This window comes from Streptomyces abyssalis, from assembly GCF_001751365.1.
GTDB lineage: Bacteria > Actinomycetota > Actinomycetes > Streptomycetales > Streptomycetaceae > Streptomyces > Streptomyces abyssalis.
In genome coordinates this window covers 1-50371 of sequence record NZ_LJGT01000038.1, presented here as the reverse complement: position 1 = coordinate 50371, position 50371 = coordinate 1, and the positions used below count along the sequence as shown (strand labels likewise).

Below are 50371 nucleotides of genomic sequence, written 5' to 3'. Positions count from 1 at the left end.
GCGTCGAGCACGGCTTCGCAGGTCTCCTCGGGTGAGTGCTCCGGGTGCGCCAGCGTCTCGCTGAGCAGCCGGAGCCCGGTGTCGATGTCCTGGTCGCGGCGCTCGACGAGTCCGTCGGTGAACAGGACGAGCCTGCTGCCCTCGGGCAGTTGCAATTCGGTGGACTCGAAGGGCAGTCCGCCGATGCCGAGAGGCTGCCCGGCCGGTACGTCCAGGAACTCGACGGTGCCGTCGGGCCGCGCCAGTGCGGGCGCCGGGTGTCCGGCCTTGGCGATGGCGCAGTTGCGGGTCACCGAGTCGTAGATCGCGTACAGGCAGGTGGCGCCGGCGATGGCGGTCCTGTCACCGGGCGCGTCCTGTTCGAGACGGATGATCAACTCGTCGAGGTGGCCGAGGAGTTCGTCGGGGGGAAGGTCGAGGGAGGAGAAGTTGTGCACGGCGGTGCGCAGCCGTCCCATGGTGGCGGCGGCGTGCAGTCCGTGTCCCACGACGTCGCCCATGACCAGGGCGACGCGGGCGCCGGGCAGGGGGATGACGTCGAACCAGTCGCCGCCGACGCCTTCCTGTGCGGGCAGGTAGCGGGAGGCGACCTCGACGGCGTTCTGCTCGGGCAGCGCCCGGGGCAGCAGCCTGCGCTGCAGCGCCACGGCCATGCCGTGTTCGCGGGTGTAGCGGCGTGCGTTGTCGAGGGACACCGCGGCGCGGGCGGCGAGTTCGGCCGCGAGGGAGAGATCGTCCTGCTCGTATGGCTCGGGTTTCTCCGAGCGCCAGAAGTTGACGACGCCCAGCAGTACGCCACGGGCGCGCAGCGGGGCGGTGATGAGCGAATGGATGCCGAAGTCGATGACGCGCGACGCCCGTTCGTGATCCACGGCCTGCCAGCCCGGGGACTCGCCGAGCCGGGGCACCAGGACCGCCTGCCCGCTCTCGACACTGCGTGCCTGCGGCGAGGACGGCACGAAAGTGATCAGGTCGCCGACGGGGAAGAGGGGAGCGTTGCCTCGGATGCCGTCGAAGGCCGTGCGCCGCATCCGGGCGCCCCCGTCGCTCGTGGAGATGCTCGTGCCGTTCACCCCGGGCTCGTCACCGCCCAGCACGGGCTCGGCCAGGTCGACGGTGACGTAGTCGGCGAAGCGCGGGACCGACACCTGTGCCAGCTCCTCGGCCGTACGGGTCACATCCAGGGTGGTGCCGACGCCGCCGGTCGCGTCGTACAGCAGCTTCAGCCGCCGCCGGACCAGCTCGACCCGCTTCGACGCCTCGCCGATCATCTCCATCACTTCGTCGCTGCGGACCTGCTCCTCTCCGGCCACGGCGTCGACCGCGAGCCGGGCGGACGCGGCGCCGATGGAGCCCGCGAGCTGGGCTTCCGCGTGATGGACCAGCTCCGGGGCCGCCTTGGACGCCAGCGAGTCGGGTCTCCTTCCGGAGTAGGAGCTCAGCGCCCGCTTCGCTCCGTCCTTCCCGAGGAAGCGCTCCAGCAGCGTCTTCAGTTCGCCGACCGTGGCACGGACCTGCCAGCGCCGCTCCGCCGCGGGCACGGCGAGGATGTCGGCGAACTGGTCGGCCTGGGCCCGCTCGACCGCGTTCGGCCGGCCTGCGAGTGAGACTCCGACGAATCCGCCGATGTTCAGCAGCATGCTCCAGAACATCGCGTTGCTGATCGGGTCCATCCCCGTCAGGCCGAAAAGCTGCTGCGGCCGCAGCAGCTCGATGCCGAACGGGCCGTCCCGCAGGAACGAGGACGGCAGCAGGCCGGATTCGGCGAAGCTGGGCAGCAGCAGCGTGTACGCCCACACGGCGAACCCCGCGACCAGGCCCACCAGTACGCCCAGACGGGTCCCGCCCTTCCAGAACAGGGCGCCCAGGATCGCGGGCCCGAACTGTGCCACCGCCGCGAACGACACTGTGCCGATCATTCCCAGAGCCGGGCCCTCGCCCGCGAGCCTGAAGTACGCGTAGCCCAGCAGCAGGATCAGCACGATGGTCGCCCGTCGGATGCCCAGCACCAGCCCGGCGAGCTCGTCGCGGCGCACCAGGCGGGACTTGCCGCGCAGCAGCAGCGGAAGGACGAGTGAGTTGGAGACCATGGTGCTGAGCGCGACCGTCTCGACGATGATCATGCTGGTGCCCGCGCTGAGGCCGCCGATGAAGACGAGCAGCGCGAGCACCTGCGGGCCTTCGGCCATCGGCAGGGCCAGTACGAAGGTGTCGGCGTCGACGGACTCCCCGAAGCGCAGCAGCCCGCCGGCCGCGATCGGAAGTACGAAGAAGGTGATCGCGAGCATGTACAGGGGGAACAGCCACATCGCCCGTTTGAGGTGCTTCTCGTCGACGTTCTCGACGAAGATCATCTGCCACTGCCGGGGCAGCAGCACGATCGCCAGCATGGACAGCAGGTTCAGCCAGATCCACTCGCCGTAGCCCGTCTCCTCGCGCAGGGTGAAGAGCTTGGTCAGGTCGGCGTCGGCGGCCTGGGCGAACAGGTCGTCGAACCCGTCGAACAGCCAGAAGGTCACGAAGATCCCGGCCGAGAGGAACACAACGAGCTTGACCACGGACTCGAAGGCGATGGCGGTGACGATGCCTTCGTGGCGTTCGGTGGTGTCCAGGTGGCGGGTGCCGAAGAGGATGGTGAACGCGGCGAGCAGCAGCGCCACGTAGAACCCGGTGTCCTCGAAGAGCGGTACGTGGCCCAGGTCCGAGGTGGATGTGATCTTGGGGTGCCGCCGCAGGATCTCGAAGGTGTTGGAGACCGCTTTGAGCTGCAGTGAGATGTAGGGGATCAGGGCGACCACGGCGATGACCGTCACCAGGCCGCCGAGCGCGGCGCTCTTGCCGTAGCGGGCGGAGACGAAGTCCGCCAGCGAGGTGATCCGGTGACGGCGGCTGATCCGGATGATTCTGCGCAGCACCAGCCAGCCCAGCGCGAACATGAGCATCGGCCCGAGATAGACCGACAGGAAGCCGATTCCGGACGTGGCGGCCGTGCCCACGTTGCCGTAGAAGCCCCAGGCGGTCTCGTACACGGCGAGGGACAGCGCGTAGACCGTGGCGTTGTTGATCAGGCTCCGGCGTCTGTCCGCCCGCCGGTCTCCGTAGAAGGCGACGGCGAAGAGCAGGCCCAGGTACGCCACCGAGACGACGACGATGACCCAGGTGTCGAGCACGGCGCTACCTCGATCTGCCGCCGATGACGGCGACCAGGACGATCACCATCGCCCAGACGAGGTAGAGGTAGGCCCAGAGCACCGGTACGCCCAAGACCCGGTCCGTGCGGTCGAACTGCGTGAGGAACGGCGGGACGATCAGCACGATCGCCAGCGCCGTCACGGCAGCGAGGCGCCCGGCGAGCTGCTCGTCGTCCTGCGACTCCGCCACGGGCTGCCTCCGCATCCTCAATCTCAGGCCTTGCGACCGCCCAGGTGTCCGGTGCCGCACCGGGCGCCGGTCGGCACCGCACAGCCGGCACTCTGCTCAGTTCAACACAGCGTGGTCGTCGCTGCACTCTGCGCGATCCCGTACTGTCTGCTCCGCCCAGATGACCTTGCCGTCCTCGGTGTAGCGCGTGCCCCAGCGTTCGGCCACCTGTGCGACGAGGAAGAGGCCGCGTCCGCCTTCGTCCATGGTGGCGGCGTAGCGCAGGTGCGGTGAGGTGCTGCTGTGGTCGAAGACTTCGCAGATGAGCGTGCGGTCGCGGATGAGCCGTACGTTGATGGGCCCGGCGCCGTGACGCATCGCGTTGGTGGTCAGTTCGCTGAGGATCAGCTCCGTGGTCTCGACGAGGTCCTCCAGGTCCCATTCCGTGAGCCGTTCGGAAACGGCGGCCCGTACGCGGCGGACTGCGGCGGGGTCGGATTCCACTTCCCACTCCGCGATCTGCCCGGCGCCGAGCACCTTGGTGCGGGCGACGAGCAGTGCGATGTCGTCGCTCTGCAGTTCCGGGAGGAGGGCGTCGAGCACGGCTTCGCAGGTCTCCTCGGGTGAGTGCTCCGGGTGCGCCAGCGTCTCGCTGAGCAGCCGGAGCCCGGTGTCGATGTCCTGGTCGCGGCGCTCGACGAGTCCGTCGGTGAACAGGACGAGCCTGCTGCCCTCGGGCAGTTGCAATTCGGTGGACTCGAAGGGCAGTCCGCCGATGCCGAGAGGCTGCCCGGCCGGTACGTCCAGGAACTCGACGGTGCCGTCGGGCCGCGCCAGTGCGGGCGCCGGGTGTCCGGCCTTGGCGATGGCGCAGTTGCGGGTCACCGAGTCGTAGATCGCGTACAGGCAGGTGGCGCCGGCGATGGCGGTCCTGTCACCGGGCGCGTCCTGTTCGAGACGGATGATCAACTCGTCGAGGTGGCCGAGGAGTTCGTCGGGGGGAAGGTCGAGGGAGGAGAAGTTGTGCACGGCGGTGCGCAGCCGTCCCATGGTGGCGGCGGCGTGCAGTCCGTGTCCGACGACGTCGCCCATGACGAGTGCGACGCGGGCGCCGGGCAGGGGGATGACGTCGAACCAGTCGCCGCCGACGCCTTCCTGTGCGGGCAGGTAGCGGGAGGCGACCTCGACGGCGTTCTGCTCGGGCAGCGCCCGGGGCAGCAGTCGGCGCTGGAGTGCGACGGCCATGCCGTGTTCGCGGGTGTAGCGGCGTGCGTTGTCGAGTGAGACGGCGGCGCGGGCGGCGAGTTCGGCCGCGAGGGAGAGATCGTCCTGCTCGTATGGCTCGGGTTTCTCCGAGCGCCAGAAGTTGACGACGCCCAGCAGTACACCGCGGGCCCGCAGTGGCGCCGCGATGAGCGAATGGATGCCGTACTGGAGGACCCGCGAGGCCCGCCGCTTGTCCACGGTCTGCCAGCCCGGGGATTCACTGAGCCGGGGCACCAGGACCGCCTGCCCGCTCTCGGCACTCCGGGCCTCGGGGGAGTGGGGGCCTCGGGTGATCAGCTCGCCGACCGGAAAGAGAGGTGGATCGTCGCGGATGCCGCTGAAGGCGACGCGCCGCAGCCGCGTACTGCCGCCGCTCGTGCTGATGCTGGTGCCGTTGAACCCTGGTTCGTCACCGCCCAGCACGGACTCGGCCAGGTCGACGGTGACGTAGTCGGCGAAGCGCGGGACCGCGACCTGCGCGAGTTCCTCGGCCGTACGGGTCACATCCAGGGTGGTGCCGACGCCGCCGGTCGCGTCGTACAGCAACTCCAGCCGCCGCCGGACCAGCTCGACCCGCTCCGACGCCTCGCCGATCATCTCCATCACTTCATCGCTGCGGACCTGCTCCCCTCCGGCCACGGCGTCGACCGCGAGCCGCGCCGAGGCCGCACCGACCGACCCGGCGAGCTGGGCCTCCGCGTGATGGACCAGCTCCGGGGCCGCCTTGGACGCCAGCGAGTCGGGTCTCCTCCCGGGGTAGGCGCCCAGCGCACGCTGCGCGCCGTCCTTCCCCAGGAAGCGTTCCAGCAGCGTGTGCAGTTCGCCGACCGTGGCACGGACCTGCCAGCGCCGCTGCCGGCCAGGCCCCTCCGGGGTCTCGACGAACTGCTCCGCCTGCGCCCGCACGGCGGCGTCCGGCCGGCCGGCGAGTGAGACGCCGACGTATCCGCCGATGTTCAGCAGCATGCTCCAGAACATGGCGTTGCTCATCGGGTCCAGCCGCGGAAGGCCGAACAGTCGCTGCGGCCGGAGCAGCTCGATGCCCCAGGGACCCTCATGCAGGAGTGACTGAGGCAGCAGGCCGGATTCGGCGAAGTTCGGCAGCAGCAACGTGTAGACCCACACGGTAAATCCGGCGAGCAGGCCCACCATGACGCCCTGACGGGTCCCGCCCTTCCAGAACAGGCCGCCGAGGATCGCGGGCCCGAACTGTGCCACGGCGGCGAACGACACCAGGCCGATCGACACCAGCGCCGGCCCTTCGCCGGCGAGCCGGAAGTACGCGTAGCCGAGCAGCAGGATCAGCACGATCGTCACCCGGCGGATGCCCAGCACCAGCCCCGCCAGATCGTCCCGGTGCGTCAGCCGGGACTTGCCACGCAGCAGCAGCGGCATGACGAGTGAGTTCGACACCATGGTGCTGAGCGCGACCGTCTCGACGATGATCATGCCGGTGGCAGCGCTGAGGCCGCCGATGAAGACGAGCAGTGCGAGGGCCTGCTGGCCTTCGGCCATCGGCAGGGCCAGCACGATGGTGTCGGCTTCGACGGAGTTCCCGAAGCGCAGCAGCCCGCCGGCCGCGATCGGAAGTACGAAGAAGGTGATCGCGAGCATGTACAGGGGGAACAGCCACATCGCCCGTTTGAGGTGCTTCTCGTCGACGTTCTCGACGAAGATCATCTGCCACTGCCGGGGCAGCAGCACGATCGCCAGCATGGACAGCAGGTTCAGCCAGATCCACTCGCCGTACGAGGTCTGGTCCCGCAGCGTGAACAACCTGGTCAGGTTGATTTCGGCTGCCTGGGAGAACAGGTCACCGAGCCCGCCGAACATCCAGAAGGCCACGAAGACCCCGACCGCGAGGAACGCCACGAGCTTGACCACGGCCTCGAACGCGATGGCGACGACCATGCCTTCGTGGCGTTCGGTGGTGTCCAGGTGCCGGGTGCCGAAGAGGATGGTGAACGCGGCGAGCAGCAACGCCGCATACAACCCGGTGTCCGCCATCAGCGGGACGTGGCCCAGATCCGGGGTGGAAGGGCTCTTGGGATACCGCCGGATGATCTCGAAGGTGTCGGACACCGCTTTCAGTTGAAGCGAGATGTAGGGGACGATCCCGATCACGGCGATGACCGTCACCAGACCGCCCAGTGCGGCGCTCTTGCCGTAGCGGGCGGAGACGAAGTCCGCCAGCGAGGTGATCCGGTGACGGCGGCTGATCCGGATGATTCTGCGCAGCACCAGCCAGCCCAGCGCGAACATGAGGGTCGGCCCCAGATAGACCGGAAGGAAGGCGACACCTTCTGTGGCGGCCTGGCCCACGCTGCCGTAGAACGTCCACGACGTGGCATACACGGCAAGGGACAGCGCGTAGACAGTGCCGTTGTTGATGATGCTCCGGCCGGTGTCCGCCCGCCGGTCTCCGTAGAAGGCCACGGCGAAGAGCAGGCCCAGGTACGCCACCGAGACGACGACGATGACCGAGGTCCGGAGCACGGCCTTACCGCCCGGCGAGCTGCTCGTCGTCTCGCGACCCGGCCACGCGCTGCCTCCGAATCCTCACTGTCACGCCTTGCGACCACGCAGGTGCGCCCTGTACAGCACCTCGCTCAGTCCAGCACGGCGCCGGGAGGCCCGCTACCTCGTCCAGGGCCGCCAGGAGCGCTGCGGCTACCTCGTTCGCAGCACTCCCGTCGCCCGTGCGGGCGAGCCGGACGGTCCCGCAGCCGGTACGCGGCCCCTGCGTACGAGCACCACCCGGTGGACACATCCGTTAACTCTCTGTGAGCATCTCCAAGTGGGAACAGGCCAGGGCGAAGGCCAGTACAGCGGTACCGGAGGGGGCCGGAAATGGCGCACAGCGCGGGCAGGTCTTGGGTCAGCGAGCCGGACACGTCGGACAGCCTCAAGTCCTTCGGCGCGGTCGTGAAGGTCTTCCGGGAGCGGGCCGGGTTCACCCAGCACGCGCTGGCCGAGGAGGTGCAGTACTCGCACCCGATGATCTCCTCGATCGAGCAGGGCCGCCGACTGCCGCCGCCGGACTTCGTCGAGAAGGCCGAAGAGGCCCTCAACGCCTTCGGGGTGCTGCGCGCTGCGGCTCAACACGTCGGGCGGCAGCCGGGGTTGGCGACGTGGTTCCGTGAATGGGCACGGCTGGAGAAGGAGGCGGTCAACCTCTGCACGTACGAGTGCCGTCTGGTGCCGGGGCTGCTGCAGACGGAGACGTATGCGCGTGCCGTCTTCGACAACAGCCTGCCGCCGCTGGAGGACAGCCAGCTCGAATCACAGGTCACGGCGAGGGCGGAGCGGCAGCGGCTGCTGGACGAGCTTCCCAACTCGGCGTTCAGCTTCATCATCGAGGAGGCCGTTCTGATGCGGCGGCTCGGCGGTGTCGCGGTCACCCGGGAACAGCTCGAACACCTGCTGGAGCGCGGCAGGTTGCGCAACGTGGAGATCCAGATCGTGCCCGCTACCGCGCAGGAGCACGCCTGCCTCCACGGCCCCGTACGGCTCCTGGAGACTCCGTATCACCGCTGGCTGGGCTACAGCGAGGGGCAGGAGAACGGACGGTTGATCTCCGACCAGAAAGAGGTCAGCGTGCTGCAGATGCGGTATGCCAAGATGCGCTCACAGGCTCTCTCCCACTCCGAATCCATGAGCCTGCTGCAGCGGATGCGAGGAGCGCTATGACCACCGGACTGGCATGGTTCAAGTCGAGCTACAGCAGCCCTTCGGGCGACGACTGCGTCGAAGTCGCCCTCTCCTGGAGCAAGTCCAGCTACAGCGGCACCGAAGGCGACAGCTGCGTCGAGGTCGCCGCCTGCCCCGGCACCGTCCACGTCAGGGACTCCAAGGACAAGGAAGGCCCACAGCTCGCCGTCGCCCCCGGCGCCTGGTCCGCCTTCGTCTCCCACGCCGCTCAGGCGTAACTCCCGTACTCCATGGGTCGGTTCGAGGGTTACGCGGCGCTGGTCACCGGCGCCGGGCAGGGGATCGGCGCGGCCGTCTCCCGCCGACTGGCGTCCGAGGGCGCGGGGGTGACGGTGACCGACCTGGACCGTGAGCGGGCCGAGCGTACGGCGGAGGCGATCCGTGCGGGCGGCGGCGAAGCCCTCGCCGCCGCCTGCGACGTGCGCGACAGGCAGGCCGTCGAGGCGGCCGTGTCACAGGCCGTGGGCCACTTCGGCCGCCTCGACGTACTGGTCAACAACGCCTACCGCTGCTCCCCGGACGCCGAACTCCTGGAGGACGAGCCGGACTCGGTCTGGGACGGCGATCTGGACACCACCCTCTCCGGCGCCTTCCGCTGCGCACGCGCCGCGATGCCGCACCTGGCGGCGGCGGGCGGACGCGGCGCGATCGTCAACGTCGGCTCGGTCAACGGCATTCAGGACTTCGGCAACCACGCCTACAGCGCCGCCAAGGCCGCTCTCGCCTCCCTGACCCGTACCCTCGCGGGCGACGGCGGACCGCGCGGCGTACGCGTCAACCTCGTCGCCCCCGGCACGGTGCGCACCGAGGCGTGGGCCGGGCGGGACGCGGCCCTCGAACGTGCCGCCGCCCTCTACCCGTTGGGCAGGGTCGGACGCCCCGGTGACATCGCCGCGGCCGTCGCCTTCCTGGCGTCCGCCGACGCGGAGTGGATCACGGGCGTCACGCTTCCTGTCGACGGCGGCATCACCGCGGTCAACTCCGGCTTCCAGCAGGCCATGAGCGTTCCCGAAGACCCGGGCCAGGGCCCGCCGTCCCCTCCCGTGACTCACTGACACTCTGTCAACTCCCCTTTGTTCGGCCGCATTTGCTCTCGATGAACAAATGCGTGTTCCGCTAACGTTGCGTGGCACACCGGTCACAGTTGACCGATCCCGGGCAGCCTGCGCCGGGCTGGGGAGCACTCCATGGGGGAGTCCGTGCGCGAAGACCTCGGGTACGAGAAGCTGCTGGAGCAGGACGGCTTCTTCGCGCACCTGCTGGGCCGGTCGCCTTCCGGCGCCGAACGGGACCTGACGTACGGCCCCGACCTCCCCGTGGTGCTGCTCACCGGCGGCCCCGGAATGCACAAGGGGCGCCTGCTGCGCGAGGTGCGGGACGGTTTCGCCGCCAAGGTGCCGGTGATCCATCTGGACTGCGCCTCACCGGTGTTCGAGGTCCGTGCCGCTGCGGAGCCCGGCGCACGCTCGGCCGCCACCGAGGCCCTCGCCGAGGTCGCCCGGCGGCTGAGCAGCTGGCAGGGGACGGGCGGCTCGTTCGCCTTCCCCAGGCTCTTCGCGGGCCTCGCGGTGATCGCGTCCGGCGTCGCGGACGGCACCTCCGCGGCGGTCGCGGCGGAGGTCGAACGGTACGGGGAGCTGCCCCAGCGGCAGCGCCTGCGCGGCCTGGCGGCGGGCGACTTCTGGACGGGCGTGCTCCACGGCACCGTACGGAACCTGCTGACCGCCCTGGTCGCGGACGGGCTCGGCCAGTATCCGGCGGCAGCGAGCACCGCCCTGCTGGACGCCCTCTTCGATCGCCTGGCGCCCCGGGGCAGGGTGGAACTGCAGCGGATCTACGGCGCCTATCCCGGCGCCGCGGGCCAGCCCAGGCACGGGTTGAGCAATCTCGCCGACGACTTCCAGGCCGGCGACGAGGCGCGGGAGGTCGCGGAGGGCTTCCTCTTCCGGGCGCTGCGCGAGGACTTGGAGGCGGCGTACGCGTCGGCGTCCGGCTGGCTGCGCCGGGTCGGCCGTCCGGGCCTGCTGCTCGACCACGCCGAGTCGCCGCTGGGGGAGGGGCTGCTGCGCGCCGTGCTCACCGACCGGCGGGGCGGGCAGCGCGACCGCGTGGTGATCGTCGGCACGGCGCGCAGGCCCGACGGCGGCGCCTTCCTGCACGCCGGTCTGCCGCCCGGGGACGCGTCGCCCCCGGCCGTGTTCCGGCCCGCCGACGGCAAGGCGCCGGCGTGGTCCCGTCGTACCGGCGAGGGGTCGGACCAGGTGCCGCTCGCCGACGGCGTGCTGCTGCTGCGGATGCCTCTGCTCACCGGGGACCAGATCCGCCGGGAGACCGAGCGCAGGCAGACGCGGGCGGAGCCCGAGGGCGGCGCCAACCGCCGCCGCGTCGACGGCGCCGTCGCGCGGCTGAGCGGCGGGCGGCCGCACACGGTGATGCGGCTGGCCGCGGCGGCGGCCTCCTTCCGGATGCCCGCCGGCGCCAACGACCGGGACGTACTGGACGCTCCGCTGCGGCTTCCCGGCGACGGCGCCCCCGAGCGGCCGGTGGCTCAGGTGCTGCTCCAGGAGCTGGTCCTGGACCAGTTGCCGGTGGGGCTGCCGGACGAACACCGTGCCCAGTGGCTGGACTTGCTCACCCACCTGTCGGTGGCGCACGACGAGGAGTGCGCCGACGTACTGCTCCGCCATCACCAGTCGGGCCAGGTGCACCGCCTGACGGCGCACAACGTCTCGACGCTGCTCACCGACACCGGATGGCCCAGCTGCGAGCGGCACTTCATCGCGGACTTTGGGCTGCGTCAGATGCTGGTGCACCGGCTGTACGGGCTGCGCCCCGGCGGCGCCGCCTGGCACGCCGACCACCACCTGCTGCGGGACCACTACGCGGAACGCGCGGCGGCGGACGAGGGGGCCGGGAGCAGGACGGATGACGGGGCGGGCGGAGGGGCGCCGGACCAACAGGCCCCGGACGACCGCGCGTTCCGCTCGGTCACGACGCACCGGATGAACCATCACCTGGTCTCCGGCGGCGCGGACGACGTCGTCAGTCATCTCGCGGGCACGCTGCCGGGACGTCCCGGGGAGTGGTGCGCGGAGCTGCTGGACATCGCGCAGGCGCCGTACCCGGGCGACGTGGACGGCCGCCGTGAGCGCGCACAGGGCCTGGTCGCGGTGGAGGACGGACCGGCGCTGCAGCGCACCGTCGACCAGCTGCTGCACGCGGTGTGGCTGTGCGAGGAACGGACCAGACCGACCGGACGGGAGACGGCCCGCACGCTCGCCAGGCTGCTGGAGCTGTTGTCGATCATGGACTTTCCCGGGGCCGGGAAGCTCAGCAAGACGGCGACCGAATGGCGTGAACTGGCCGCGAACGACCAGCCGTTACGGCGCTGCACCTGCACCGAACAGCTCGGGCGAAGGAGGTAGCGGGGATGCCCAGGTGGAAGAAGATCCTCTACGCGCTGCTGGCCGTGGGGACGGTCACGGCGTGCGGCCTGCTCCTGCTGTACTTCCTCCAGAAGCCCGACACCTGCGTCGACGGGATCGAGCGGGTCGACGGCGAATGCGTCGGCGTCAACGGCGACGGCTACGACTTCGGGACGCCCGAGATACGGGACGTCGCCAGGGCCATCGCACGCCAGAACAAGAAGATCGACGACGAGCCGCACGTCACGGTGGCGGTGATGCTGCCGCTCCAGTCGGACAAGCCGTCCCTGCGCCGGCAGATGCGCAGCGACCTCCAGGGCGCGTATCTGGGGCAGTTGCAGGCCAACGAGGGCGAGGGGGAGCCGCCGAAGATCCGGCTGGTGCTCGCCAACCCCGGGCGTGCCTACGGCCACCAGGACAAGGTCGTGGACACCCTGCTGCGGATGGCCGACTCGTCCGAGGACCGGCTGCGCGCCGTCACCGGCTTCAACCTGAGCCTCGACGACACCGAGGCGGCGGTCAAGCGGCTCACCGAGCACAAGGTCCCCGTGCTCGCCTCCCGGATCAGCGGGGACCGGATCGCGAACGTGGACAGTACGGACGGGACGGCGAAGCCGAGGTTCCCCGGCCTGGCCCGCGTCATCGCCACCAATCACGACGCGGCACAGGCACTGGCCAACTTCAACGGCGAACGCGGCCGGGAGGACCGCAAGACGGTGCTGGTCTACGACCGGCGCGGCGACGGCTACAACGAGTCGCTGGCGAAGGCGTTCAGCGGGATCGAGGAGCAGGGCCCGTCCGGTCCCGCCGCGATGCCCTTCGAGTCCCCGGCGATCGACGAACCCGGCTCGACCGGCAACCAGTTCACCCAGACGGCCAACAACATCTGCGACTCCGGCGCCGAGACCGTCTACTTCGCGGGCCGCACGCTGCACTTGAGGATCTTCGCCCTCAAGCTCGCCCAAGTGGACTGCGCGAAGCGGCACTACACCATCGTCGCCGGCTCCGACGCCGCGTCGCTGCGGCAGAGCATGACGGAGAAGGACTGGGAGCAGCTGCGAGGCGAGGACGGCGAGCCGAAGGTGACGGTGCAGTACGCCGCCCCCGCTCATCCGGACGCCTGGCGCGAGGAGCTGGCCGACTGGAGGGAGAAGTGGGAGGCGGACCACGACCGCGAGCCCACCGAGGAGGAGCTGCCCCAGTACCTCACCGAGCCCGAAGCGGCCCTGGAGACCCTGAAGAAGCTGATCGGGACGACGCGCAGCGAGGGCGTGAACCTCGGCTCCGTCCCCAACCTGGAGGACTCCAGGACGATGCTCGTCCACGACGGCCTCGTCACCATCGGCAAGGCGCTGCACCACGCGCAGGAGGGCGGCGCGGAGGCGGTGCCCGGCCGCGAGGACGTAGGCAGCCAGTGGTCGCTGTTCCACTCCCGGCACCGGGTGCGGGGCACGAGCGGGCTGATCTGCCTGACCAGCGGCGGCAACGCGTACGACAAGCCGGCCGCGGTGGTCGAGCTGGACCCGGGCCGGGAGGGCCGCGGCAAGCTGAAGTTCGTCGGCCTGGGCTGGCCGGAGGGCCGGGAACAGCCGGAGAACTGTGTGATCCCCAGCGGGACCGACTGAGGTGTGAAGTGGAGCCCGCGGGCCGGGCGGGCCCCCGGCCCCCGGGCTCACTACTCGACCAGCGTCGCTCCGGAAGCCGGTGCGGTGGTGACGCGTGCGGCACGGCAGTGCCCCGAATCCTCCAGCGCGGCGGCGATCACGGACGCCGAGCCGGAGTCCCGGGCCAGGAACGCGCACGTCGGGCCGGAGCCGGAGACCAGCGCGGCGAGGGCGCCGGCCGCGGTGCCGGTCTTGAGGGTGTCCGTGAGCGACGGGCGCAGCGAAACGGCCGCCGCCTGAAGGTCGTTGGCCATCGCCGCCGCCAGCGCCGCCGCGTCGCCCGTGCGCAGCGCGTCGAGCAGGTCCTGCGAAGGCCGGGGCTCCGGTACGGAGTCGGCGTCCGCGCCCGTGCCGGCGGCCTCACGCAGCCTGTCGCACTCGCGGTATACGGCTGGTGTGGACAGGCCGCCGTCCGCGACCGCGAACACCCAGTGGAATGTGCCGCCCGTCTCCAGCGGCGTCAGCAGCTCGCCACGTCCCTGCCCCAACGCGGCCCCGCCCACCAGGGCGAACGGCACGTCGGACCCCAACTCCGCGCCGAGAGCGCGCAGTTCGTCCGGAGACGTGCGGGTCTCCCACAGCGCGTCGCACGCCAGCAGCGCACCCGCCGCGTCGGCGCTGCCGCCCGCCATGCCGCCCGCGACGGGGATGTCCTTGGCGATGTGCAGCCGCACGTGCGGCTCGCGCCCGTGCCGTTCGGCGAGCAGCCGCGCGGCGCGCGCCGCCAGGTTGCTCCCGTCCAGCGGTACGTGCCGGGCGTCCGGGCCCGAGACCGTGAGCTGGGGGCCCTGGCCGCCGTCGGCCGGGCTCGCCGGGCTCGCGGTGACCTCGTCATGGAGGCCGACGGCGAGGAAGACGTTGGCCAGGCCGTGGAAGCCGTCCGGACGCCGACCGCCCACCGCCAGCTGGACGTTGACCTTCGCGGGCACCCGCGCGGTCACGCCGCCCGTACCTGTGGTCACCTGCTCACCTCTCACGCTGCCCCGCGTTCCTGAGTACGTCCATGTGCTTCGCCCCGTACTCGGCGATCGCGGCGAACTCCCCGACCGTCAGCTGCTCTCCGCGCGCACGCGGCGAGACGCCCGCACCCGTCAGGGCATCCTCGGCCGCCGACGCGGAACCCGCCCACCGGGCGAGCGCCGAACGGAGGGTCTTGCGGCGCTGCGCGAACGCCGCGTCCACGACGGCGAAGACCTCGTCACGTGTGGCAGCGGTGCGCGGGGGATCACGGCGTACGAACGAGACCAGACCGGAGTCCACGTTCGGCGCGGGCCAGAAGACGCTGCGCCCGATCGCGCCCGCCCGCTTCACCTCGCAGTACCAGGACGCCTTGACCGACGGCACGCCGTACACCCTCGAACCGGGCGGCGCCGCGAGGCGGTCGGCGACCTCCGACTGCACCATGACCAGGCCGTGCCGCAGCGTCGGGAAGGCCGCCAGCATCTGCAGCAGCACCGGAACGGCCACGTTGTAGGGGAGGTTGGCCACGAGCGCGGTCGGCGGCGGCCCCGGCAGCCGCGTCACGTGCATCGCGTCCGCGTGCACGAGCTCGAAGCGCCCGGCGCGGTGCGGCAGCCGGGCCTCGACCGTGGCCGGGAGGCCGGCCGCCAGCACGTCGTCCAGCTCGACGGCGACGACGCGTTCCGCGGTCTGGAGGAGCGCGAGCGTGAGCGATCCGAGGCCGGGCCCGATCTCCAGCACGACGTCGTCGGAGTGGATGTCCGCCGTGCGCACGATCCTGCGGACCGTGTTGGCGTCGATGACGAAGTTCTGCCCGCGCTGCTTCGTGGGCCGCACGCCCAGGGCACCGGCGAGCTCGCGGATGTCGGCCGCGCCCATGAGTGCGTCCTGGCGGTCGTCAGGCGCGTGATCAGGCTCGTGATCGGGGTCGTGATCAGGGTCGTGGGCTGCGGTCACCTGGTCAGTTTACGGCCGCAGTACGGCCACGGACTCGCCCCCTCCGAGACGTACAGCTTCTTCGCGCGGTACGTCTGCTCCTGCGCGGGAGCGTCCTGCGGGCGGCCTCTGCCGCCCATCGCCTGCCACGTAGGGGCGTCGAACTGGTAGAGCCCGCCGTGGTGTCCGGAGCCGTCGACGGCGGCGGGACGGCCGCCGGACTCGCAGTGCGCCAGCGCCGCCCAGTCGAGGTGATCGGCGCCCGGAACGGACTGCGGCAGCGGCCGCGTGCCCACGCGGATGATCTGCTTGCGGGGATGCCGCAGCACTTCGACGGCGATGCGGCGCGGCTTCTCCCGTACGCCGTTGACCGTACGCAGCCGGTAGGTGACGCGGCGGATGCCCGTGCTGCCCGCCCGCTCCACGATCTCGGTGCCCTGCGCCAGCCCGGGGTCCGCCTGCCGCACGGTCTTGAAGGCGATCCGCTCCTCCTTCACCTTCTCCCTGCCGGTGATCCTCATCACCGTGATGGTCTGCCCCTCACGCGGGAAGCTGTCCATCGGCGCGGACGTGGTGTCCAGGCCGTGCAGTTCGATGCCGGTCTCCCCGAGGGCTTCGAGGACGGTTCCGGCGTTCGTGCGGACGGTCCTCTCCTCACCGTCCGCGATGAAGGTGACGTTGCGCTCCGTACGGACCTCCAGCTCGAGGCCGCTTCTCGGGATGTCCGCGCTCGGCGCCAGGGAAAGGGACGCGCCCCGGGTCCGCACGCCCATGCCCCGCAGCGCCTCCTGCACCGTGCGCTCCGTCGTCCACACCTGGCGCCTTCTGCCGTCGAGGGTGAGGTCGAGGGGGCGGCCGTGGCTGAAGGAGATCTCGTCGCCGTCGGCCACCGGCTGGTGCGGGGACGGGCCGACGGTGTCGTGTTCGCCGAGCTGCACGTCCTCCTCCGCGAGGAGTTCACCGACGTCGTCGGCGAAGGTGTGGAGCGTGCGGGGCGTGCCGTCGACGCTCAACTCGACCTCCTTGTCGTGCGCGACGAAGGCGGAGGTGCCGCCCGCGAGGAACGCCACGACGAGGGCCTGCGGCACCAGGCGGCGCAGCGCCTCGGGGCGCTGGGCGGCCTTCTGCGCGCGGGCCGCGCGGCGCGCGGCGGCCCGGCCGCCCTCGGGACGACGGACGGGTTCGGGCTCGGGCGCCGTCCGCGGTGCGGTTTCGGGGGGCGCCGGTGGTGCGGGCGGGGGTGTGGGCCGTGGTGGGGACTGCGCCGGGGGTGCGGGTGGGGACTGCGGTGCGGGCGGGGCGGCGTGGCGGGCCCTGCCGGACCGCTCGTAGGACGGGCGATAGGTGTCGTACGGGTTCCGCGCGTGGCGCGGTGGCGCCGGCGGGGGAGTGGCGGCCGAGGCGGTGGAGGGCACGGGCTGTGCGGGTGCGGGAGGCGTCGCGGGAGTCGCGGACGGCGAACCCGGCTGCCGCGGCGGCGGGTTCTGCGGGCTGCGCGTGTACGGCGGGACCGGCTGCCCCTGCGGGCGGGGCGGCGTCTGCTGCGGCTGCCCGTACGGCCGGCGCTGACCGTGGGGCGACGCGGCCGGCGCGTACACCGAGGGCGGGTACGGGGGAGGCGTGGAAGGCAGGCCCGGGCGGACCGTGAGGCCCCGGACGTCGCCCGGGTGGTCGTCGTACCGCTGCTCCGGTACGCGCGGAGCCTTGGTCTGCCCCCCGCGCGCACCCCGGCCCCCGAAGCCCCCACGGCGCACCGCGCGATGACTTCCCTGCGTCTGGCTCAACACGCGCTCCAACTTCCGGCGGGATGTCGCGCGGACTGTAGCCGGAGGGCCGGTCACTCTCCAAAGTCGGTTGGTCACAAAGGGTTGTTGTGCGGCCTTGTTTCAAGCCCCGCCGGGGGCGTCGCTCAACAGCCGAAGGCTCGTGCCGTGTTGGCGGCCACGTGCTCTGCCAGCGAGTCTTCGGACATGCCCTTCGTCTCGGCCATGGCCCGCAGCGTGACCGGAACGAGGTACGGCGCGTTAGGCCGTCCGCGGTACGGCGCCGGCGTCAGGAAGGGCGCGTCGGTCTCCACGAGGACGAGTTCGGGCGGCGCGACGGCGAGCGCGTCGCGCAGCGGCTGCGCGTTCTTGAAGGTGACGTTCCCCGCGAAGGACATGAACCAGCCCCGGGACGCGCAGTGCGCGGCCATCTCCGCGTCGCCGGAGAAGCAGTGGAAGACGGTCCGCTCCGGCGCTCCCTCCTCGTCGAGGATGCGCAGCACGTCGGCGTGGGCGTCGCGGTCGTGGATGACGAGCGCACGGTCCTGCCGCTTGGCGATGGCGATGTGCGAACGGAACGAGTAGTGCTGCGATTCCCTCCCGTCCTCGCCCGTACGGAAGTAGTCCAGCCCCGTCTCGCCGACGGCCAGCACCTGCGGCAGCGCGGCGAGTTTCTCGATCTCCGCGAGGGACGACTCCAGTTCGCCGCGGGCGGCGGCGCGCGGCGCCTCGTTGGGATGGAGGGCGACCGTCGCGTGCACCGAGGGGTGTTCGGCCGCCGTCCGGGCGGCCCAGCGGGAGCGCTCAAGATCACAGCCGACCTGGATGAGCGTGGTGACCCCCACCGACGCCGCCGCCGCGATCGCCTCCTCGACGGAGGGCTCCTGCATGTCGAGGTGCGTGTGCGAGTCGGCGACCGGCACGCGGAGCGGTTCGGGCAGCGGCGGCGCGGGCTGCGGCTCCTGCTGCCGCTGCGTGGAAGTCGGCATGCGCCGATCCTAGGTGTATTGATCATGAGCGTTGTTAACTCTGGGGTCTTGATCAATAGCGAAGACCTCCGCTGTGGTGGAGCTGTCTAAGGACTGCACCGCAGGGAGGTCTTCGTGTCCCACCGTAATGCCCGTCTGACTGTTCATGGCAGGCGGCTGCTGGTCGATCGTGTCCGTTCCGGCTGTCCCGTCGCTCATGTTGCGGGTGCGATGGGGATCTCCCGGGTCACCGCCCACAAGTGGGTCCGCCGCTGGCGCCGGGAGGGCGAAGCAGGGCTGCACGACCGCTCCAGCCGACCGCACACCACGCCGCGTCGCACCCCGGCCGCAGACGAGGCCCGGGTGTGCGAACTGCGCCGGATCCGCAAGCTGGGACCGGCCAGGATCGGGCCGATCCTGGGCCTGCCCGCCTCGACCGTTCACCGGATACTGACGCGGCATGGTCTGCACCGGCTGGCCTGGATGGACCGACCCACTGGAACCGTGATCCGACGCTACGAACGCGCGGCTCCCGGCGAGTTGGTACACGTCGATGTCAAGAAGCTCGGACGTATCCCCGATGGCGGCGGCTGGCGTGTCCACGGCCGGGCCGAGAGCCGGCTCACCAAGACCGGTGTCGGCTTCGATTACATCCACTCCGCCGTCGATGACCACAGCCGCCTGGCCTACAGCGAGGTCCACACCGATGAGAAGGCAGCCACATGCGCCGGCTTCCTCTACCGAGCGGCCGCCCACTTTGCCCACCACGGCATCCGCCGCATCGAGCGGGTGCTGACCGACAACGCCTGGTCCTACCGCAAGAGCAGCTTGTTCCAGCAGGCTCTGACCGATCTCGGCGCGACGGGCAAGCGCACCCGCGCCTACCGGCCACAGACCAACGGCAAGGTCGAGCGCTTCAACCGCACCCTTCTCGATGAATGGGCCTACCAACAGCCCTACGCCAGCAACGCAGAGCGCACAGCCGCACTGGACAGCTTCCTGCACACCTACAACCACCACCGATGCCACACAGCACTCGGAGGCCAGCCACCAATCAGCCGTGTGAACAACGCATCAGGTCAATACACCTAGGCCGTGCGCCGCGGGGGCCCGTCCGCCGGGCACGGGCCTGCCCGGGGTCCCGCGCGGTGGCGGCCGATCCCGGTCTGGCCCGGGGCCCGGGGCCGGAGGCCAGGGCGCTCCTGCCTGGCGACCCGGGGCGCCGGGGTCCTCCGGGGCGGTCCTTCGACGCGGGCTTGCGGTTGCCGGGGCCGGCGCGGCTGCGGGCTCGCCGTCCGAGGCGCGAACCGCGGCCCGGGGCCGAGGGGTTGGGGCGCGCCCGGGGACCCGGCTGCGCTGCGGCGGGCCCGCGACGTGCGCCGAGCCGCCCTGGCCTTGGCTAGTTCTGCCGGGCCTGCCCGGCGTCCGCGGTCTTCGCCGCCACCACCGCGTCGAAGACCTCCCGCTTGGGCACGCTCACCTGCCGGGCCACCGCCGCGATCGCCTCCTTGCGGCGCTCCCCGGCCTCCTCCCGTACCGCGACCCTGCGGGCCAGCTCCGCCGCGTCCAGCTCCTCGCCGCTCCCCTCGGGGGCGCCCCCGACGACGACGGTGATCTCGCCGCGTACACCGTCGGCGGCCCAGCCGGCCAGCTCCTCCAGCCCGCCGCGCCTGACTTCCTCGTACGTCTTGGTCAGCTCACGGCAGACCGCGGCCGGGCGGTCGGCGCCGAACGTCTCCGCCATCGCGCGCAGTGTCTCCTCGAGCCGCCGCGGCGACTCGAAATACACAAGCGTCCGCCGCTCGTCCGCCGCCTCACGCAGCCTGGCCCGCCGCTCACCGGCCTTGCGGGGCAGGAAGCCCTCGAAGCAGAAACGGTCGACGGGAAGTCCCGAGAGCGCCAGTGCCGTCAGCACCGCGGACGGTCCCGGCACCGCCGTGACGCCGATGCCCCGCCGTACGGCCTCGGCCACGAGCCGGTACCCCGGGTCGGAGACGGACGGCATGCCCGCGTCCGTCACCAGCAGCACCCGCGAACCGGCCTCCAGCGCGTCGGCCAACTCCCCTGTACGGGCGGCCTCGTTGCCCTCGAAGTAGGACACGACCCGGCCCTGGGGGCGCACCTCCAGCGCCTGTGTGAGCCGCCGCAGGCGCCGGGTGTCCTCGGCGGCGACGATGTCGGCCGCCTCCAGTTCGCGCGCGAGGCGCGGCGGCGCGTCCGCGGCGTCCCCGATGGGTGTTCCGGCCAGTACGAGCGTCCCAGTCACGGCGCCATCCTCGCAGGGGACGTGATCCTCGCCGCACGTCCGTCCCCGGCCATCCCTGCCCGTCCCCCGCCCGTCCCCGCCGTGACGGCGGCCCGCGGAGCCCCGGCCTGGCCCCCGCGGACCCCCGCCCCGCACAATTGCTCGGAGTTCGCGTGGCGGCGGTCCCGCACCGGCTGGTTCCTTACGATGGCCCGGTGACGACGAGCGACACCGCAGCGGAGAGCCGGCCCGCGCCGACCCAGGACGCCATGCCCACGTGGCAGGCCCGCCTGCGCCGCTTCGGCTACGCGGGCCGCCCCCGTACCGGCACCCGCGAGCGCCTGGTGCCGCCGTTCCCCAAGCCGGACCTGCGCATCGGCGCCGCCTTCGGCTTCTCGCCGCTCGTCTCCGCCCGGCTGGTGCGCTGGTCGGCGTGGGGCGCGCCGCTGCTGGTAGCGCTCGTCGCCGGGATGCTGCGCTTCTGGCAGCTGGGCTCGCCGCACGCCGTGATATTCGACGAGACGTACTACGCGAAGGACGCCTGGTCCCTCTTCCAGTACGGCTATGAGGGCAGTTGGCCGGAGAAGGCCAACGACAAGATCCTCGCACCGGACCAGACGATCCCCCTCTCTCCGGAGGGCGCCTACGTCGTCCATCCGCCGGCCGGGAAGTGGATCATCGGCCTCGGTGAGTCGCTGTTCGGTCTGGAGCCCTTCGGCTGGCGCTTCATGACCGCCCTGCTCGGCACGCTGTCGGTGCTGATGCTGTGCCGCATCGGCAGGCGCCTGTTCCGGTCCACCACGCTGGGCTGCCTCGCGGGGGCGCTCATGGCCGTGGACGGGCTGCACTTCGTGATGAGCCGCACCGCGCTGCTCGACCTGGTGCTGATGTTCTGGGTGCTGGCGGCCTTCGGCTGCCTGCTGCTGGACCGCGACCGTACGAGAGCGAGACTCGCGGACGCGCTGCCCTCGGAGGCGTCGGCGGACCTCCCCGCCGGGTCGCTCCCCGCGACGCAGGCGAACGGCCACGCGGGCTCCGCCTCGGCGGTGTCCGGCGTCCCGTCCGCTGCCCGCTCCACCGTCCTCGGCGGCGTTCCTTCCGGTGTCCCGTCCGGCCCGGCCGACGGCGTTCCGCGCGGCGGCGCCGACGTCCGTCCCGACCCGGAGACCGGCGCGCGCTTCTCCTTCGGCCTGCGCCCCTGGCGGCTGGCGGCCGGCCTCTGCCTGGGCCTCGGCTTCGCCACCAAGTGGAACGGCCTCTACATCCTCGCCGCCTTCGGACTGCTGACCGTCCTGTGGGACATGGGCGCACGCCGTACGGGCGGCGCGCCCCGGCCGTTCGTCGCGATGCTCCGCAAGGACGCGCTGCCGGCGTTCGCCTCCACGGCCGTCGTCGCCTTCGGCACGTACGTCGCGTCCTGGACCGGCTGGTTCGCCACCACCGGCGGCTACTTCCGCGACTGGGCGGAGAAGGACGGCGCCGGCGGGCCCTGGGGATGGCTGCCCGGGCCGCTGCGCAGCCTGTGGCACTACGAGGCCGAGGTCTACGACTTCCACGTGGGCCTGACCTCCGGCCACACCTACGAGTCCAACCCGTGGAGCTGGCTGATCCTCGGGCGCCCCGTCTCGTACTTCTACGAGTCGCCCAAGGCAGGCCGCGACGGCTGCCCCTCGTCACAGACGGAGGGCTGCGCGCGTGAAGTCCTCGCGCTGGGCACGCCGTTGCTGTGGTGGGCGGCCTGCTTCGCGGTGGCGTACGCGCTCTACCGCTGGCTGCTGCGGCGCGACTGGCGCGCCGGCGCCGTGCTGTGCGGCATCGCCGCGGGCTACCTCCCCTGGTTCATGTACCAGGAGCGCACGATCTTCCTCTTCTACGCGGTCGTCTTCGTGCCGTTCCTCTGCCTCGCCCTGGCGATGGCGGCCGGGGCGCTGGCCGGGCCGCCGGGCGTGGGGGAGCGCCGGCGCAGCGCGGGGATCGTCGGCACCGGAATCCTGGTGCTGCTCATCGTGTGGAACTTCGTGTACTTCTGGCCCATCTACACGGGGGAGACGATCCCCATGGACGCCTGGCGCAACCGGATGTGGTTCGAGACGTGGATCTGACGTGGATCCGAGTCTTCCGGTCGCGTGACCGGGGCGGCACAGCGGTGATGCCGGAGTGAAGCCGGGTGAACGGGAGTTGAACCGGACTGGACACGGCAGGCGCTCCCGTAAGGTTCCGGTTCAGGCCCGCCCCCTGATCCGGTGATTATTCGAATCCGCATCCCGTCCATATGCTCCCTAACGGGGATACCGGGGGCACGTGATGTTGCACGCGTGCTCTAGGGTGCCTCGGACAGGTCCTCGGCCGCATGGCTGAGGCGGGGTGGAGGGGCAGATTCTCAGATGCGTGACACTCAGAAGATGGCGCTGATCGGTGGCGCCGCCGCAGTCGTCGTCGGTGCGACCGGCTTCGGCGTCTACGCACTCGTCGGAGGTGACAGCAAGGGAGGCGGCAGCGTCGCCTCGGACGAAGGCAACGGTGAGGAGAAGGCCGAGAAGGGCCCGCCCAGCGCGTCCGAGGTCCGCACGACCGCGAAGCGGTTCCTGACCGCCTGGTCCTCCGGGGACGCGCAGAAGGCCGCGAAACTCACCGACGACAAGACGCAGGCCGCCGAGAGGCTGAAGGGCTTCAAGACCGACGCCCGCGTCGCCAAGATCAAGCTTTCGCAGGGTTCCGCTTCCGGCGCGAAGGTGCCGTTCGACGTGACGGCTCAGATCTCCTACGCACAGCAGAGCGCCACGTGGTCCTATGCCTCCTCCCTGGAGGTCGTACGGGACAAGAAGTCCGGCGACCCGGTCGTCGCGTGGAAGCCGACGGTGCTGAACCCGAAGCTGAAGGAAGGCCAGTCGGTCAAGACCGGCAAGGCGGGCACCCCGCCGATCAAGGCCGTCGACCGCAACGGCGCCGCGCTGTCGAAGGAAGAGCACCCGATGCTCGGGAGCATCCTCGACGACCTGCGCAAGCGGTACGGCGACAAGACCGACGGCACGCCCGGCGTCGAGACCCGCATCGTCGACAGCAACGGCAAGGACACCGGCACGACCCTGCGCACCCTCTCCAAGGGCACGCCAGGCACTCTCAAGACGACGCTCGACAAGGACATGCAGGTCGCGGCCGAGCAGTCCGTGAAGGGCAAGCCGAAGGCGGCGGCCGTCGCCGTCCAGCCCAGCACCGGCGAAGTGCGCGCCGTGGCCAACTCGCCCGCGGAGAGCTACAACAACGCCATCCGCGGTTCCCTCGCACCCGGCTCCACGATGAAGGTCATCAGCGCCGCGATGCTGCTGGACAAGGGCCTCGCCGCGCCGGACAAGCCGCACCCGTGCCCCAAGTACGAGGAGTACGGCGGCTGGAAGTTCCGTAACGACGACAAGTTCGAGATCGAGAACGGGACGTTCGCGCAGAGCTTCGCCCGCTCCTGCAACACCGCCTTCATCAGCCAGGCCAAGGAGCTGAAGGACGACGACCTCACCAAGGAGGCCCGTGACGTCTTCGGCATCGGCATGAACTGGCAGGTGGGCACCGGCACTTTCGACGGCAGCGTGCCCGTGCAGTCCGACGCGCAGATGGCCGCGTCGCTGATCGGTCAGGGTGCCGTGCGGATGAACCCGCTCAACATGGCGTCGGTCGCGGCGACCGTGCAGAGCGGCACCTTCAAGCAGCCGGTGATCGTCTCGCCGTCGCTGGACGACCGCAAGATCGCGAAGGCCGCGCGCACCATGAAGCCGCAGGCCCACAGCGACCTGAAGGGTCTGATGAAGCTCACGGCCGCCAGCGGCACCGCCGCGAAGCCGATGGCGGGGCTCGGCGGCGACGTCGGCGCCAAGACCGGCTCCGCTGAGGTCGACGGGCAGAAGAAGCCGAACGCCTGGTTCACCGCGTACAGCGGCGACATGGCGGCGGCGGCCGTCGTCCCCGACTCCGGGCACGGCAACGAGAACGCCGGTCCGGTCGTACGCAAGATGCTCGACGCGGCGGCGGGCTGAGCAGGAGCCCGCGGCTCGCAACAAGAGCGACAGCACGGCACAGCACGAGCCGAGCGAGCGGTGTCCTTCCGGGAGATCCGGAGGGGCACCGTTCGCCGTGTGCGGGGGCGGTGCGGTGCGGGTGCCCGCGCGGTGCCGGTGCCGGTGCCTGCGCCGGTGGGCCGTGGAGCGGAACGCGGGAAACAGCATCGCGCGGCCCGGGGCCCGACGGGTAGCGTCCGCCCCATGAGCAGCACACCCCAAGCCCATCCGCGCTTCGCGGAGGCCCTGTCGGCCATGGGCCTGACCGTCGAGATCCGTGCCTTCCCCGACGCCACCCGCACCGCGGCGCAGGCCGCCGAGGCCGTCGGATGCGAGCTGAGCCAGATCGTCAAATCGCTGGTCTTCGAGGCCGACGGCGAGCCGGTCCTCGTACTGATGGACGGGGCGTCCCGGGTCGATGTCGCCCTCGTACGGGCCGAGTTGGGCGCCCAGAAGGTCAGCCGCGCCGACGCCGGCCTGGTGCGCGAGGCGACGGGCTACGCGATCGGCGGGGTGCCGCCCTTCGGCCACGTCACGCAGACGACGCGGGTGCTCGCCGACCGCGGCCTGCTCGCGCACGACGTGGTCTGGGCCGCCGCGGGCACCCCGCACACGGTCTTCGCCCTCGCCCCCGAAGAGCTGATCACGCACGCGCGGGGCTCGCTCGTGGACGTACGCGAGCAGACCGCCGAGGTTCCGTGACGCCGCTGGTCGTCGCGGCGGTGCTGGTCGCCGCCGTCACGCATGCCGCCTGGAACGCCCTCGCTCACCACATCAGGGACCAGCTGCTCGCCTTCACGCTCGTCGGCGGGGGCGGTGCGCTGTGCGGGCTGGTGCTCGCCTGCTTCGTGCCGCTGCCGGCGCCTCAGGCGTGGCCCGCGCTGGTGGTCTCCGCGGTGCTGCACGTCGTCTACCAGCTGCTGCTGATGCGGTCGTTCGGGCTCGGCGACTTCGGCCAGATGTACCCGGTCGCCCGGGGCACGGCACCGCTGGTGGTCACCGTGCTCGCCGCGTTCTTCCTTCAGGAGCTGCCGGACGCCTGGCAGTTGACGGGTGTGGCCGTCGCCTCGGCGGGGCTGCTCGGCGTCGCGCTGTGGGGGATACGGGCGAAGAAGGGCCCGGCCGCCGGGCGGGGCGCACCGGCCGGGCACGCCCAGCCGCCCGAGGGCCGCGACGAGCCGCCCGAGGGCCCCGCGCCGGCCCTGGAGTCCGCCACGTCCGGCTCGTCCTCCTCGTCCGCCGCCTCCTCCCGGTGGCCCGCGCTGACCGCGGCCGTCGCCACCGGCCTGGCCATCGCCTCGTACACGGTCGTCGACGGTGCCGGAGTACGCGCCTCGGGCTCCGCACTCGGCTACGTGGCGTGGCTGATGGTGCTGCAGAGCTTCGCCATCCCCGCGTACGCGGTCGCCACCCGGCGAAGGGCGCTCCTCGCCCAGCTCCGGCCCCTCGCCCTGCGGGGGCTGACGGCGGGTGCGCTCTCCCTGGCGGCCTACGGACTCGTCCTGTGGGCCCAGACTCGGGCGCCCCTCGCGCCGGTCGCCGCCCTGCGCGAGTCGTCGATCATCGCGGGTGCGGCCATAGGGGCGCTCTTCTTCAAGGAGCGCTTCGGCACACCGCGCGTGGCAGCGTCCGCGCTGATGGTCGGCGGCATAGCCCTGATGCTGCACGGCGGCTGAACGCGGGCGGGGACCCACGCGGGCGGGACCCCGGACCCCGGCTCAGACCCTGTAGTCGTCCCAGCTGTCCTTGACGAAGCCGGCGTGGCTGCTCATCAGGGCGACCAGCGCGGCCAGCACCCTCGGGTCCCACCCGTCGGACGGTACGTCCAAGCCGTCGCTCCGCCAGTCGAGAGCCCGCTGCCCCTCCCGCCTGAAGCGCGTACGCACGGGTATCCGCGGCACGTCGGGCGAGCCGAACGCGATGAAGACCCAGAACGGGAGCAGCAGCCACCACACGCAGTGCCAGAACACCCGGCCCTTGACACCGGTGGCGGCCCGCTGCCCCGTCTGCTGGACGCTCCACCGGGCTCTGATCCGTCCCCTCGTGAACGCCTTCTGCCGTGTGATCAGGGCCAGTTGCTCACCTGCGGGCCCGCCGAAGACCTCGTACGCCGCCACCCGGCCGCCCCCGGGCTGCGTCACCACGCGGGCGACGCGCTGCGCCCGGTACGGGTCGGCCCACAGGTCGAATTCGCGGGTCCCGTCCTTGCGGGCCTTGCGGTACTTCTCGGCGCCGCCGGGCGGGAGCGCGCGCTCGACGTGTGCGACCGTCCAGGCCGACCCGTCCTCGACGGCGCCCGGTGCCTCGCTGCCGTTGCGTATCTCCCGGAAGACCCGTCCGTCCTCCGGCGGCTCCCACTTCGCGCGGGCTCCCGTGGTGTCCGGCACCGGATCGAGCAGCCAGAACCTCTCCATGCTTCCCCGTCCCCCTGGTCTCCCAAGTCGTCGCACGCCCGTTTCGCGACCCCTTGCGTGATCACGGCGGACGCGGGAGCGGACTCTACCCAGCGGCCGGTGCCGCGCGCCTGCGGGGGCCGCACGGCACCTGCGTACCCTGGAGGGCTGATCCTCCCTTGGAGCACCGGAGGTGCCCAATGGACAGCGCGCGACAGGAGTGAGATGGCCGTCAACCTCGTCAATCTGGAAGCCGTGGGCAAGGTCTACGGCACCCGGGCGCTGCTCGACGGCGTCTCGCTCGGCGTGAGCGAGGGCGACCGCATCGGCGTCGTCGGGCGGAACGGGGACGGCAAGACCACCCTGATCAGGCTGCTGTCCAAGCTGGAGCCCGCCGACGACGGACGTGTGACGCACTCGGGGGGTCTGCGCCTCGGTGTGCTGACGCAGCACGACTCCCTTGACCCGGCCGCGACCGTACGGCACGAGGTCGTCGGCGACATGGCCGACCACGAGTGGGCCGGCGACGCCAGGATCCGCGACGTGCTGACCGGACTCTTCGGAGGTCTCGGCCTGCCCGGCTTCCCGCAGGGCCTCGACACCGTCATCGGGCCGCTCTCCGGTGGTGAGAGGCGCCGAATCGCGCTGGCTCAACTGCTCATCGCCGAACAGGACTTGATCGTCCTCGACGAGCCCACCAACCACCTGGACGTCGAGGGCATCGCCTGGCTCGCCGCCCATCTGCGTGCGCGGCGCTCGGCGCTGGTGTGCGTGACGCACGACCGCTGGTTCCTGGACCAGGTGTGCACGCGGATGTGGGACGTGCAGCGCGGCGGGGTGCACGAGTACGACGGCGGCTACTCCGACTACGTCTTCGCGCGCGCCGAGCGGGAGCGCATCGCCGCGCAGGAGGAGGCCAAGCGGAAGAACCTGATGCGCAAGGAGCTGGCGTGGCTGCGCCGCGGCGCGCCCGCCCGTACGAGCAAGCCGCGCTTCCGCATCGAGGCGGCCAACGCGCTCATCGCGGACGAACCGCCGCCCCGTGACGACGCGGAGCTCATGCGGTTCGCCAACTCCCGCCTGGGCAAGACCGTCTTCGACATGGAGGACGTCTCCCTGCAGGCCGGTCCCAAGGTGCTGCTGAAGCATCTGACGTGGCAGCTCGGCCCCGGCGACCGCGTCGGCCTCGTCGGCGTCAACGGCTCCGGCAAGACCTCGCTGCTGAGGGCGCTCGCGGAGGCGGCGCGCAGCGGCGGCGAACGGCAGTCGGAGCTGGTCACGGGCGGACGCGTCAAGGTCGGCAGGACGGTGAAGCTGGCGTATCTCTCGCAGGAGGTCGCCGAGTTGAACCCGGGACTTCGCGTTCTGGAGGCCGTCGAGGAGGTCCGTTCGCGCGTGGACCTCGGCAAGGGACGGGAGATGACCGCCTCGCAGCTGTGCGAGCGCTTCGGCTTCGTGAAGGAGAAGCAGTGGACACCCGTGGGTGACCTCTCCGGCGGTGAGCGCCGCAGGCTGCAGATCCTGCGTCTGCTGATGGACGAGCCGAACGTGCTCTTCCTCGACGAGCCCACCAACGACCTCGACATCGAGACCCTCACCCAGCTCGAGGACCTGCTGGACGGCTGGCCGGGCTCGCTGGTGGTCATCTCCCACGACAGGTTCTTCGTCGAGCGGACGACGGACCAGGTGTACGCGCTGCTCGGGGACGGCGCGCTGCGGATGCTGCCGCGCGGCATCGAGGAGTATCTGGAACGGCGCGCACGGCAGCGCGAGTCGGCGCAGACGAACACGAACGCGCCCGCGGCGTCCCGCACTTCGGCCTCGTCGTCGGCCGCGGGCCGTTCCTCGTCCTCCTCCTCGGCCCCCTCTTCGTCCTCCGCCGCCTCGTCCTCGGGCTCCTCGGCGTCCGGGGTGCAGGCTCAGCGGAAGCCGGCCGCGGCGGCGCGTGCGGGGCAGAAGGAGATGCAGCGCATCGAGCGTCAGCTGGACCGCATCGGAGAGAAGCAGACCGAGCTGCACGAGGCACTCGCCGAGCACGCCACGGACTTCGAACGCGTCGCCGGCCTCGACGCGGAGCTGCGCGAACTGGACTCGCAGCGCGAGGACTTGGAGTCCCGCTGGCTGGAGCTCGCCGAGAACGGATGAGCAGATGACGCAGCGGGCCGGGCTCGCTCGCCGGTGGGCGGGCGGCACGCGGCGTTCCGTACCGCTTCCCCGGCCGGCGGCCGCTCTGCTGCGTGCCGGCGCCCGTCCCGCTCTGTTCCGCCGGCCGGACCGCTACTCGCGGGTCGGTGACGGCTGCGCAACGTATGCGTCTCGGGCCCGTCTCTTCCAGCGGCTACCGGCTGGAACCGGACCGCCGGTTCGTGGTGTCCGGTGATAGAAAGACATCCGCGCACAAGCCAGCCGAAGGCGGGCCAGATGTCCGATTCGCTCCGCCCTACGGGGGCTTGAGGGGCGGACGTCCGGTCTGAACGTCAACGAGGGAATCGCTCATGTCGCAGCCGCCTCCGCCGCCCAGTCAGCCTCCCAGAGGGGATTCACCCGATCCGGAGAAGCCGGAAGAGGGCCCCGGCCTGGAGAAGAAGGAGCCCACGGGCGCCGATGCTCCGCAGACGCCTCCGCCCACGGGAGACCAGGGCGGGACGCCTCAACAGCCCGCGCAGCCGCCCCCGTCGGGCGGCTTCGGCGCGCCCCCGCAGCCCCCGGCCGGGGGTTACGGCTACCCGCAGCAGCCTCCGCCGGGCGGTTACGGGACCCCGCCGCCACCGGCGGGGGGTTACGGCTATCCCCAGCAGCCGCCCCAGGGCGGCGGTTACGGCTACGGCTACGGGCAGCAGCCGGCCCAGCCCTACGGCCAGGGCCCCGGCATGTACCCGACGGCGCCGCAGGGCGGCCCCTACGGGCCCGGCGGTCCGGGTGCCGGGCCGGGCGGCAGCGGCGGAGGCAACGGCAAGGTGATCGCGATCGTCGCGGCCGCGGTCGCCACCGTGCTGGCAGTCGTCACCGTCGGTTTCTTCCTCGTGAACAACGACAAGGGCACCGAGGCCAAGGACGACGGCAAGACCGGCACGAAGGGCATCGGCGGCAAGCCGGCCAGCACCGAGGGCAAGGAACTGTTCAAGATTCCCTCGCCGAAGCTCACGGACGAGGAGTCGGTGAGCGTCACGGGCGCCTGGGCCACCGACAAGATCTTCGCCAAGAGCACGATCAACGGCATCATCGGCATGGACGCGGCCCGCGGCAAGCAGGCCTGGAAGATCGACCTCGACGGTCAGGTGTGCGCCGCCTCCCGGCACTCCACGGACGACGGCAAGACGGCGGTCGTGACCGCCGAGACCAAGTCGTCCCGCGCGGAGTGCAATCAGATCGCCGTCATCGACCTGAACAAGGGCAAGAAGCTCTGGCAGGAGAAGATGCCCAACAGCGAACGCGCCACCACGCTGGGCATGAATATGACCATCAGCCAGAACGTCGTCGCGGCCAAGTGGATCGGCGGCTCGGTGGCGTACGAGATGTCCGGCGGCACGCCGCTCTGGAAGTCCGAGGGCACCGGCAGCGGTTGCCAGGACGAGGGCTTCGCGGGCGGCGAGGAGCTGATGGCGGTCGTGCAGTGCGGCAGCTACAGCGAGCCGAAGCTGAAGGTCCAGAAGCTGAACCCGAAGACGGGCGAGGCGAATTGGGAGTTCGACGTGCCCAAGGGCGTGCAGAGCGCCCGGATCATCTCCTCCGACCCGGTCGTGATCGGCGTCAGCGCCGGCACCAGCTCGACCACCGACGTGATGACGGTCGGCGACGACGAGAAGCTCAAGTCCAAGATCTCCCTGGGTGACCGCAAGTACGACCCGGGGTGCAGCACGGGCGTCGAGTCGTGCGCCTCCGCGGTCGTGGACGACGACTACGTCTACCTGCCCTCGGCGCGGCACCAGGGCGACGACTACTCGTCCACGAACGAGATCATCGCCTTCGACCTGGAGACCGGAAAGCCCAAGTGGAAGTCGGACGCGGGCGAGCGGCGCACCATCACCCCCGTCCGCATGCAGGGCGACAAGCTCATCGCGTACAAGAAGCCGACCTACGGCGCGGGCGGCCAGGTCGTCGCCGTCGACCCGGGGAAGCAGGGTGAGCAGGAGCTGTACATGCGCCACCCCGACGACAGCTCGGAGACGGAGAACAACTTCGCGGGCATCACGCTGCGCGAGCCGCCCCTCTACGAGAACGGGCGTCTCTTCCTCCACCAGACGCTGATCTCGGAGCGCAGCACCGGCACCTACGGCAAGTACCTCGGCATCGGATTCGGCGCCGAGTAACGACCGGACTATCACCGTTCGTCCGCCGTTCCTCCCACTTCTGCCCCCGAAGTGGCCCGGAACGGCGGACGAACGTGTAGCTTCCGGGAGCACAGGAGGGGTTGTTCCCGCGAGCCCCCGGGGCCGCCCGGGCCCCAGGGCCCTGAGGGGCGCCCGCAGGGAGCGGCGGTGGGGGGTTGTTGCGCATGAGCGTCCGGCTCATGGTGGTGGACGATCACAGACTGCTCGCCGAGGCGCTCGCCTCGGCGCTGAAACTGCGCGGCCACCGGGTGCTGGCTGCCGCGGCGCCCAGCGCGGGCGCGGCGGATCTGGTGCTGAGCAGGGCGCCCGAAGTCTGTCTGCTGGGTACGGCGGCTCCCGCCGAGGCGGGCGTCTTCGACCCGGTGATACGGATCAAGCGAGAGAAGCCGCAGATAGCGGTCGTGGTGCTGGGGCCCGTGCCCAGCCCGCGCGGTGTGGCCTCGGCGTTCGCCGCCGGGGCCTCCGGCTACGTACGGCACGACGAGCGCATCGAGGGCGTCGAGCGCGCCATGATGAAGGCACGGGCGGGAGACGCGGCGGTGGCGCCGCAGCTGCTGCGGGAGTCCTTCGCCGATCTGCTCAACCCGGCCCCCGAGCCCGACGACGAGGGCGCGCGGCTGCTGCAACTCCTCACGCCCCGCGAGGTGGAGGTGCTCATGCGGGTCGCCGAGGGCGAGGACACCCGGCTGATCGCGACGGGGATGCGCATAGCGCCGAGCACCGCCCGTACCCACGTGCAGCGGGTGCTGATGAAGCTGGGCGTCGGGTCCCGGCTGGAGGCGGCTGCCCTGGCCGCTCGCACGGGGCTGCTGGAGCGGGCGTACGAACCGGGCGCCGCCGAGGAGTGAGCGCGCCGCCCTGACGGTGCGAGGGGGCCCGGCGTGAACCGGCCGGTGAACCGCGCGCCCTGAACGCCACGCCCTGAACCGCGCGCCCTGAACCGCGCGCCCTGAACCGCGCGCCCTGAACCGCGAAGTCCGGAACGCGAACCCCAACCCCGAACTGCCCGTCCCCGCCTGGCATCTCCCGGTGTGCTCCCGCCCCGGTGTGCTCTCGCCCTGTCCCTGATGCCGCATGTGTACGGTATGCGCCTGTGAGCGGTCCACGGGTTCCGTGCGGCCCTGTTGGGCTCCCTGTTGGTCTCTGATTTCTTGTGTGTGATTATGTTGAGACTGGACTGGAGTCGGCCGGATCGTGAGGAGCGGACACCGTTGAAGAAGACCTCGACCCGGCTGGCCGACGGCCGCGAGATCATCTATTACGACCTGCGGGACGACGCCGTGCGCGACGCCGTCGACCGGCGCCCCCTGGGCGGCACGACGACGGCCTCCGAGATCCGCTACGACCCGCTGCTCGCGGAGTGGACGGCGGTCACCGCGCACCGGCAGGAGCGCACCTACCATCCGCCCGCCGACGCGTGCCCGCTGTGCCCGACCCGCGGCGGACATCTGAGCGAGATCCCCGAACCCGGCTACGACGTCGCCGTCTTCGAGAACCGCTTCCCCTCCTTCACCGGCGGCCCGGGCCCCGAGGCCGCATCCGGTCCGCCCGGTCTGCTGACGCACCGGCCCGGCGCCGGCCGCTGCGAGGTCGTCTGCTTCACACCGGACCACGACTCCTCCTTCGCGTCCCTCACGCACGAGCAGGCCCGGCTGGTGATGGACGTGTGGACCGACCGCACCGCCGAACTCTCCCTGCGTCCCGGCGTCGAGCAGATCTTCTGCTTCGAGAACCGCGGTGCGGAGATCGGGGTGACCCTGCAGCATCCGCACGGCCAGATCTACGCCTATCCGTTCACCACCCCCCGCACCGCGCGCATGCTCGACTCCGTCGCCCGGCACGCGGCCCGCACCGGCGGGCGCAACCTCTTCGACGACGTCGTCGCCGCGGAGGCTGCCGACGGGCGGCGCATCGTGTGCGAGAGCGAGCACTGGACGGCCTTCGTTCCGCACGCCGCGCACTGGCCGTACGAGGTGCACCTGTATCCGCGGGAGCGCGTTCCGGATCTGCCGGCGCTGAGCGAGGAGGCCCGGGCGGACTTCCCGGGTGTCTATCTGGAGGTACTGCGCCGCTTCGACCGGGTCTTCGGCCCTGACGAGCCGCCCACCCCGTACATAGCCGCCTGGCACCAGGCCCCGTTCACGCTGCCCGCGCGCGGGCAGCGGACCGGCGGCACGGGGGACGGTGCGGCGGCGTCCGCGGCCCGCGAGGACTTCGCACTCCACCTTGAGCTTTTCACCGTCCGACGGACTTCCGGCAAACTGAAGTTCCTCGCGGGTTCCGAATCCGGGATGAACGTGTTCATCAACGATGTGCCGCCGGAGCGCGCGGCCGAGCGACTGCGAGAGGTAGCGAGTGACTGCCAGCCCCCGGGGGTTCTCCCCCTCAGCACACACCGGTAAGTACCTGGTCACAGGCGGCGCCGGATACATCGGAAGCGTCGTCGCCGCCCATCTGGTCGAGGCCGGGCACTCCGTCACCGTGCTCGACGACCTCTCCACCGGCTTCCGCGGCGCGGTCCCCGAGGGTGCCGCGTTCGTCGAGGGACGGCTTCAGGACGCGAGGCGTGTCCTGGACTCCTCGTACGACGGCGTGCTGCACTTCGCGGCCCACTCCCAGGTCGGCGAGTCCGTGCAGGATCCCGGCAAGTACTGGCGCAACAACGTCGGCGGCAGCATCGAGCTGCTGGACGCCATGCGCGAGGCCGGCGTACGCAGGCTCGTCTTCTCCTCGACGGCCGCCACCTACGGTGAGCCGCTGACCACGCCCATCCACGAGGACGCGTCCGAGGCCCCGACCAACCCCTACGGCGCCTCCAAGCTCGCCGTCGACCACATGATCGGCGGCGAATGCCGGGCGCACGGGCTGGCCGCCGTATCGCTGCGGTACTTCAACGTCGCCGGTGCGTACGGGCGTTACGGCGAGCGGCACGACCCCGAGTCGCATCTGATCCCGATCGTGCTCCAGGTCGCGCAGGGCCGCCGCGACGCCGTCTCCGTCTTCGGCGACGACTATCCGACGCCCGACGGCACCTGCGTACGGGACTACATCCACGTCGCGGACCTCGCGGAGGCCCATCTTCTCGCCATGGCCGCGATGACGGGCGGCGGCGAAGGCGCGGGCGAGGTGGCCGGCGGAGCCCACCTGATCTGCAACCTGGGCAACGGCAACGGCTTCTCCGTGCGCGAGGTCGTCGAGACCGTCCGCAAGGTGACCGGCCACCCCGTGCCCGAGGCCGCGGCCCCCCGCCGCGACGGCGACCCGGCTCAGCTCGTGGCGTCCGCGGAACGCGCCGTGAAGCAGCTGGGCTGGCGCCCCTCACGTACCGACCTCGCCGAAATCGTCCAGGACGCCTGGGACTTCACCCAGCGGTACGCGGGCACGGCCGGCGCCGAATGACGGACGAGCCCCGGATGACGGACACACCCCGTACGGCGGACGAGCCCGGAACAGCGGGCGAGCCCGGCGTGGCGGACGGCTTCCGTGCCGTGTACGGGACGGCGCCCGAGGGGGTGTGGGCGGCGCCGGGGCGCGTCAACCTGATCGGTGAACACACCGACTACAACGACGGCTTCGTCATGCCGCTCGCACTCCCGCACACCTGCCGTGTGGCGGCCGCCCGCCGCGACGACGGCGTACTGCGGCTGCATTCGGCCGGCGTCCCCGGGGGCGTCACCGAGCTGCAGCTGGACGGTCTCGCCCCGCAGGGCGCATCCGGCGACCGCGGCGGCTGGGCCGCCTACCCGGCGGGCGTCGTCTGGGCGCTGCGCGGTGCCGGGCACCAAGTGGGCGGCGCGGACCTGCACTTCGAGAGCAGCGTGCCGACCGGTGCCGGCCTGTCCTCGTCCGCCGCGCTGGAGGTCGCCACCGCCGTAGCCCTCGACGGGCTGTACGGGCTCGGCCTCGCCCCGGACCGCCTGGCCGAGCTGTGCCGGCGTGCGGAGAACGACTTCGCGGGCGTCCCGTGCGGCGTGATGGACCAGATGGCGTCCGCCTGCTGCACCTCCGGGCACGCGCTGTATCTGGACACCCGGGACCTCACGCGCAGGCAGATCCCCTTCGACCTGGCGGCGCGGGGGCTGCGGCTGCTGGTCGTCGACACCCGCGTCAAACACGCCCTGGGCGACGGCGCCTACGCCGAACGCCGCGCGGGCTGCGAGGCGGCCGCCGCCGCGCTGGGCGTCGGGGCCCTGCGCGACGTCGCGTACGGCGAACTGGCAGCCGCGCTGCGGAGCGTCGAGGACGAGGCGCTGCGGCCGCTGGTACGGCACGTGGTCACCGAGAACGAGCGCGTCGCCCGCACCGTCCGCCTCCTGGACGCGGGGGAGACGCAGGCCATCGGACCCGTACTGACCGAGGGACACGCCTCGCTGCGCGACGACTTCGCCGTCTCCTGTGCCGAACTCGACCTGGTCGTCCAGGCGTCGACCGCGAGCGGCGCTCTGGGCGCACGCATGACGGGCGGCGGATTCGGCGGCTCCGCGATCGTGCTCGTACGGGCGGAGGCCGCGGAATCCGTTGCGAAGGCGGTCGGTGAGGCCTTCGCGGCGGCCGGGTACCGGGCTCCGCGCGTCTTCGAGGCCGTACCGGGGCCGGGTGCGCGGCGGATCACGGACGGGATCACAGGCACTTGACGAAGAGGTGGTCGGAGGAGCCCGGCGGGTAGTCCTCGACCGTGCCGATGAGGGTGTAGCCCTGCTTCGCGTAGAAGCCGGAAGCCTGGAAGTCGAAGGTCTCGACGCGCGAGCCGACACAGCCGTGCTTTTCACGGGCCTGCTCCTCGGCTGTGGCCAGCAGTCGGGACCCCAGCCCCGAGCCGCGCAATTCGCCGTCCACCCACAGCAGTTCGACGTGCAGCCAGTGGGCCCAGGCATGACCGACGACGCCGCCCGCGAGCCGCTCGCCCTCGAACGCGTAGACCTCGACGGGCACTTCGGAATCCGCAGGTGTGCCACGCAGTTCACGCATCACCCGTGAGCTGCGGGAATTGGATTCCCTGAGCCTTTCGTGCACGAGACTGGGGGCACCCCCTGGCCGGAGGCGCAGGGGGAGTCCGGCCTCGTCGGCGTGTGCGTCGATGTGGAACATGTCGCTCAGTTCACGCCATGCGCAAGCAGTTTCGCCAATCGGTTTCCGTTGTCATCTCGCGGCATTACTCTGAGTCGTACGCATTGCACCGGTGGGGGCCGGTGCCAGTCAGGGGCGGGGCGGCCGGTCAGGCCACGCCGGGGCCGCGGTGTTGCCGGCGGGCCGGCAAGGGGCGCGGCAGTGTCCTCCCAACGACACGACCTTCGGTGTGGGAGGGGGCCCTGCGGGGCGGGGGACCCCCGGCACGCGCATCTCTTCCCTCCGCCACGGAGGTGACGTACCCGCACTGCCAGGGGGCGCCATGCAACGAATCCGTGTGCTGGTGGTCGACGACCACCGCATCTTCGCTGAGTCCCTGGCCGCTGCACTCGCGGCCGAGCAGGACGTCGAGGTGGCCGCGGCCGGCAGCGCGCAGGCCGCCCTGCGCTGCCTGGAACGGGCCGCCGCCGACGGCCGCCGTTTCGACGTGCTGCTCGTCGACGCGGACCTCTCGGCGCCGGCTCCGGCACCACCCGCACCGGCAACCGCACCGACGGCACCCACCACACCCACCGCACCGGCAGCCGCAGCGGCGCAGGCGACGGCGCCCGGCGCGGGTGCGGCCGCTCAGAGCTCCGTCCCCGCCGCGCCGAACGGCGCCAACTGGGCGCTGCCGGCCTCCGTTCCGCCCGGCGGCGGCCCCAACGGGCCCACGGTGGACCCCACTTCGGGTGCCGGTGCCCCCCTCCGGCTCTCCGGCGGCCAGAGTGCCGCCGCACCGTCCGGCGGCAAGGCGGCACCGTCCGAGGCGGGCTCGAATCCCGGCGGCATTCCGCTCGTCGGCCGGGTGCGCAGCGAACACCCCGCCGTGCGCACCGTGGTGCTCGCCGAGCGTGACGACCCGCGGCAGGCCGCGTCGGCCCTGCAGGCCGGCGCCGGCGGCTGGGTCGCGAAGGACTGCTCGCTCTCACGGCTGCTGCAGGTCATCCGCGGGGTGCTGAAGGACGAGACGCATCTGCCGCCCGCGCTGCTGACCGGCGTACTGAAGGAGCTGACCGCCTCCCGCAAGCACCGCACGGAGAGCGAGCGCCTCGTGGAGTCGCTGACGCCGAGGGAGCGGGAGGTGCTGCGCTGCATGGTCGCCGGGCTGGGCCGCAAGGCGGTCGCGGAACGGCTGTATCTATCGCCCCACACCGTCCGTACGCACATGCAGAACGTGCTCGGCAAACTCGGCGTCCACTCGACGCTCGCCGCGGTCGCGCTGGCCCGCCGCGCGGGGGTCGGCCCCGTCGACCTGGAGCCGAGCGCGTCACGCTGAACGGCCCGCCGGGCGGGCCCGGTCGCGGTCCGGGCAGGTGCCGTCTGCGGAGAGGGCAGAGGAGCCGGCCCGCTCCGGCTCGGCCAGGTGACGCTGAAGCAGCCGGTGACGGAACTCGTAGTAGCCGTTCATCTGCCGCAGCACCCCCCGCTCCCGCGCGTCCTCCACGAACGCCATCAGCCGCCGCGGCGTGTGCCCGCGTACGGCCAGCCAGCCGCGGGTGGCCACGAACCGCCCCCAGGAGCTGGACCCGATCGCCATCAGCCCGAGCCCTGTGGCGCTGAGCAGCGCACCGGCGGCGGCCCCCATCAAGGCCTCGACGGCGGTGGGCAGTTGGTCGATCAGGGTGACGTCGTCGAGCTGCGGAGTGCGCCGCCCGTCCTTGATGGACGCACCGAGGTAGGCCCCGGTGAGTGCCCCGGCCACGGCTCCGGCCAGCCAGGCGTAGAGCACCGCCGAGCGGTCGGAGCGCAGCAGGGTGACCGGGGTGACGGCCTCCACCGGGTCGCTGGGCTCGCTGAAGTAGCGCGCGGCGGCGTACGTGATGCCGCTCAGCACACCACCGATCACGGCGTACTGGGGTTTCTCGTAAAGGAACCAGACGATCACCGCGCACGCGGCGGCGCCCACCGCTCCGAAGCCGAGTACCCGCTGCAGTGCGTGCGAGGACGGCGGCCGTACGGACCGGAGCCGGGGCTTGGCGCGGCGCGGGTCGTCCTGCGGCACCAGTTCCACCACAGGTGCGCCGACCAGCGCGGCGCCCAGCCCGATCCACAGGCCCATGAGCGGCCGTCCGAAGAGGGAGAACAGCGCGATCGCCGCAGCCGAGCAGCCGATCGCCGAACTGCCCAGGGCCACCGCCAGGAACACCCACCGGGGCACGGCCCGGTGCAGCTGCCACCAGGCCAGTCTGCCCGTGGCGGGATCGACGTTCCGGGCGAGGAAGGCCAGATGGCGGCGGGCCTCGTCCGCGTCGACGTCACCGAGCCGGTAGGCGCGGGCGACGAAGGCCCCCAGCAGATGCTGTTTGATCCGCTCCCCGGCTCCCGGCCCGGTGGCCGAGAGCAGCTCTCCGGGCAGCGAACCGCCGCGCGCCACGAGCAGGGAGAGCATGAACGGCGTCTCCAGCGCCTGCGCCAGCGAACCGCCGGGACGCGAGTCCAGGGCCGCGGCCAGCGGCTCCAGGTCCGGCCCGGTGCACGCGGTCTCCAGGACCCCGCGCGCCTCGTCGGCACGCAGCGGCTGCAGCCGTACGACGAACGCCTCGCTCAGCACCGCGCCGGCGTCCAGCCGGTCGAAGTCGGCGGTGCGGCAGGTCAGGATGAGGGACCGGCCCTCCAGTTCGTCCTCGATACGCCGCAGTGCGGCGGCCGGGTCGCAGACCTCGTCCAGACCGTCGAGAACGGGAAGTACGTGGTGCTGGACCAGCTCGCCGGCGATCTCGTGGCTGCGCGTCCGGTCGGCGAGGGCCGGGTAGTCGGTGGTGAGCTCGTCCGTCATCCACTCCGTGAGCGGACGCGCCGGGTCCCAGGAGGAGAGCCGGAAGAGCACAGGAACGGCCGGGCCGGCCGGTTCGGCGAGCTCCAACGTGGTCAGTACGCAGACCGCCGTCTTGCCGGCTCCCGGTTCCCCCGTCACCACCAGCCGGGACAGACTGCCCGCGCGGGCATGCCGGGCGAAGGTCTCCGTCAGCTGATTCAGTACGCCCTCGCCGGGCAGTTCGGCGGCCAGCCGCGAGACCCGCTCCGAACCGGGCCGTCGCCGCCATCGCACCGCCATCCGGCGCTCCGCGAAGAGGCCGCGGTGACGGCTCTCCTCCCGCCAGTCCCTGGCGACCTTCCGCGCCAGCGCCGCCACCGCCTCCTCCGGCGTGGCGGGCGTACGGCGGCCGGCCTGCAGCACGGTCATGGCGATACCGCCGATGGCGACCGCGACGGGGACGAAGGCGGCCCACACGTCCAGCACCTTCAGATCGCCGTTCATGACACCCCGGACGGCCATGCCGACCGTGGCCACCAGAAGTGCGCCCAGGCCCGCCCAGGCCACCCGTCTGAGCGCATCCCGGGTCCTCATGGCCGGCTCCCCGGTCCGGACGGCGGGAGCGCGTCGGCGCCGCGGGAGAGGAAGGCCAGCACGGCGGAGTTACGGGCGGGGCGGCTCGCCAGCCGGCCGAAGACGGGAAGCCTGCGGCCGACCCACGACTTGAGAAGCAGGAAGTAGAGCATCCCGCAGTACGGTCCGGCGAGCCGGCGCCCGTAACACGCCACCAGCCGCGGCCTGATGGCACGCAGCCGCTGCGCGATCTGCGGCAGCGTGCTCACGCCGAGGGTGGCGAGGGTGGTCACGCCGTGGGCCCGGTCGAGGTCGGCGTCCATGTAGTCGTCGAGGGACTGCAGGGCCTCGCCCAGGTCCATGGCGAGCTCCCGCTCGGCGGAGTCCAGGCCGGGATGGACGATGCCGCACAGGATCAGGTTGGCCGCCCTGCCCTTGCCGCTGGTGATCTTCTCCAGCACGTCGACGGGGACGTCCGCTTCGCGCTGGCGTCGGGAGAGGACCTGGTGTTCATGCAGCGAGACGAGCGCCGTGAGCAGGGACTCGTCGGGGGTGTGGCCGAGTCTTCGCTCGATCTCGTACACCAGCCGCCCGAGGAGCAGTTCGGCCTCCGTGCCCGCCGTGAAGGGGCGGTTGCCCAGCAGGTCGGCGAGGCGGGCGTCGGCCGAGGGGTCGCCGCCGCCGTCGATGATGTCGTCGTAGAGCCGGGTGACTCCTCCGGCCAGGACGGCGACGTCCGGCCGGGGCGCGCGCCCGGTCAGGCGGGCGTAGGCGAGCACGGCCAGGCCGAACTTCACGCTCATCGCGCGCAGTGACGTCTCGGCCCGTTCGAGCTCGCGCGGGTCGGTGAGGGTCTCGGTCAGGAAGGGGGCGACGACCCGCTCGTACGCCTCGGTGAGCTCGGGCAGCGAACGGTGTGCCGCCGCAGCGGCCGAAGGTAACCCGGTGGCCAGCCGCAGCGAGCGAAGAAGCGCACCGATCTCCGTGAACCCCTGCGCCATCCGTCCCCCTCGGCCAAGGAACCCGAGAGTGCCACAACGGCGAGCAGGCGGTAAACACCGGGTCAGAGCGAGGTCTTGTACGCGCTCCAGCCGCCGTCCACGACGAGGTTCGTGCCTGTCACGTACGAGGCGTCGTCGGAGAGCAGGAACGCGATGGCGGCGGCGACTTCCTCCGGGTGCCCGTAGCGGCCCGCGACGGTCTGCTCGGCCGTGCGCCGGGCGTCCTCCTCGCTGGTGCCCTCCCAGGCGCCGGTGACGATCGGCCCGGGCAGCACGCTGTTGACGCGGACGCGCGGCCCGTAGTCGACGGCGAGCTGACGGCCCAGTCCTGTCAGGCCGGCCTTCGCCGCCGCGTACGCGGGACGCTCACGGAGGCCCACCAGCGCCTGCACGGACGAGGTCAGCACGACGGACCCTGCGCGGGCGCGCAGATCCTCCAGGCAGGCCCGTAATCCGAGGAAGGCGCCCGTCAGATTCACCCCCAACTGCGCCTGCCAGTCCGAGAGCGACAACTCACCGGCCGGCCCCGGCAGCATCAGTCCGGCGTTGCTCACCAGGCCGTCGACGGGCCCGAATCCGTCGTGCGCGGTGCGTACGGCCCTGGCCCAGGCGGGTTCGTCGGTGACGTCGCCGAGCACGAACGCGGCGCGGGCGCCGGACGCGGTGATCTCGCGGGCGGTGCGGTGCCCGTCGTCCTCGTCGTGGTCGAGGATGACCACGGCGGCGCCCTCATCGGCCAGTCTGTGAGCCGTCGCGGCCCCGATACCCGCGCCACCGCCGGTGACGAGGACGGTGCGTCCAGTGAATCGATCCGAATGACGTCCGCCCATGCACGGATGCTACGGGCTGCACGGCGCGCACCGCAGCGGGGCACTCCGGAGCCGGCCCGACCGGCCCAACAGTTCTTCCCCGCTGGTGAGTTCCCTTTGCCACGGGCTGTCGTTCCACGAACGGCGGCCGGGGCCGGACGAGTTCACGGGGACTGCCAGGGGTCCACCAACTCGACGCCGGTGTCGGTGAAGTCCTTCGCGTTGCGCGTCGCGAGTGTCGCTCCTCGAGCACGACAGACTGCGGCGATCTGGGCATCAGCGACGCCGACGGGCCGTCCGAGCTGTTCGCGGGCCGTGACGATCTGTGCGTAGCGCTCGGCGGCGGTGAAGTCGAAGGGCAGCACACGGCCTTCGAGCACCTGGTTCAGCAGCGTGTTCACGGCGTGGGACAGCGCCGTCCTGCGGTGCCCTGAAGGCAGGCGGCCTACTCCGTGCAGCAGTTCGGCAGCCGTGATCGCCGTCGTCGCAACCTCGGCGGAGGGCAGGGAGTCCAGCCATTCGACGACACCCGGTTCGGGACTCCTGCGTGTGAGCTCGGACAGGACGTCGGTATCGAGGACGATCACTCTTCCAACTCCGCCGGCCGGGGTGAGTCCTCGCGGGCGGGCAGCTCGAGATCATCGGAACCGATGTCCGCGAACAGTGAGTGAATGCGGCTGCCGAGGCCCCCGGCGGGTGGTGCCGGGTACAGCTGGTCGTGGAGTATCGCCCGGACCTCCGCCTCCATCGAGCGTCCGTGTTCCGCGGCTCTTATGCGCAGCCGGGCACGTGTCTCCTCGTCCAGCCCGCGAACTGTCAGTGTCGCCATCGCCACCACCTAGCATCGCAGTCAATGCCAGCAATGCTAGCACTGGGGTCGCCCATGTGCATCTCGGCGGGCGGCCGGAGGCCTCAGCCCGGGATGTTGTCGAACGGCGCCGTCAACTGCCGCAGCAGCGAGGCCAGTTCGGCACGCTGCGCTGAGGAGAGCCCCGCGAGGAGTGCGCGTTCCTGGTCGAGCAGCCCGGCGAGGGCGCTGTCGGCCCTGTCGCGGCCCTCGGCCGTGAGCCGCACCAGCACGCCGCGCCGGTCGCTCGGATCGGGCCGGCGCTCGACGAGGCCCTTCTTGGCGAGTCTGTCGATGCGGTTGGTCATCGTCCCCGAGGTGACGAGCGTCTGGGTGAGGAGCTGTCCGGGTGAGAGCTGATACGGGGTGCCCGCGCGGCGCAGCGCGGTGAGGACGTCGAACTCCCAAGGCTCCAGGTTGTGTTCGGAGAAGGCGATCCGGCGCGCGCGGTCCAGATGCCGCGCGAGTCTGCTGACGCGGCTGAGCACCTCCAGCGGTTCCACGTCGAGGTCCGGGCGCTCGCGGTGCCAGGCTCCCACCAGTCGGTCGACCTCGTCCTCCATGTGATCAGTGTAGTAGTTGTGTCGACGTGAAGTCTCTTGACATCGAGATAATTGGCCTGGAGGTTGCTGTCATGACGTCATCCGTGTGGGATCCGCATCAGTACGAACGTCACTCGGGGCACCGCAAACGCCCGATCGCCGACCTGCTCGCCCGCGTGCCCGCGCTGCCCGAGGAGGAGACCCCGCGCATCGCCGACCTGGGATGCGGACCTGGCGGCCCGTCCCTGATGCTCGCCGAGCGCTGGCCCGCCGCCCACATCACCGGCTACGACAACTCCCCGGCCATGCTCCACGAGGCCCGCGCCCACGCCGGCAGGACGTCCGCGGGCGGCACCCTCGAATTCACCCACGCCGACCTCTCCACCTGGAGCCCCGCGGGCACCGAGCAGTTCGACCTGATCTTCTCCAACGCGGCTCTCCAATGGGTCCTCCCTGGCGGAGCCGACAACAGGGTCCTCCCTGGCGAAGCCGAGGGACGGGTCCTCCCCGGCGGTGATGAACCCCCCGGCGGCGATGTTCCCCCCGCCCACACGGCCCTCTTCCCGGCCTGGGTCGACGCCCTGCCGTCCGGCGGCGTGCTCGCCTTCCAGGTCCCGGGCAACTTCGACGCCCCCAGTCACACCCTGCTGCTGGAGCTGCGCAACTCGCCCCGCTGGCGCGGACGTCTGGGGTCCGCGTCGCGCAACGGCTCCGTGCTCGACCCGGCGGAGTACCTCGCCGCACTGGACTCGCTGGGCTGCGAGACCGACGCCTGGGAGACCACGTACGCGCAGCTGCTGCGCCCCCGCGACCCGTCGGCGGGGGCGGGGGTCCCCCCTGGGGGCACTCCCGCACGAAGCGACGGGGAGAAGCGGGAGGGAGCGCCCCAGGACGGGAATCCCGTCCTGGACTGGGTCAAGGGCACCGCCCTTCGGCCCGTCCTCACACTGCTCGCGGACGACCCCGAGGCGCGGACCGCCTTCCTCGACGACTACGGCCGGCTGCTTCGGCAGGCCTATCCGCCGCTGGGCGGCGATCCCCGGCGGGGGACGGTCTTCCCCTTCCGCCGCGTCTTCGTCGTGGCGGTGAAGCGGTGACGCGCCGCCACGACGAAGACGCAGCGGAGCCGGAACCGGAGCCGCAGCACGGCACCGCACCCGGCACAGCCGGCCCGCCCGGCCAGTACCGCCCGTCCGGCCGGATCAGCTCCCTCGACCATGTTCAGCTCGCCGCCCCGCCGGGCTCGGAGGACGCCCTCCGTACGTACTACGCGGACACCCTCGGCATGACGGAGATCCCCAAGCCGCCGGCGCTCGCCCCGCGCGGCGGCTGCTGGTTCGCGGCGGGCTCCGTCGTACTGCACCTGGGGATCGAGGAGGACTTCCGCCCCGCGAGGAAGGCCCATCCCGGCATCCGCGTACACGGCATCGACGACCTCGCCGCCCGTCTCGCCGAGTCCGGAGCCCCCGTCACCTGGGACGCGGACCTCCCAGGACACCGCCGCTTCTACTCGCAGGACCCGGTCGGCAACCGCCTGGAGTTCCTGGAACCCGAGGTCCGGGAGTGACGTCCGGCGGGGAGCGCCGTCCGGGCGGTGACATCCGGGGTGCGGGAGGCCGGGGGAGGCTCCTGCCGCGTCGGTCATGGCTCAGGCAGGCGTCTGCGAATACCGGTTGCCCGCCCCGTCCCGCCTCCGTAAGGTGCCGCTTCTGCCCAGCCGGAAGGCCCAGCCGGAAGGAACCGCCCGCATGAGCGATCTGTACCCGGAGGCCGAGCCCTACGACCGGGGAATGCTCGACGTCGGCGACGGCAACCGCGTCCACTGGGAGGTGTCCGGCAACCCGGAGGGCAAGCCCGCCCTCGTCGTGCACGGCGGTCCGGGATCGGGCAGCGGCACCTTCGCCCGGCGCCGCTTCGACCCCGGCCGCTACAAGGTCGTCGTCTTCGACCAGCGCGGCTGCGGGCTGAGCACCCCGTCCGCCGCCGATCCGTCCACGGACATGAGCCGGAACACCACCGGCCGTCTGATCGCCGACATGGAACTGCTCCGTGAACACCTGCGCATCCGGCGGTGGTTGCTCTTCGGCGGCTCCTGGGGCTCCACCCTGATCCTCGCCTACGCACAGCAGCACCCGGACCGCGTCTCGGAGATCGTCATCCCCGCCGTGACCACCACCCGCCGGTCCGAGATCGAGTGGCTCTACCAGGGCGCCGGCCGGTTCTTCCCCGAGGAGCGGCACCGTTTCGCCGCCGCCGTGCCCGAGGCCGAACCCGAGGCGGGCCTCCCCGGCGTCCTCGCGGCGTACGCGCGGCGCATGGCGCACCCCGATCCCGCCGTACGGGCGGAGGCGGCGGACGAATGGTGCCGCTGGGAGGACACGGTGCTCTCCATGGAGGCCCAGGACGGCGCCCCCAAGACGTACGGGGACCGGCCGCGCGAAGCCCGGCACGCACTGGTCCGCATCTGCTCGCACTACTTCTCGAACGGTGCCTGGCTGGAGGAGGGAGCGCTCATACGGGACGCGGGGCGCCTGGCCGGCATTCCCGGGGTGCTCATCCACGGGCGCTTCGACATGGGCGGCCCGCTGAACACCGCCTGGGAACTGTCGAGGGCATGGCCCGGTTCACGTCTCCTCGTCGTGGAGGACGCCGGTCATCTCGGCAGCGGCAGGACGAGCGCGGAGATCCGCACCGCCCTCGACGGCTTCGCCGTGCGATGACGCTCCGGGCGGGACCGGGGCCGGGTGGACACGGGCCGGGGCCGGAACCGGGCCGGAGACGAACGGCAGCCCGGCAGGTCAGCTGCGCCGGTGACCTATCAGGCGCGGCTTCGCCTCCAGCCCGTCCAGCCCGTGCCACGCCAGGTTGACCAGATGGGCGGCGACCTCGGCCTTCTTCGGCTTGCGGACGTTCAGCCACCACTGCCCCGTCAGGGCGACCATGCCCACCAGCGCCTGCGCGTACAGGGGCGAGAGCTTCGGATCGAAGCCGCGTGACTTGAACTCACGGCCCAGGATGTCCTCGACCTGAGTGGCGATGTCGCTGATCAGCGACGCGAAGTTGCCCGTCGACTGCGCGACCGGCGAATCGCGGACGAGGATGCGGAAACCGTCCGTGTAGAGGTCGATGTAGTCCAGCAGCGCGAACGCCGCCTGCTCCAGCAGCTCCCGCGGGTGCCCGCCCGTGAGGGCACTGGTCACCATGTCCAGGAGCTGCCGCATCTCACGGTCGATGACGACCGCGTAGAGACCTTCCTTGCCGCCGAAGTGCTCGTAGACGACCGGTTTGGACACGCCCGCCTTCGCGGCGATCTCCTCGACGGACGTGCCCTCGAAGCCCCGTTCGGCGAAGAGGGCACGTCCGATGTCGAGCAGCTGTTCGCGACGCTCCTTGCCGCTCATACGGCGGCGCGCGGCACGCTTCTCCTTCTTGGCGGCCCTGGCCGCCCTTGCGGGCTTCGCGGTGCTGTCATCCGTCGGCACAGGCTCCATCATGCCGCTTGGCGGGGCTGCTCCTTGCGGCGGGAGTCGATACGCGAACGGGCCGGCCAGCGCACGTCGTACGCCCAGCCCGCCAGTTCCATCCAGCGGATGATGCGGGCGCTGGAGTCGAGCTGGCCCCTCTCAACGCCGTGCCGGGCGCTGGTCGGGTCCGCGTGGTGCAGGTTGTGCCACGACTCGCCGCAGGACAGGATCGCCAGCCACCACACGTTGCCCGACTTGTCCCGGGACTTGAAGGGCCGCTTGCCCACCGCGTGGCAGATGGAGTTGATGGACCACGTGACGTGGTGAAGCAGCGCCACACGCACCAGCGAACCCCAGAAGAACGCCGTCAGCGCACCCTGCCAGGACATCGTCGCGAGGCCGCCGACGACGGCGGGCAGCAGCAGCGACACTGTCGTCCACAGCACGAACTGCCGGGAGACGGCCCGGATCGCCGGGTCCTTGATCAGATCGGGTGCGTACTTCTGCTGCGGCGTCTGCTCCTGGTCGAACATCCAGCCGACGTGCGCCCACCACAGCCCCTTCATCAGGGCGGGGACGGTCTCGCCGTAACGCCACGGCGAATGCGGGTCGCCCTCGGCGTCGGAGAACTTGTGGTGCTTGCGGTGGTCGGCGACCCAGCGCACCACCGGGCCCTCGACGGCCAGCGAACCCAGCACCGCGAGGGTGATGCGCAGGGGCCGCTTCGCCTTGAAGGAGCCATGCGTGAAGTAGCGGTGGAAGCCGATCGTGATGCCGTGGCAGCCGATGAAGTACATCGCCGTGAGCAGGCCCAGATCCAGCCAGCTCACCCCCCAGCCCCACATCAGCGGCACGGCCGCCAGAAGTGCGATGAAGGGGACGACGATGAAGGCCAGCAGCGCGATCTGCTCCACCGAGCCGCGCTTCTCACTGCCGAGCGTCGCCAGGGAGGCGGGGGAGTCCGGGGCGGCGGAGGCGGTTTCGTTCCGGGTGTCGGGGGAGCTGTCGAGTACTTCCGGGGGGCTTGTGGTCATAGATGTCCCTTGTCGGAGCGGTAAGGGGGGGTTGAAGTCGGTTGCAGGATCCGGGGCTCCGGGGGCGAATACCCGCCCAGGCCCTACGGAACCGTAACCTACGGCATCGTAAGTATGGCAGCCCTCACCGGCGTAGCAAGTGGGGGCCTGGGGGAGAAGAGTGCGTGCTCACCCATCGGACGGCACACCGGGCGGAAGGCCGCCCCCGCATATCCTGGGGAGCGTCGGACAGCGCGGTCCGTGATCTGCCCGAAGCAAGAAGCTGCAAGGAGCCGCACCTGTGAGCAGTGCCGATGTGAGCCGAACCGAGACCCGCCACCTGCAGGGAAACGGGTCCGGGGCCGGCACCGGACCCGCCGCCGGAACAGCCGCCGAGACCGAGGCGACCAGCGCGCTGCGCGCCGACATCCGCCGCCTCGGCGACCTGCTGGGCGAGACCCTGGTCCGCCAGGAAGGAGCGGAACTGCTCGACCTCGTCGAACGCGTACGGGCACTGACGCGCAGCGACGGCGAGGCAGCGGCGGCGCTGCTGGGCAGGACGGACCTGGAGACCGCCACCAAGCTGGTGCGGGCCTTCTCCACGTACTTCCATCTGGCGAACGTCACCGAGCAGGTGCACCGCGGGCGCGAACTGCGCACCCGCCGCGCCGCCGAAGGCGGCAACCTCTCCCGCACCGCCGACATGCTCAAGGACGCCGACCCCGCACACCTCGCCGCCACCGTGCGGAACCTCGGCGTGCGGCCCGTCTTCACCGCGCACCCCACCGAGGCCGCGCGCCGCTCCGTACTCACCAAGCTCCGCAAGATCGCCGAACTGCTCGAACACACCGACAGCGAAGACCGGCGCCGCACCGACCTGCGCCTCGCCGAGAACGTCGACCTCGTGTGGCAGACCGACGAGCTGCGCGTCGCACGCCCCGAACCGGCCGACGAGGCCCGCAACGCCGTCTATTACCTGGACGAACTGCACCGTGGCGCCGTCGGCGACGTACTCGAGGACCTCGCCGCGGAACTCGCCCGGGCCGGAGCGCCCCTTCCCACCGGCACCAGGCCCCTCACCTTCGGCACCTGGATCGGCGGCGACCGCGACGGCAACCCCAACGTCACCCCCGAAGTGACCTGGGAAGTGCTGCTGCTCCAGCACGAGCACGGCATCACCGACGCCCTCGAACACATCGACGAACTGCGCGGCGCCCTCTCCAACTCCATCCGCAACAGCGGCGCCACCACCGAACTGCTGGACTCCCTCAGCCGCGACCTGGACCGGCTGCCCGAGATCAGCCCCCGCTACAAGCGCCTCAACGCAGAGGAGCCCTACCGCCTCAAGGCCACCTGCGTACGGCAGAAGCTCCTCAACACCCGCGACCGGCTCGCCGCCGGCGCACCCCACGCCGCCGGTCGCGACTACCTCGGCACCGCCGAACTCGTCGAAGACCTGATGCTGCTGCAGACCTCGCTGCGGGCACACCGCGGCGAGCTCGTCGCCGACGGCCGCCTCGAACGCGTACTGCGCACCCTGGCCGCCTTCGGTCTCCAGCTGGCCACCATGGACGTACGGGAGCACGCCGACGCCCACCACCACGCCCTCGGCCAGCTCTTCGACCGCCTCGGCGAGGAGTCCTGGCGCTACATCGACATGCCCCGCGACTACCGGCAGCGCCTCCTCGCCAAGGAGCTGCGCTCCCGCCGCCCCCTCTCGCCGTCGCCCGCGCCGCTGGACGCGGCCGGTGCGAAGACCCTCGGCGTCTTCACCACCGTCCGCAAGGCACTGGAGACCTTCGGGCCGGAAGTCATCGAGTCCTACATCATCTCCATGTGCCAGGGCGCCGACGACGTCTTCGCGGCCGCCGTGCTGGCCCGCGAGGCCGGACTGATCGACCTGCACGCCGGCTGGGCCGACATCGGCATCGTCCCGCTGCTGGAGACCACCGACGAACTGAAGATCGCCGACGAACTCCTCGACGCGATGCTCTCCGACCCCTCCTACCGCAAGCTCGTCTCGCTCCGCGGCGACCTGCAGGAGGTCATGCTCGGCTACTCCGACTCCTCCAAGTTCGGCGGCATCACCACCTCCCAGTGGGAGATCCACCGCGCACAGCGGCGGCTGCGTGACGTCGCACACCGGCACGGCGTACGGCTACGGCTCTTCCACGGCCGCGGCGGCACCGTCGGCCGCGGCGGCGGCCCCACGCACGACGCGATCCTCGCCCAGCCCTGGGGCACCCTCGAGGGCGAGATCAAGGTCACCGAACAGGGCGAAGTCATCTCCGACAAGTACCTCGTGCCGTCGCTGGCCAGGGAGAACCTGGAGCTGACCGTCGCCGCCACCCTGCAGGCGTCCGCGCTGCACACCGCGCCCCGCCAGTCCGACGAGGCGCTGGCACGCTGGGACGCCGCCATGGACACCGTCTCCGACGCCGCACACGGCGCCTACCGCAGGCTCGTCGAAGACCCCGACCTGCCCGCCTACTTCTTCGCCTCCACGCCCGTCGACCAGCTCGCCGAACTCCACCTCGGCTCCCGGCCCTCACGCCGCCCCGACAGCGGCGCCGGACTCGACGGGCTGCGCGCCATCCCCTGGGTGTTCGGCTGGACGCAGTCGCGGCAGATCGTCCCCGGCTGGTACGGCGTCGGCACGGGGCTGAAGGCCGCACGCGAGGCAGGGCTCGACGGGGTGCTCCAAGAGGCCCACGAGCACTGGCACTTCTTCCGGAACTTCCTCGCCAACGTCGAGATGACCCTCGCCAAGACGGACCTGCGCATCGCACAGCACTACGTCGACACCCTCGTGCCCGACGAACTCAGGCACGTCTTCGAGACCATCCGCGCCGAACACGACCTGACCGTACGGGAAGTGCTGAGCATCACCGGAGAAAGCGAACTGCTCGACGCCAGCCCCGTACTCAAGCAGACGTTCGCCATCCGCGACGCCTACCTCGACCCGCTGTCCTACCTTCAGGTGACGCTGCTCCACCGGCAGCGCGCCGCCGCCGAACGCGGCGAGGAACCCGACCAGATGCTCAGCCGCGCACTGCTGCTGACCGTCAACGGCGTCGCCGCCGGGCTGCGCAACACCGGCTGACGCGCCCACGCAGGCGAGGCGCGCAGGCAGGCGAGGCGCGCCCGCACACAGGCGAACAGCGGCGCGGCCGTGGCGGGAAGCCCCGCC

General features: G+C 71.6%; 38 protein-coding genes and 1 pseudogene. 21 read left to right on the top strand and 18 right to left on the bottom strand.

The genetic code is table 11. The features are described 5' to 3' along the window. The 3 genes and pseudogenes from AN215_RS29750 to AN215_RS07445 all read right to left on the bottom strand — a co-directional run. A partial coding sequence (locus AN215_RS29750; RefSeq protein WP_070031128.1) for a SpoIIE family protein phosphatase occupies nt 1-3170 on the bottom strand: 3170 nt, incomplete at its 3' end. A gap of 4 nt (nt 3171-3174) precedes the next feature. Beyond that, nucleotides 3175-3381 (bottom strand): hypothetical protein, encoded by a 207-nt coding sequence (locus tag AN215_RS07450; RefSeq protein ID WP_070013374.1) that lies wholly within the window; start codon nt 3379-3381, stop codon nt 3175-3177. Nucleotides 3382-3477: 96 nt separating this feature from the next. Then, nucleotides 3478-5208, bottom strand: a pseudogene (locus tag AN215_RS07445) (SpoIIE family protein phosphatase); the annotation flags it as partial. A gap of 2268 nt (nt 5209-7476) precedes the next feature. Between AN215_RS07445 and AN215_RS07440 the strand changes: the two are divergent. The 5 genes from AN215_RS07440 to AN215_RS07420 all read left to right on the top strand — a co-directional run bounded on the left by AN215_RS07440 (nt 7477) and on the right by AN215_RS07420 (nt 13387). Then, nucleotides 7477-8316, top strand: a complete 840-nt coding sequence (locus tag AN215_RS07440) for a helix-turn-helix domain-containing protein (RefSeq protein WP_070013378.1) — start codon at nt 7477-7479, stop codon at nt 8314-8316. Then, on the top strand, nt 8313-8555 hold the full coding sequence (locus AN215_RS29080) for a DUF397 domain-containing protein (protein ID WP_070013380.1): 243 nt from the start codon (nt 8313-8315) through the stop codon (nt 8553-8555). The genes AN215_RS07440 and AN215_RS29080 overlap by 4 nt, the downstream gene beginning before the upstream one ends. Nucleotides 8556-8567: 12 nt before the next feature. Beyond that, a complete protein-coding gene (locus AN215_RS07430; RefSeq protein ID WP_070013386.1) occupies nt 8568-9392 on the top strand; it encodes an SDR family NAD(P)-dependent oxidoreductase in 825 nt (274 codons plus the stop codon). A 132-nt stretch (nt 9393-9524) separates the two neighbouring features. Beyond that, nucleotides 9525-11762, top strand: a complete 2238-nt coding sequence (locus AN215_RS07425; protein WP_245694331.1) for a hypothetical protein — start codon at nt 9525-9527, stop codon at nt 11760-11762. Nucleotides 11763-11767: 5 nt separating this feature from the next. Continuing rightward, nucleotides 11768-13387: an ABC transporter substrate-binding protein gene (locus AN215_RS07420; protein WP_070013387.1), complete on the top strand. Its 1620-nt coding sequence runs from the start codon at nt 11768-11770 to the stop codon at nt 13385-13387. 50 nt (nt 13388-13437) lie between these two features. On the opposite strand, the gene AN215_RS07415 is transcribed toward AN215_RS07420, so the two are convergent. The 4 genes from AN215_RS07415 to AN215_RS07400 form a co-directional block, all read right to left on the bottom strand. Then, the gene (locus AN215_RS07415) at nt 13438-14388 is read right to left on the bottom strand and encodes a 4-(cytidine 5'-diphospho)-2-C-methyl-D-erythritol kinase (RefSeq protein WP_079122802.1); all 951 of its coding nucleotides are present in this window, start codon (nt 14386-14388) and stop codon (nt 13438-13440) included. 4 nt (nt 14389-14392) lie between these two features. Then, nucleotides 14393-15265 (bottom strand): 16S rRNA (adenine(1518)-N(6)/adenine(1519)-N(6))-dimethyltransferase RsmA, encoded by an 873-nt coding sequence (gene rsmA / locus AN215_RS07410; RefSeq protein WP_070013388.1) that lies wholly within the window; start codon nt 15263-15265, stop codon nt 14393-14395. A gap of 74 nt (nt 15266-15339) precedes the next feature. Further along, on the bottom strand, nt 15340-17106 hold the full coding sequence (locus AN215_RS07405; RefSeq protein ID WP_338057911.1) for a resuscitation-promoting factor: 1767 nt from the start codon (nt 17104-17106) through the stop codon (nt 15340-15342). Between the two features lie 125 nt (nt 17107-17231). Continuing rightward, nucleotides 17232-18074, bottom strand: coding sequence for a TatD family hydrolase (locus AN215_RS07400; protein WP_070013391.1), 843 nt, complete (start codon nt 18072-18074; stop codon nt 17232-17234). A gap of 114 nt (nt 18075-18188) precedes the next feature. Here AN215_RS07400 and AN215_RS07395 point away from each other — a divergent pair, with 114 nt between their 5' ends. Continuing rightward, nucleotides 18189-19145 (top strand): IS481 family transposase, encoded by a 957-nt coding sequence (locus AN215_RS07395; protein WP_070008999.1) that lies wholly within the window; start codon nt 18189-18191, stop codon nt 19143-19145. 307 nt (nt 19146-19452) lie between these two features. On the opposite strand, the gene rsmI is transcribed toward AN215_RS07395, so the two are convergent. Further along, entirely contained in the window at nt 19453-20319 is an 867-nt protein-coding gene (rsmI, locus tag AN215_RS07390; protein ID WP_070013393.1) for a 16S rRNA (cytidine(1402)-2'-O)-methyltransferase, read from the bottom strand. Nucleotides 20320-20567: 248 nt separating this feature from the next. On the opposite strand from rsmI, the gene AN215_RS30280 reads away from it, so the two are divergent. The 4 genes from AN215_RS30280 (at nt 20568) to AN215_RS07365 (ending at nt 26020) form a co-directional block, all read left to right on the top strand. Further along, the gene (locus AN215_RS30280; RefSeq protein ID WP_245694446.1) at nt 20568-22400 is read left to right on the top strand and encodes a dolichyl-phosphate-mannose--protein mannosyltransferase; all 1833 of its coding nucleotides are present in this window, start codon (nt 20568-20570) and stop codon (nt 22398-22400) included. Nucleotides 22401-22682: 282 nt separating this feature from the next. Beyond that, nucleotides 22683-24323, top strand: a complete 1641-nt coding sequence (locus AN215_RS07375) for a penicillin-binding transpeptidase domain-containing protein (protein ID WP_107374308.1) — start codon at nt 22683-22685, stop codon at nt 24321-24323. Between the two features lie 225 nt (nt 24324-24548). Then, nucleotides 24549-25046 (top strand): YbaK/EbsC family protein, encoded by a 498-nt coding sequence (locus tag AN215_RS07370; RefSeq protein WP_070013395.1) that lies wholly within the window; start codon nt 24549-24551, stop codon nt 25044-25046. Beyond that, nucleotides 25043-26020, top strand: a complete 978-nt coding sequence (locus AN215_RS07365) for an EamA family transporter (RefSeq protein WP_070013397.1) — start codon at nt 25043-25045, stop codon at nt 26018-26020. Before AN215_RS07370 ends, AN215_RS07365 begins: the two co-directional genes overlap by 4 nt. 42 nt (nt 26021-26062) lie before the next feature. On the opposite strand, the gene AN215_RS07360 is transcribed toward AN215_RS07365, so the two are convergent. Beyond that, nucleotides 26063-26758 carry a hypothetical protein gene (locus AN215_RS07360; protein WP_079122801.1) on the bottom strand — a complete coding sequence of 232 codons (696 nt, stop codon included), beginning with the start codon at nt 26756-26758 and terminating at the stop codon, nt 26063-26065. Between the two features lie 204 nt (nt 26759-26962). Between AN215_RS07360 and AN215_RS07355 the strand changes: the two genes are divergently transcribed. The 6 genes from AN215_RS07355 to galK all read left to right on the top strand — a co-directional run bounded on the left by AN215_RS07355 (nt 26963) and on the right by galK (nt 35702). Next, complete coding sequence (locus AN215_RS07355) at nt 26963-28882, top strand: ABC-F family ATP-binding cassette domain-containing protein (protein WP_070013398.1); 1920 nt, start codon at nt 26963-26965, stop codon at nt 28880-28882. Between the two features lie 350 nt (nt 28883-29232). After that, nucleotides 29233-31047, top strand: a complete 1815-nt coding sequence (locus tag AN215_RS07350; RefSeq protein ID WP_070013399.1) for an outer membrane protein assembly factor BamB family protein — start codon at nt 29233-29235, stop codon at nt 31045-31047. Nucleotides 31048-31232: 185 nt separating this feature from the next. Continuing rightward, complete coding sequence (locus tag AN215_RS07345; RefSeq protein ID WP_070013401.1) at nt 31233-31916, top strand: response regulator transcription factor; 684 nt, start codon at nt 31233-31235, stop codon at nt 31914-31916. Between the two features lie 363 nt (nt 31917-32279). Further along, a complete protein-coding gene (gene galT, locus AN215_RS07340; protein WP_070013403.1) occupies nt 32280-33470 on the top strand; it encodes a galactose-1-phosphate uridylyltransferase in 1191 nt (396 codons plus the stop codon). Continuing rightward, the gene (galE, locus tag AN215_RS07335; RefSeq protein ID WP_070013404.1) at nt 33424-34467 is read left to right on the top strand and encodes a UDP-glucose 4-epimerase GalE; all 1044 of its coding nucleotides are present in this window, start codon (nt 33424-33426) and stop codon (nt 34465-34467) included. The genes galT and galE overlap by 47 nt, the downstream gene beginning before the upstream one ends. Before the next feature lie 14 nt (nt 34468-34481). Next, the gene (galK, locus tag AN215_RS07330; RefSeq protein ID WP_070013405.1) at nt 34482-35702 is read left to right on the top strand and encodes a galactokinase; all 1221 of its coding nucleotides are present in this window, start codon (nt 34482-34484) and stop codon (nt 35700-35702) included. Here the strand turns inward: galK and AN215_RS07325 are convergent. Beyond that, on the bottom strand, nt 35689-36156 hold the full coding sequence (locus tag AN215_RS07325) for a GNAT family N-acetyltransferase (protein WP_079122800.1): 468 nt from the start codon (nt 36154-36156) through the stop codon (nt 35689-35691). The genes galK and AN215_RS07325 overlap by 14 nt on opposite strands. Before the next feature lie 301 nt (nt 36157-36457). On the opposite strand from AN215_RS07325, the gene AN215_RS07320 reads away from it, so the two are divergent. Then, nucleotides 36458-37453, top strand: a complete 996-nt coding sequence (locus AN215_RS07320) for a LuxR C-terminal-related transcriptional regulator (protein ID WP_070013406.1) — start codon at nt 36458-36460, stop codon at nt 37451-37453. On the opposite strand, the gene AN215_RS07315 is transcribed toward AN215_RS07320, so the two are convergent. From AN215_RS07315 to AN215_RS07290, 6 genes are all read right to left on the bottom strand, one after another. Further along, nucleotides 37445-39526, bottom strand: a complete 2082-nt coding sequence (locus AN215_RS07315; RefSeq protein WP_107374307.1) for an NACHT domain-containing protein — start codon at nt 39524-39526, stop codon at nt 37445-37447. The two genes, AN215_RS07320 and AN215_RS07315, sit on opposite strands and share 9 nt — an antisense overlap. Next, a complete protein-coding gene (locus AN215_RS07310; protein WP_070013409.1) occupies nt 39523-40506 on the bottom strand; it encodes an isoprenoid biosynthesis enzyme family protein in 984 nt (327 codons plus the stop codon). Before AN215_RS07310 ends, AN215_RS07315 begins: the two co-directional genes overlap by 4 nt. A 62-nt stretch (nt 40507-40568) precedes the next feature. Further along, nucleotides 40569-41336: an SDR family NAD(P)-dependent oxidoreductase gene (locus AN215_RS07305; protein WP_070013410.1), complete on the bottom strand. Its 768-nt coding sequence runs from the start codon at nt 41334-41336 to the stop codon at nt 40569-40571. A 143-nt stretch (nt 41337-41479) separates the two neighbouring features. Then, on the bottom strand, nt 41480-41902 hold the full coding sequence (locus AN215_RS07300) for a type II toxin-antitoxin system VapC family toxin (protein ID WP_070013411.1): 423 nt from the start codon (nt 41900-41902) through the stop codon (nt 41480-41482). Further along, the gene (locus AN215_RS07295; RefSeq protein WP_070013924.1) at nt 41899-42144 is read right to left on the bottom strand and encodes a FitA-like ribbon-helix-helix domain-containing protein; all 246 of its coding nucleotides are present in this window, start codon (nt 42142-42144) and stop codon (nt 41899-41901) included. The genes AN215_RS07300 and AN215_RS07295 overlap by 4 nt, the downstream gene beginning before the upstream one ends. Nucleotides 42145-42227: 83 nt before the next feature. Beyond that, nucleotides 42228-42725, bottom strand: coding sequence for a MarR family winged helix-turn-helix transcriptional regulator (locus AN215_RS07290; protein ID WP_070013415.1), 498 nt, complete (start codon nt 42723-42725; stop codon nt 42228-42230). 71 nt (nt 42726-42796) lie between these two features. On the opposite strand from AN215_RS07290, the gene AN215_RS07285 reads away from it, so the two are divergent. From AN215_RS07285 to pip, 3 genes are all read left to right on the top strand, one after another. Next, nucleotides 42797-43801 carry a methyltransferase domain-containing protein gene (locus AN215_RS07285; protein ID WP_070013417.1) on the top strand — a complete coding sequence of 335 codons (1005 nt, stop codon included), beginning with the start codon at nt 42797-42799 and terminating at the stop codon, nt 43799-43801. A 104-nt stretch (nt 43802-43905) separates the two neighbouring features. After that, nucleotides 43906-44271, top strand: coding sequence for a VOC family protein (locus AN215_RS07280; protein WP_070013925.1), 366 nt, complete (start codon nt 43906-43908; stop codon nt 44269-44271). A 181-nt stretch (nt 44272-44452) separates the two neighbouring features. Further along, the gene (gene pip / locus AN215_RS07275; RefSeq protein WP_070013419.1) at nt 44453-45424 is read left to right on the top strand and encodes a prolyl aminopeptidase; all 972 of its coding nucleotides are present in this window, start codon (nt 44453-44455) and stop codon (nt 45422-45424) included. A gap of 78 nt (nt 45425-45502) precedes the next feature. Here the strand turns inward: pip and AN215_RS07270 are convergent, their stop codons facing one another. Together AN215_RS07270 and AN215_RS07265 are read right to left on the bottom strand one after the other, a co-directional pair. Then, nucleotides 45503-46198 (bottom strand): TetR/AcrR family transcriptional regulator, encoded by a 696-nt coding sequence (locus tag AN215_RS07270; protein ID WP_070013421.1) that lies wholly within the window; start codon nt 46196-46198, stop codon nt 45503-45505. Then, nucleotides 46195-47202 (bottom strand): acyl-CoA desaturase, encoded by a 1008-nt coding sequence (locus AN215_RS07265; protein ID WP_070013422.1) that lies wholly within the window; start codon nt 47200-47202, stop codon nt 46195-46197. The genes AN215_RS07270 and AN215_RS07265 overlap by 4 nt, the downstream gene beginning before the upstream one ends. Before the next feature lie 394 nt (nt 47203-47596). Between AN215_RS07265 and ppc the strand changes: the two genes are divergently transcribed. Then, the gene (gene ppc, locus AN215_RS07260; RefSeq protein ID WP_107374335.1) at nt 47597-50284 is read left to right on the top strand and encodes a phosphoenolpyruvate carboxylase; all 2688 of its coding nucleotides are present in this window, start codon (nt 47597-47599) and stop codon (nt 50282-50284) included. Nucleotides 50285-50371 lie beyond the last annotated feature (87 nt).

Bases quoted from the DNA above. Each gene is read 5' to 3' on its own strand.
- AN215_RS07440 (WP_070013378.1), top strand. From the start codon at position 7,477: ATGGCGCACAGCGCGGGCAGGTCTTGGGTCAGCGAGCCGGACACGTCG.
- AN215_RS29080 (WP_070013380.1), top strand. From the start codon at position 8,313: ATGACCACCGGACTGGCATGGTTCAAGTCGAGCTACAGCAGCCCTTCG.
- AN215_RS07430 (WP_070013386.1), top strand. From the start codon at position 8,568: ATGGGTCGGTTCGAGGGTTACGCGGCGCTGGTCACCGGCGCCGGGCAG.
- AN215_RS07425 (WP_245694331.1), top strand. From the start codon at position 9,525: ATGGGGGAGTCCGTGCGCGAAGACCTCGGGTACGAGAAGCTGCTGGAG.
- AN215_RS07420 (WP_070013387.1), top strand. From the start codon at position 11,768: ATGCCCAGGTGGAAGAAGATCCTCTACGCGCTGCTGGCCGTGGGGACG.
- rsmA (WP_070013388.1), bottom strand. From the start codon at position 15,265: ATGGGCGCGGCCGACATCCGCGAGCTCGCCGGTGCCCTGGGCGTGCGG.
- AN215_RS07400 (WP_070013391.1), bottom strand. From the start codon at position 18,074: ATGCCGACTTCCACGCAGCGGCAGCAGGAGCCGCAGCCCGCGCCGCCG.
- AN215_RS30280 (WP_245694446.1), top strand. From the start codon at position 20,568: ATGCCCACGTGGCAGGCCCGCCTGCGCCGCTTCGGCTACGCGGGCCGC.
- AN215_RS07375 (WP_107374308.1), top strand. From the start codon at position 22,683: ATGCGTGACACTCAGAAGATGGCGCTGATCGGTGGCGCCGCCGCAGTC.
- AN215_RS07370 (WP_070013395.1), top strand. From the start codon at position 24,549: ATGAGCAGCACACCCCAAGCCCATCCGCGCTTCGCGGAGGCCCTGTCG.
- AN215_RS07360 (WP_079122801.1), bottom strand. From the start codon at position 26,758: ATGGAGAGGTTCTGGCTGCTCGATCCGGTGCCGGACACCACGGGAGCC.
- AN215_RS07355 (WP_070013398.1), top strand. From the start codon at position 26,963: ATGGCCGTCAACCTCGTCAATCTGGAAGCCGTGGGCAAGGTCTACGGC.
- AN215_RS07350 (WP_070013399.1), top strand. From the start codon at position 29,233: ATGTCGCAGCCGCCTCCGCCGCCCAGTCAGCCTCCCAGAGGGGATTCA.
- AN215_RS07345 (WP_070013401.1), top strand. From the start codon at position 31,233: ATGAGCGTCCGGCTCATGGTGGTGGACGATCACAGACTGCTCGCCGAG.
- galK (WP_070013405.1), top strand. From the start codon at position 34,482: ATGACGGACACACCCCGTACGGCGGACGAGCCCGGAACAGCGGGCGAG.
- AN215_RS07325 (WP_079122800.1), bottom strand. From the start codon at position 36,156: ATGTTCCACATCGACGCACACGCCGACGAGGCCGGACTCCCCCTGCGC.
- AN215_RS07320 (WP_070013406.1), top strand. From the start codon at position 36,458: ATGCAACGAATCCGTGTGCTGGTGGTCGACGACCACCGCATCTTCGCT.
- AN215_RS07315 (WP_107374307.1), bottom strand. From the start codon at position 39,526: ATGAGGACCCGGGATGCGCTCAGACGGGTGGCCTGGGCGGGCCTGGGC.
- AN215_RS07310 (WP_070013409.1), bottom strand. From the start codon at position 40,506: ATGGCGCAGGGGTTCACGGAGATCGGTGCGCTTCTTCGCTCGCTGCGG.
- AN215_RS07305 (WP_070013410.1), bottom strand. From the start codon at position 41,336: ATGGGCGGACGTCATTCGGATCGATTCACTGGACGCACCGTCCTCGTC.
- AN215_RS07295 (WP_070013924.1), bottom strand. From the start codon at position 42,144: ATGGCGACACTGACAGTTCGCGGGCTGGACGAGGAGACACGTGCCCGG.
- AN215_RS07290 (WP_070013415.1), bottom strand. From the start codon at position 42,725: ATGGAGGACGAGGTCGACCGACTGGTGGGAGCCTGGCACCGCGAGCGC.
- AN215_RS07285 (WP_070013417.1), top strand. From the start codon at position 42,797: ATGACGTCATCCGTGTGGGATCCGCATCAGTACGAACGTCACTCGGGG.
- pip (WP_070013419.1), top strand. From the start codon at position 44,453: ATGAGCGATCTGTACCCGGAGGCCGAGCCCTACGACCGGGGAATGCTC.
- AN215_RS07270 (WP_070013421.1), bottom strand. From the start codon at position 46,198: ATGATGGAGCCTGTGCCGACGGATGACAGCACCGCGAAGCCCGCAAGG.
- AN215_RS07265 (WP_070013422.1), bottom strand. From the start codon at position 47,202: ATGACCACAAGCCCCCCGGAAGTACTCGACAGCTCCCCCGACACCCGG.